At 59.4% G+C, this 57027-nt stretch carries 53 protein-coding genes, 6 tRNA genes, 1 pseudogene and 1 riboswitch (1 of these 61 only partly in view); of the genes and pseudogenes, 49 read left to right on the top strand and 11 right to left on the bottom strand.

Translation table 11 applies throughout. The features are described from left to right. Together glnS and nagE are read right to left on the bottom strand one after the other, a co-directional pair. Positions 1-597: the beginning of a glutamine--tRNA ligase gene (glnS, locus tag BHU62_RS19170; protein WP_073533621.1), read on the bottom strand. It extends 1068 nt beyond the left edge of the window; 597 of the gene's 1665 nt are visible here — the first part of the coding sequence; it begins with the start codon at positions 595-597; its stop codon lies off the left edge, out of view. A gap of 241 nt (positions 598-838) precedes the next feature. Then, positions 839-2875, bottom strand: a complete 2037-nt coding sequence (nagE, locus tag BHU62_RS19165) for an N-acetylglucosamine-specific PTS transporter subunit IIBC (protein ID WP_073533618.1) — start codon at positions 2873-2875, stop codon at positions 839-841. A gap of 345 nt (positions 2876-3220) precedes the next feature. Between nagE and nagB the strand changes: the two genes are divergently transcribed. The 12 genes from nagB (at position 3221) to BHU62_RS19105 (ending at position 11639) form a co-directional block, all read left to right on the top strand. Beyond that, entirely contained in the window at positions 3221-4021 is an 801-nt protein-coding gene (gene nagB, locus BHU62_RS19160; protein ID WP_033655301.1) for a glucosamine-6-phosphate deaminase, read from the top strand. 18 nt (positions 4022-4039) lie between these two features. Next, positions 4040-5179, top strand: a complete 1140-nt coding sequence (gene nagA, locus BHU62_RS19155) for an N-acetylglucosamine-6-phosphate deacetylase (protein WP_073533615.1) — start codon at positions 4040-4042, stop codon at positions 5177-5179. Positions 5180-5206: 27 nt separating this feature from the next. Then, a complete protein-coding gene (nagC, locus tag BHU62_RS19150) occupies positions 5207-6427 on the top strand; it encodes a DNA-binding transcriptional regulator NagC (RefSeq protein WP_073533611.1) in 1221 nt (406 codons plus the stop codon). A gap of 67 nt (positions 6428-6494) precedes the next feature. Further along, the gene (locus BHU62_RS19145; protein WP_073533609.1) at positions 6495-7247 is read left to right on the top strand and encodes an HAD-IIA family hydrolase; all 753 of its coding nucleotides are present in this window, start codon (positions 6495-6497) and stop codon (positions 7245-7247) included. Between the two features lie 188 nt (positions 7248-7435). Next, on the top strand, positions 7436-8875 hold the full coding sequence (locus BHU62_RS19140; RefSeq protein ID WP_073533606.1) for a carbohydrate-binding protein: 1440 nt from the start codon (positions 7436-7438) through the stop codon (positions 8873-8875). A 283-nt stretch (positions 8876-9158) separates the two neighbouring features. After that, positions 9159-10823 carry an asparagine synthase B gene (gene asnB / locus BHU62_RS19135; RefSeq protein ID WP_073533603.1) on the top strand — a complete coding sequence of 555 codons (1665 nt, stop codon included), beginning with the start codon at positions 9159-9161 and terminating at the stop codon, positions 10821-10823. A gap of 218 nt (positions 10824-11041) precedes the next feature. Further along, a tRNA-Met gene (locus tag BHU62_RS19130) sits at positions 11042-11118 on the top strand. Positions 11119-11133: 15 nt separating this feature from the next. After that, positions 11134-11218: transfer RNA gene (locus BHU62_RS19125), tRNA-Leu, on the top strand. Between the two features lie 30 nt (positions 11219-11248). Further along, positions 11249-11323 (top strand) — tRNA-Gln (locus tag BHU62_RS19120). 44 nt (positions 11324-11367) lie between these two features. Continuing rightward, a tRNA-Gln gene (locus BHU62_RS19115) sits at positions 11368-11442 on the top strand. A gap of 41 nt (positions 11443-11483) precedes the next feature. After that, positions 11484-11560, top strand: a tRNA-Met gene (locus tag BHU62_RS19110). Between the two features lie 4 nt (positions 11561-11564). Then, positions 11565-11639, top strand: a tRNA-Gln gene (locus tag BHU62_RS19105). A gap of 86 nt (positions 11640-11725) precedes the next feature. Here the strand turns inward: BHU62_RS19105 and ubiF are convergent. Next, positions 11726-12907 (bottom strand): 3-demethoxyubiquinol 3-hydroxylase, encoded by a 1182-nt coding sequence (ubiF, locus tag BHU62_RS19100; RefSeq protein WP_073533600.1) that lies wholly within the window; start codon positions 12905-12907, stop codon positions 11726-11728. A gap of 197 nt (positions 12908-13104) precedes the next feature. Between ubiF and miaB the strand changes: the two genes are divergently transcribed. From miaB to BHU62_RS19040, 12 genes are all read left to right on the top strand, one after another. Continuing rightward, positions 13105-14529 carry a tRNA (N6-isopentenyl adenosine(37)-C2)-methylthiotransferase MiaB gene (miaB, locus tag BHU62_RS19095; RefSeq protein ID WP_073533597.1) on the top strand — a complete coding sequence of 475 codons (1425 nt, stop codon included), beginning with the start codon at positions 13105-13107 and terminating at the stop codon, positions 14527-14529. Between the two features lie 119 nt (positions 14530-14648). Next, positions 14649-14984 (top strand): zinc ribbon domain-containing protein YjdM, encoded by a 336-nt coding sequence (locus tag BHU62_RS19090; protein WP_073533594.1) that lies wholly within the window; start codon positions 14649-14651, stop codon positions 14982-14984. A 237-nt stretch (positions 14985-15221) separates the two neighbouring features. Further along, positions 15222-16277, top strand: coding sequence for a PhoH family protein (locus BHU62_RS19085; RefSeq protein ID WP_073533591.1), 1056 nt, complete (start codon positions 15222-15224; stop codon positions 16275-16277). Beyond that, positions 16274-16747 (top strand): rRNA maturation RNase YbeY, encoded by a 474-nt coding sequence (ybeY, locus tag BHU62_RS19080; RefSeq protein WP_073533588.1) that lies wholly within the window; start codon positions 16274-16276, stop codon positions 16745-16747. The genes BHU62_RS19085 and ybeY overlap by 4 nt, the downstream gene beginning before the upstream one ends. A gap of 85 nt (positions 16748-16832) precedes the next feature. After that, positions 16833-17711 carry a CNNM family magnesium/cobalt transport protein CorC gene (corC, locus tag BHU62_RS19075; RefSeq protein WP_073533585.1) on the top strand — a complete coding sequence of 293 codons (879 nt, stop codon included), beginning with the start codon at positions 16833-16835 and terminating at the stop codon, positions 17709-17711. 7 nt (positions 17712-17718) lie between these two features. Next, complete coding sequence (lnt, locus tag BHU62_RS19070; protein WP_073533583.1) at positions 17719-19248, top strand: apolipoprotein N-acyltransferase; 1530 nt, start codon at positions 17719-17721, stop codon at positions 19246-19248. 389 nt (positions 19249-19637) lie between these two features. Further along, a complete protein-coding gene (locus tag BHU62_RS19065) occupies positions 19638-20534 on the top strand; it encodes an amino acid ABC transporter substrate-binding protein (RefSeq protein WP_073533581.1) in 897 nt (298 codons plus the stop codon). 335 nt (positions 20535-20869) lie between these two features. Beyond that, complete coding sequence (locus BHU62_RS19060; protein WP_073533579.1) at positions 20870-21610, top strand: amino acid ABC transporter permease; 741 nt, start codon at positions 20870-20872, stop codon at positions 21608-21610. Then, a complete protein-coding gene (gene gltK, locus BHU62_RS19055) occupies positions 21610-22284 on the top strand; it encodes a glutamate/aspartate ABC transporter permease GltK (RefSeq protein ID WP_015376945.1) in 675 nt (224 codons plus the stop codon). Before BHU62_RS19060 ends, gltK begins: the two co-directional genes overlap by 1 nt. Then, positions 22284-23009 carry an amino acid ABC transporter ATP-binding protein gene (locus BHU62_RS19050; protein ID WP_073533577.1) on the top strand — a complete coding sequence of 242 codons (726 nt, stop codon included), beginning with the start codon at positions 22284-22286 and terminating at the stop codon, positions 23007-23009. The genes gltK and BHU62_RS19050 overlap by 1 nt, the downstream gene beginning before the upstream one ends. A 113-nt stretch (positions 23010-23122) precedes the next feature. Then, the gene (gene rihA / locus BHU62_RS19045; RefSeq protein WP_073533574.1) at positions 23123-24055 is read left to right on the top strand and encodes a pyrimidine-specific ribonucleoside hydrolase RihA; all 933 of its coding nucleotides are present in this window, start codon (positions 23123-23125) and stop codon (positions 24053-24055) included. Between the two features lie 148 nt (positions 24056-24203). Continuing rightward, complete coding sequence (locus BHU62_RS19040) at positions 24204-24908, top strand: FMN-dependent NADH-azoreductase (RefSeq protein ID WP_073533571.1); 705 nt, start codon at positions 24204-24206, stop codon at positions 24906-24908. Positions 24909-24947: 39 nt separating this feature from the next. On the opposite strand, the gene BHU62_RS19035 is transcribed toward BHU62_RS19040, so the two are convergent. Then, complete coding sequence (locus BHU62_RS19035) at positions 24948-25430, bottom strand: zinc ribbon-containing protein (protein ID WP_025301844.1); 483 nt, start codon at positions 25428-25430, stop codon at positions 24948-24950. A gap of 285 nt (positions 25431-25715) precedes the next feature. Between BHU62_RS19035 and leuS the strand changes: the two genes are divergently transcribed. From leuS to lipA, 13 genes are all read left to right on the top strand, one after another. Beyond that, a complete protein-coding gene (leuS, locus tag BHU62_RS19030; RefSeq protein ID WP_073533566.1) occupies positions 25716-28298 on the top strand; it encodes a leucine--tRNA ligase in 2583 nt (860 codons plus the stop codon). Positions 28299-28312: 14 nt separating this feature from the next. Next, positions 28313-28873 carry an LPS assembly lipoprotein LptE gene (gene lptE / locus BHU62_RS19025; protein WP_073533563.1) on the top strand — a complete coding sequence of 187 codons (561 nt, stop codon included), beginning with the start codon at positions 28313-28315 and terminating at the stop codon, positions 28871-28873. Then, positions 28870-29904 carry a DNA polymerase III subunit delta gene (gene holA / locus BHU62_RS19020; RefSeq protein WP_073533560.1) on the top strand — a complete coding sequence of 345 codons (1035 nt, stop codon included), beginning with the start codon at positions 28870-28872 and terminating at the stop codon, positions 29902-29904. The genes lptE and holA overlap by 4 nt, the downstream gene beginning before the upstream one ends. After that, on the top strand, positions 29894-30556 hold the full coding sequence (nadD, locus tag BHU62_RS19015; RefSeq protein WP_073533559.1) for a nicotinate-nucleotide adenylyltransferase: 663 nt from the start codon (positions 29894-29896) through the stop codon (positions 30554-30556). Before holA ends, nadD begins: the two co-directional genes overlap by 11 nt. Before the next feature lie 194 nt (positions 30557-30750). Then, the gene (gene rsfS, locus BHU62_RS19010) at positions 30751-31068 is read left to right on the top strand and encodes a ribosome silencing factor (protein ID WP_016928774.1); all 318 of its coding nucleotides are present in this window, start codon (positions 30751-30753) and stop codon (positions 31066-31068) included. Positions 31069-31071: 3 nt separating this feature from the next. After that, positions 31072-31542 (top strand): 23S rRNA (pseudouridine(1915)-N(3))-methyltransferase RlmH, encoded by a 471-nt coding sequence (gene rlmH / locus BHU62_RS19005; RefSeq protein ID WP_004940002.1) that lies wholly within the window; start codon positions 31072-31074, stop codon positions 31540-31542. Positions 31543-31580: 38 nt separating this feature from the next. After that, positions 31581-33476, top strand: coding sequence for a peptidoglycan DD-transpeptidase MrdA (mrdA, locus tag BHU62_RS19000; RefSeq protein WP_073533558.1), 1896 nt, complete (start codon positions 31581-31583; stop codon positions 33474-33476). A gap of 8 nt (positions 33477-33484) precedes the next feature. Then, positions 33485-34597, top strand: coding sequence for a peptidoglycan glycosyltransferase MrdB (mrdB, locus tag BHU62_RS18995; protein WP_073533557.1), 1113 nt, complete (start codon positions 33485-33487; stop codon positions 34595-34597). Positions 34598-34607: 10 nt separating this feature from the next. Continuing rightward, on the top strand, positions 34608-35690 hold the full coding sequence (gene rlpA, locus BHU62_RS18990) for an endolytic peptidoglycan transglycosylase RlpA (protein ID WP_073533556.1): 1083 nt from the start codon (positions 34608-34610) through the stop codon (positions 35688-35690). Positions 35691-35872: 182 nt separating this feature from the next. Continuing rightward, positions 35873-37084: a D-alanyl-D-alanine carboxypeptidase DacA gene (dacA, locus tag BHU62_RS18985; RefSeq protein ID WP_073533553.1), complete on the top strand. Its 1212-nt coding sequence runs from the start codon at positions 35873-35875 to the stop codon at positions 37082-37084. A 104-nt stretch (positions 37085-37188) separates the two neighbouring features. Continuing rightward, positions 37189-37455, top strand: a complete 267-nt coding sequence (gene ybeD, locus BHU62_RS18980) for a DUF493 family protein YbeD (protein WP_004940012.1) — start codon at positions 37189-37191, stop codon at positions 37453-37455. A 134-nt stretch (positions 37456-37589) separates the two neighbouring features. Next, the gene (gene lipB, locus BHU62_RS18975) at positions 37590-38258 is read left to right on the top strand and encodes a lipoyl(octanoyl) transferase LipB (protein WP_073533551.1); all 669 of its coding nucleotides are present in this window, start codon (positions 37590-37592) and stop codon (positions 38256-38258) included. Then, positions 38251-39216, top strand: coding sequence for a lipoyl synthase (gene lipA, locus BHU62_RS18970; RefSeq protein ID WP_073533549.1), 966 nt, complete (start codon positions 38251-38253; stop codon positions 39214-39216). Before lipB ends, lipA begins: the two co-directional genes overlap by 8 nt. A gap of 93 nt (positions 39217-39309) precedes the next feature. On the opposite strand, the gene tatA is transcribed toward lipA, so the two are convergent. Beyond that, positions 39310-39525: a Sec-independent protein translocase subunit TatA gene (tatA, locus tag BHU62_RS18965; RefSeq protein ID WP_073533547.1), complete on the bottom strand. Its 216-nt coding sequence runs from the start codon at positions 39523-39525 to the stop codon at positions 39310-39312. A gap of 218 nt (positions 39526-39743) precedes the next feature. Here tatA and BHU62_RS18960 point away from each other — a divergent pair, with 218 nt between their 5' ends. The 4 genes from BHU62_RS18960 to BHU62_RS18945 all read left to right on the top strand — a co-directional run bounded on the left by BHU62_RS18960 (position 39744) and on the right by BHU62_RS18945 (position 43605). Continuing rightward, the gene (locus tag BHU62_RS18960) at positions 39744-40811 is read left to right on the top strand and encodes a diguanylate cyclase (protein ID WP_073533545.1); all 1068 of its coding nucleotides are present in this window, start codon (positions 39744-39746) and stop codon (positions 40809-40811) included. A gap of 187 nt (positions 40812-40998) precedes the next feature. Next, positions 40999-41061: riboswitch (Fluoride riboswitch) on the top strand. Positions 41062-41140: 79 nt separating this feature from the next. Further along, a complete protein-coding gene (gene crcB, locus BHU62_RS18955) occupies positions 41141-41524 on the top strand; it encodes a fluoride efflux transporter CrcB (protein ID WP_073533543.1) in 384 nt (127 codons plus the stop codon). A gap of 287 nt (positions 41525-41811) precedes the next feature. Continuing rightward, entirely contained in the window at positions 41812-42408 is a 597-nt protein-coding gene (locus BHU62_RS18950; protein WP_073533541.1) for a TetR/AcrR family transcriptional regulator, read from the top strand. 6 nt (positions 42409-42414) lie between these two features. Then, positions 42415-43605 (top strand): multidrug effflux MFS transporter, encoded by a 1191-nt coding sequence (locus BHU62_RS18945; RefSeq protein ID WP_073533538.1) that lies wholly within the window; start codon positions 42415-42417, stop codon positions 43603-43605. 57 nt (positions 43606-43662) lie between these two features. Here BHU62_RS18945 and cspE read toward each other — a convergent pair whose 3' ends face one another. After that, a complete protein-coding gene (gene cspE, locus BHU62_RS18940) occupies positions 43663-43872 on the bottom strand; it encodes a transcription antiterminator/RNA stability regulator CspE (RefSeq protein WP_034788341.1) in 210 nt (69 codons plus the stop codon). A gap of 345 nt (positions 43873-44217) precedes the next feature. On the opposite strand from cspE, the gene BHU62_RS18935 reads away from it, so the two are divergent. From BHU62_RS18935 to BHU62_RS18910, 6 genes are all read left to right on the top strand, one after another. Next, positions 44218-45381, top strand: a complete 1164-nt coding sequence (locus BHU62_RS18935; protein ID WP_073533536.1) for a M20 peptidase aminoacylase family protein — start codon at positions 44218-44220, stop codon at positions 45379-45381. A gap of 188 nt (positions 45382-45569) precedes the next feature. Next, positions 45570-46895 (top strand): LLM class flavin-dependent oxidoreductase, encoded by a 1326-nt coding sequence (locus tag BHU62_RS18930; RefSeq protein WP_073533534.1) that lies wholly within the window; start codon positions 45570-45572, stop codon positions 46893-46895. Between the two features lie 26 nt (positions 46896-46921). Further along, the gene (locus BHU62_RS18925) at positions 46922-47854 is read left to right on the top strand and encodes an ABC transporter substrate-binding protein (protein ID WP_073533533.1); all 933 of its coding nucleotides are present in this window, start codon (positions 46922-46924) and stop codon (positions 47852-47854) included. Next, entirely contained in the window at positions 47851-48378 is a 528-nt protein-coding gene (locus BHU62_RS18920; RefSeq protein WP_073533532.1) for a GNAT family N-acetyltransferase, read from the top strand. The genes BHU62_RS18925 and BHU62_RS18920 overlap by 4 nt, the downstream gene beginning before the upstream one ends. 31 nt (positions 48379-48409) lie before the next feature. Then, complete coding sequence (locus BHU62_RS18915; protein ID WP_073533531.1) at positions 48410-49297, top strand: amino acid ABC transporter permease; 888 nt, start codon at positions 48410-48412, stop codon at positions 49295-49297. Between the two features lie 9 nt (positions 49298-49306). Continuing rightward, positions 49307-50134 (top strand): amino acid ABC transporter ATP-binding protein, encoded by an 828-nt coding sequence (locus BHU62_RS18910; RefSeq protein WP_073533529.1) that lies wholly within the window; start codon positions 49307-49309, stop codon positions 50132-50134. 36 nt (positions 50135-50170) lie between these two features. On the opposite strand, the gene BHU62_RS18905 is transcribed toward BHU62_RS18910, so the two are convergent. Continuing rightward, positions 50171-50680, bottom strand: a complete 510-nt coding sequence (locus BHU62_RS18905) for a VOC family protein (protein ID WP_073533527.1) — start codon at positions 50678-50680, stop codon at positions 50171-50173. 166 nt (positions 50681-50846) lie between these two features. Between BHU62_RS18905 and BHU62_RS18900 the strand changes: the two genes are divergently transcribed. Then, the gene (locus tag BHU62_RS18900; RefSeq protein WP_073533525.1) at positions 50847-51326 is read left to right on the top strand and encodes a cold-shock protein; all 480 of its coding nucleotides are present in this window, start codon (positions 50847-50849) and stop codon (positions 51324-51326) included. A gap of 26 nt (positions 51327-51352) precedes the next feature. Here BHU62_RS18900 and BHU62_RS18895 read toward each other — a convergent pair whose 3' ends face one another. The 3 genes from BHU62_RS18895 to BHU62_RS18885 all read right to left on the bottom strand — a co-directional run bounded on the left by BHU62_RS18895 (position 51353) and on the right by BHU62_RS18885 (position 54968). After that, the gene (locus BHU62_RS18895; protein ID WP_073533522.1) at positions 51353-52801 is read right to left on the bottom strand and encodes a GGDEF domain-containing protein; all 1449 of its coding nucleotides are present in this window, start codon (positions 52799-52801) and stop codon (positions 51353-51355) included. Between the two features lie 591 nt (positions 52802-53392). After that, on the bottom strand, positions 53393-53944 hold the full coding sequence (locus tag BHU62_RS18890) for a flavodoxin family protein (RefSeq protein WP_073533519.1): 552 nt from the start codon (positions 53942-53944) through the stop codon (positions 53393-53395). Positions 53945-54062: 118 nt separating this feature from the next. Continuing rightward, complete coding sequence (locus tag BHU62_RS18885; RefSeq protein ID WP_073533515.1) at positions 54063-54968, bottom strand: LysR family transcriptional regulator; 906 nt, start codon at positions 54966-54968, stop codon at positions 54063-54065. Between the two features lie 97 nt (positions 54969-55065). On the opposite strand from BHU62_RS18885, the gene BHU62_RS18880 reads away from it, so the two are divergent. After that, positions 55066-56130 carry an aldo/keto reductase gene (locus BHU62_RS18880; protein ID WP_073533511.1) on the top strand — a complete coding sequence of 355 codons (1065 nt, stop codon included), beginning with the start codon at positions 55066-55068 and terminating at the stop codon, positions 56128-56130. A gap of 180 nt (positions 56131-56310) precedes the next feature. On the opposite strand, the pseudogene BHU62_RS18875 reads toward BHU62_RS18880, so the two are convergent. After that, positions 56311-57027: pseudogene (locus BHU62_RS18875) on the bottom strand (hypothetical protein); the annotation flags it as partial.

The raw sequence follows: 57027 nt of genomic DNA, 5'->3' as shown, positions 1-57027 counted from the left end.
GTGTTCAGCGAACTTGATGCGGTACAGCACCGGATCGCGCATCACGATAAACGGCGAAGCCATATCGATCTTGGCGCGCAGGCAAGCGGCGCCCTCGGCGAATTCACCGTTGCGCATCTTCTCGAACAGCGCCAGGTTCTCTTCCACGCTGCGGTCGCGGTACGGGCTGTCTTTGCCCGGCGCGGTCAGGGTGCCGCGGTATTCGCGGATCTGCTCCGGCGACAGCTCGTCGACGTAGGCCAGCCCCTTGGTGATCAGCTCAACCGCATACTGGTGCAGCTGGTCGAAATAGTCAGAGGAGTAGCGAACGTTGCCGCTCCACTCAAAGCCCAGCCACTCCACGTCGTGCTTGATCGACTCGACGAACTCGATGTCTTCTTTCACCGGGTTGGTGTCGTCGAAGCGCAGGTTGCACTGGCCCTGGTAGTCTTTGGCGATGCCGAAGTTCAGGCAGATGGACTTGGCATGACCGATATGCAGATAGCCGTTAGGCTCCGGCGGGAAACGGGTATGTACCGATGTATGTTTCCCCGACGCCAGATCTTCATCGACGATCTGACGGATAAAATTGGTTGGGCGGGCTTCAGCCTCACTCATTTCACTGTTCCTCAATGCAAAGCGCTACACATAACCGCCTATGATCCAACAAGCCACGTCTGGAAACAACCGTTTGTTTCACGAAAAATGCGGCATGTTGCACCCTCGGCGCGCGGCGCACCGCCGTGGGGCGAAACGGGATAAAAAAAAGCGGGAAGAGATCGCTCTCTTCCCGCCAAGTCGGGGCAAACTCCGCCATGATGCGTGACCGGCCCCAGGTACTACTCAGGTAAAAACGGCCTTACTTTTGGATCTCGTACAGCTTGGTCTGGCCGGCGACCACAGAACCGCTGGCCAGCGCCGCCAGGCCGGCGTAGTCGTCAGAGTTGCTGACCACTACCGGGCTTATCATCGAACGCGCGTTAGCGTTCAAGTAATCCAGATCCAGTTCCAGAATCGGTTGACCGGCTTTCACTTCCGCGCCCTCTTCCACCAGGCGTTTGAAGCCCTGGCCTTCCAGCGCGACGGTGTCGATCCCCATGTGCACCACGATCTCGGCACCCTTGTCGGTTTCCAGACAAAATGCGTGGTTGGTATTGAAGATTTTCACCACGGTGCCGTCAGCCGGCGCCACGACGATCTTGTCGGTCGGGCGAATCGCCAGGCCGTCGCCCACCGCCTTGCTGGCGAAAGCTTCGTCCGGCACCTGATCGAGCGCCACCACTTCACCGGTCACCGGCGCCACCAGCGTTTCAAACGCGGCTTTCGGTGCGTTCGGTACCGCTTGCGGTTTGGCTTCCGCTGCAGGTGCCGCCGCCGGGGCCGCCGCTGCCGCCACCGGACCGGCCGCAATCACGTTGCGCATTGCGCTGGCGATCAGTTCGGCACGGGTGCCGACGATCACTTGCACGCTCTGCTTGTTCAGGCGGATAACGCCCGACGCGCCCAGGCGCTTCGCCAATGCGTCGTTCACCAGCGCGGAGTCTTTCACGTTCAGACGCAGACGGGTGATGCAGGCGTCGATACCGGTCAGGTTGTCGGAACCGCCGATCGCGCCGACATAACGGCGGGCCAGCGTGGTGGTTTCGTTCTCGTCTTTACCGGCGTTGCTGTCGACATTGACGTCGTAACCGTCGGTCTCGTCACCGGCAACCGCCAGTTCGCGGCCCGGGGTCATCAGGTTGAACTTGTTGATGGTGAAACGGAATACCACGTAGTAGATAACGAAGAACACCAGACCTTGCGGGATCAGCATGTACCAGTGGGTCGCCAGCGGGTTGCGAGACGACAGCACCATATCCACCAGGCCGGCGCTGAAGCCGAAACCAGCGATCCAATGCATGCTGGCGGCGATGAACACCGAGATGCCGGTCAGCACGGCGTGGATCACGTACAGCACGGGCGCCACGAACATGAAGGAGAATTCCAGCGGTTCGGTGATGCCGGTGAAGAAGGCGGCGAAGGCAGCCGCCAGCATGATGCCCGCAACTTTGGCTTTGTTCTCAGGGCGTGCGCAGTGATAGACGGCCAGTGCCGCACCCGGCAGACCGAACATCATGATCGGGAAGAAGCCCGCCTGATAACGACCGGTGATGCCGACGACCGCTTTACCGGCTTCGATCGACTGCTGGCCGCCAAGGAAGTTAGGGATATCGTTGATGCCGGCCACGTCGAACCAGAACACCGAGTTCAGCGCGTGGTGCAGGCCGACCGGGATCAGCAGGCGGTTGAAGAAGGCGTAGATACCCGCGCCGACCGAGCCCATTTTCTGGATGTGTTCACCGAAGTTTACCAGACCGTTGAAGATCACCGGCCAGATGTACATCAGGATAAAGGCGACCAGGATCATCAGGAAGGAGATCAGGATTGGCACCAGACGGCGGCCGCTGAAGAACGACAGCGCCTTAGGCAGCTCGACGCCGCTGAAGCGGTTGTACACTTCGGCGGAGATGATGCCCACCAGAATACCGACGAACTGGTTCTGGATCTTGCCGAACGCGGCAGGCACCTGATCGAGCGGGATCTTCTGAATCATCGACACGGCGGCCGGTGAACAGAGGGTGGTCAACACCAGGAAACCGACGAAGCCGGTTAACGCAGCCGCGCCGTCCTTGTCTTTGGACATGCCGTAGGCCACGCCGATAGCGAACAGCACCGACATGTTGTCGATGATAGCGGAGCCGGATTTAATGAAGAAAGCGGCGAGCGCGTTGTCGCCGCCCCAACCAACAGGGTCAATCCAGTACCCGACGCCCATTAAGATGGCTGCGGCGGGCAGCGTGGCGACCGGCACCATCAGCGCCCGTCCCACCTTTTGCAAATAACTAAGAATGTTCACCTTTTCCCCCTATGTTGTCCGCGGACGGACCCTATTTAGTAGTTTATTTGGAGCTCTCACTACCTTTTTAGAAAAAACGCATGGCACGTATCACTCATGCCGAGTGTAAAAAATTTATTTTGTATCGCAAATTAAAACCTCCCTTTTTGTGATAAATATCACCAAAAAGTAGTGTTTACCTCCCACATTGCTAGCCATCACACAAAACTTATTTTATCATTCAAAAAATCAACCGAACGGACGATTCACGCGAGAATCACAAAGCTGGATTACGCTTAGGACTCCCGCAGGCCCGTACAGTATAGCTTTAGTTTACTTAAGTTTACTTATTCCAAGAGGTGTTAGATGAGACTTATCCCACTGAAAGATACCGCACAAGTCGGCAAATGGGCCGCGCGTCATATCGTTCAACGCATCAACGCATTCAAGCCAACCGCAGAGCGCCCGTTTGTGCTCGGCCTGCCCACCGGCGGCACGCCGCTGGAAGCCTACAAACATCTGATTGCGATGCACAAAGCAGGTGAAGTAAGCTTTAAGCATGTTGTGACTTTCAACATGGACGAGTACGTTGGCCTGCCGCAAGAACACCCGGAAAGCTACCACACCTTCATGTACCGCAACTTCTTTGATCACGTTGATATTCCTAGTGAAAATATCAACCTGCTGAATGGCAACGCCGCAGATGTCGACGCCGAGTGCCGCCAGTACGAAGAGAAGATCAAGTCTTACGGCAAAATTAACCTGTTCATGGGCGGCGTGGGCATCGACGGCCACATCGCGTTCAACGAACCGGCTTCGTCCCTGGCTTCGCGCACCCGCATCAAAACGCTGACCGAAGACACCCGCATCGCCAACTCGCGCTTCTTCGGCGGCGACGTCAGCCTGGTGCCGAAGTATGCGCTGACCGTTGGCGTGGGCACGCTGCTGGACGCAGAAGAAGTGATGATCCTGGTGACCGGCCACGCCAAGGCACAGGCGTTGGAAGCCGCAGTGGAAGGCAACATCAACCACATGTGGACCATCAGCTGTTTGCAGCTGCACGCCAAAGCGGTGGTGGTCTGCGACGAACCGGCCACCATGGAGCTGAAAGTCAAAACCGTTAAATATTTCCGCGAGTTAGAAGCGGAAAGCGTTAAAAGTCTTTAATCTTTGCAGGGGGCTACGATGTTCGCTTTAACCCACGGCCGGATCTATACCGGCCACGACGTACTTGATGACCATGCAGTCATTATCGCTGATGGGCTGATCGAGAGAGTCTGCCCGGCGGCCGAATTGCCCGCCGGCATCGAAACGCGCGATCTGGGTGGCGCTATCCTGGCCCCCGGGCTGATCGACGTACAGCTGAACGGCTGCGGCGGCGTACAGTTCAACGATTCGCTGGAGGCGATTTCGGAAGAAACGCTGGAAATCATGCAGCGCGCCAACCAGAAATCCGGCTGCACCAGCTATCTGCCGACGCTGATCACCAGCAGCGACGAATTCATGAAGCACAGCGTCGACGTGATGCGCGCTTATCTGAAAAAGCACCAGAACCAGGCGTTGGGCCTGCACCTGGAAGGGCCGTATCTCAGCCCGGTGAAAAAAGGCACCCACAACCCGGCGTTCATTCGCAAACCGACCCGCGAAATGATCGACTACCTGTGCGCCAACGCCGACGTGATCACCAAGGTCACGCTGGCACCGGAAATGGTTGAGCCGCACTTTATCAAGCAGTTGACCGAAGCCGGCATCGTGGTTTCCGCCGGCCACTCGAACGCCACCTACGACCAGGCGCGCACCGGCTTCGCGGCCGGCATCAGCTTCGCCACCCACCTGTACAACGCCATGCCGTACATTACCGGCCGCGAACCGGGGTTGATGGGAGCGATCTTCGATACGCCGGAGGTCTATACCGGCATCATCGCCGACGGCCATCACGTGGCCTGGGCGAGTATCCGTAACGCCAAACGCCTGAAAGGTGATAAATTGGTATTGGTCACCGATGCCACCGCGCCAGCGGGTGCAGATATTGACCAATTTATTTTCGCCGGTAAAACAATATACTATCGGGACGGGCTGTGCGTGGATGAGAACGGCACCCTGAGCGGTTCCGCGCTGACCATGATCGAAGCGGTGCAAAACAGCGTCGAGCATATCGGCATCGCGCTGGACGAAGCGCTGCGCATGGCGACGCTGTATCCGGCGCGCGCCATCGGCGTCGATCACCGTCTGGGCACCATCGAAGCCGGCAAGGTGGCTAACCTGACCATCTTCACCCGTGATTTTAAAATCACCAAAACGCTCGTTAACGGTAACGAGGTTTAATTCAATGAACAGCGAGTAATATTATTGATGAGCACTGGCGGACAGGCACAAATAGGGAACGTTGACTTAGTCAAACAACTTAACGGCGCGGCAGTTTATCGCTTGATCGACCAACAAGGCCCGATCTCGCGCATCCAGATTGCCGAACTCAGCCAACTCGCCCCCGCTAGCGTCACTAAAATTACTCGCCAGCTGCTGGAGCGCGGGCTGATCAAAGAAGTCGATCAGCAAGCCTCCACCGGTGGTCGCCGCGCGATCTCCATCGTGTCGGAAACCCGTCACTTCCATACCGTCGCGGTGCGCCTTGGCCGCCACGACGCCACCATCACCCTGTACGACATGAGCGGCAAATCGCTCGGCGAAGAACACTACCCGCTACCGGAACGCACCCAGGAAACGCTGGAAAACGCGCTGTTCACCGCCATCGCCCAGTTCATCGACGCAAACCAACGCCGCCTGCGCGAGCTGATCGCCATCGCGGTGATCCTGCCCGGCCTGGTGGATCCGGCGCTGGGCGTGGTGCGCTACATGCCGCACATCAGCGTCAGCAATTGGGCGTTGGTGGATAACCTGCAGCAGCGCTTCAACGTCACCAGCTTCGTCGGCCACGACATCCGCAGCCTGGCGCTGGCGGAGCACTACTTCGGTGCCACCCGCGACTGCGAAGACTCGATTCTGGTGCGCCTGCACCGCGGCACCGGCGCCGGTATCATCGTTAACGGGCAGATTTTTCTCGGCAACAACGGCAACGTCGGCGAGATCGGCCATATCCAGATCGATCCGCTCGGCGAACGCTGCCACTGTGGCAATTTCGGCTGCCTGGAAACGGTGGCCGCCAACGCGGCGATCGAACAGCGCGTGCGCCAGCTGCTGAGCCAAGGCTATCCGAGCAAGCTGACGCTGGACGACTGCGGCATCAACGCCATCTGCAAGGCCGCTAACCGCGGCGATCTGCTGGCCGGTGAAGTGATCGAACACGTCGGCCGCTATTTGGGCAAGGCGGTGGCCATCGCCATCAACCTGTTCAACCCGCAAAAGGTGGTGATCGCCGGTGAGATCACCGAAGCGGACAAAGTGCTGCTGCCGGCGATCCAGAGCTGCATCAATACCCAGGTGCTGAAGGACTTCCGCAAAAATCTGCCGGTGGTGACATCCGAACTCAATCATCGCTCGGCGATCGGCGCTTTCGCCCTGGCCAAACGCGCGATGCTCAACGGCGTGCTCTTGCAGCGATTGCTGGAAAGCTGATCCGCCGCTTCTGGCAAGTGTGTTATCGTCACCCCTTGCCTGCCGTAATCATGAGAAACAGCGACAAATGAAAATCAAAAACGTTATATGCGATATCGACGGCGTGCTGCTGCATGACAATACGCCGGTTCCCGGCGCCGATCTGTTCCTGGCGCGCATCCAGGAGCAAGGCATGCCGCTGGTGGTGCTGACCAATTACCCCTCACAAACCGCGCAGGATTTGGCTAACCGCTTCTCTGCCGCCGGGCTGGAGGTGCCGGAGAGCGCGTTTTACACCTCGGCGATGGCGACCGCTGATTTCCTGCGGCGTCAGGAAGGTAAAAAGGCCTACGTGGTGGGCGAAGGCGCGCTGATCCATGAACTGTACAAGGCCGGTTTCACCATCACCGACATCAACCCGGACTTCGTGATCGTCGGCGAAACCCGCTCTTATAACTGGGATATGATGCACAAGGCCGCCTACTTCGTGAACAACGGCGCGCGTTTTATCGCCACCAACCCGGATAGCCACGGCCACGGCTTCTCGCCGGCCTGCGGCGCACTGTGCGCCCCCATCGAGAAGATCACCGGCCGCAAGCCGTTTTACGTCGGCAAGCCCAGCCCGTGGATCATTCGCGCCGCACTGAACAAAATGCAGGCGCACTCGGAAGAAACGGTGATCGTCGGCGATAACCTGCGCACCGATATTCTGGCGGGCTTCCAGGCCGGCCTCGAAACCGTGCTGGTACTGTCCGGCGTCTCCACGCTGAACGACATCGAAACCATGCCGTTCCGCCCGAGCTACGTCTACCCTTCCGTAGCCGATATCACCATCTTCTGATCTTCAATGGCGGCTGCCCGGCCGCCCTTATTTCCCACGTCATTCCCGCTAATTTGAATTTAATTCGCTCATAGTCGCAAAAGGTTTCAGCCTACCTGCGTCAAAAATCCTCATTATAGTTTTACGCCCCGCCAATAGCTGATATTGCCGGCGAGCGGAAAACCCTTACCTTAATTAACGAGGCTACCATGAGCACCCAAAACATTAATAATGCCCTCACCGCCGACGATGCGGCCACCATGCCAAGTATTGCTAACAAAAAAATCCTGATGGGCTTCTGGCACAACTGGGCCGCCGGCGCCAGCGACGGCTATCAGCAAGGCCAATTCGTCAATATGAATCTGACTGACATTCCTGCCGAGTACAACGTGGTGGCCGTCGCCTTTATGAAAGGCCAGGGCATTCCGACCTTCAAGCCTTATAATCTGTCCGACGCCGAGTTTCGCCGCCAGGTGGGCGTGCTGAACAGCCAGGGCCGCGCAGTGCTGATCTCCCTCGGCGGCGCAGACGCCCATATCGAACTGAAAACCGGCGACGAAGACAAGCTGAAAGACGAAATTATTCGTCTGGTGGAAGTGTATGGCTTCGACGGTCTGGATATCGATCTGGAGCAGGCGGCGATCGGCGCAGCCAATAATAAAACCGTGTTGCCCGCGGCGCTGAAAAAAGTGAAAGATTATTACGCCGCACAGGGGAAAAACTTTATTATCAGCATGGCGCCGGAATTCCCTTATTTACGCACCAACGGTACCTACCTGGATTATATCAATGCCCTCGAAGGTTATTACGACTTTATCGCACCGCAATATTATAACCAGGGTGGCGACGGTATTTGGGTGGACGAACTTAACGCCTGGATCACGCAGAATAACGACGCCATGAAAGAGGACTTCCTCTACTACCTGACGGAAAGCCTGGTGACCGGCACCCGCGGTTACGCAAAGATCCCGGCGTCAAAATTCGTCATCGGCCTGCCGACCAACAACGATGCCGCCGCCACCGGTTACGTGGTCAACAAACAGGCGGTGTATAACGCATTCTCCCGTCTCGACGCCAAGAACCTGTCGATCAAAGGCCTGATGACCTGGTCAATCAACTGGGATAACGGCAAGAGCAAAGCCGGTGTGGCCTACAACTGGGAATTCAAAACCCGCTACGCGCCGTTGATTCAAGGGGGCGTCACCCCACCGGGAAAGCCTAATGCACCGACGGCGTTGACGGTTTCCGAGCTGGGCGCCACCTCGCTGAAACTGAGCTGGGCCGCCGCCACCGGTGCCTCGCCGATCGCCGGTTACACCGTTTACCGCAACGGCAACCCGATCGGCCAGACCGCCGGCCTGTCGCTGGCCGACAGCGGCCTGACGCCGGCAACCCAGTACAGCTACTTCGTTACCGCCACCGACAACCTGGGTAATACTTCGCTGCCGAGCAGCGCGCTGGCGGTAAAAACCGCCAACGACGGCACGCCGCCCGATCCGGGTACGCCCGAGTGGCAGAACAGCCACAGCTATAAAACCGGCGACGTAGTGAGCTATAAAGGCAAGAAATACACCTGTATCCAGGCGCACACCTCAAACGCCGCCTGGACGCCGGACGCCGCCTTCACCCTGTGGCAACTCATCGCCTAATCACTAATCGATTGCCGGTCAAACTGGCCGGCAATCCCCCCATCGCGTTAAAAATTGCATAATCGCTAATTTTTCCCGTCTATAACTGAATATTCTTCAAAAATCGCGACCACACAAACAACTATTTCTCAGCGAATGGCTAAAATGCTTGCATCTCCTGCAGCTTTAGGCGCATTTTCATAACCACAGCGCAGCAAAACCGCGTTATCGCTGATAAATCGGCAATGCTGCCCATAACAGCAAAAACAACATCACAGTCACAAAAGCCCGTTAGGAGAGTTGTATGTGTTCTATTTTCGGTGTGCTCGATCTGAAGTCCGACCCCGTTGAACTGCGCAAGAAAGCGCTGGAGCTGTCGCGCCTGATGCGCCATCGTGGCCCGGATTGGTCCGGCGTTTATGCCAGCGACAACGCCATTTTGGCCCATGAACGCCTGTCGATCGTCGATGTCAACAACGGTGCTCAACCGCTGTACAACGCTGCGCACACCCACGTTCTGGCGGTCAACGGCGAAATTTACAACCACCAGGCGCTGCGCCAACGGCTGAGCGACCGCTACGCGTTCCAGACCGGCTCCGACTGTGAAGTGATCCTGGCGCTGTATCAGGAGAAAGGCCCGGATTTCCTCGACGATCTGCAAGGCATGTTCGCCTTCGCCCTGTATGACACCGAAAAAGACGCCTACCTGATCGGCCGCGATCACCTGGGCATCATCCCGCTGTACATGGGCCACGACGAGCACGGCAACCTGTACGTCGCCTCGGAAATGAAAGCGCTGGTGCCGGTATGCCGCACCATCAAGGAATTCCCGGCCGGCAGCTATCTGTGGAGCCAGGACGGCGAGATCCGCGAATACTATCGCCGCGACTGGTTCGATTACGACAGCGTCAAAGACAACGTGACCGATGCCACCGCCCTGCGCACCGCGCTGGAAGAGTCGGTGAAAAGCCACCTGATGTCCGACGTGCCTTACGGCGTGCTGCTGTCGGGCGGGCTGGATTCCTCGGTCATCTCGGCGATCACCAAGAAGTACGCCGCGCGCCGCGTGGAAGATCAGGAACGCAGCGAAGCCTGGTGGCCGCAGCTGCACTCCTTCGCCGTCGGTCTGGAAGGCTCGCCGGATCTGCGCGCCGCGCAGGAGGTGGCCAACCATCTGGGCACCGTGCACCATGAAATCCACTTCACCGTGCAGGAAGGCCTGGACGCCATCCGCGACGTGATTTATCACATCGAAACCTACGACGTCACCACCATTCGCGCCTCGACGCCGATGTATTTGATGTCACGTAAAATCAAGGCGATGGGCATCAAGATGGTGCTCTCCGGCGAAGGCGCGGACGAAGTGTTCGGCGGCTACCTCTACTTCCATAAGGCGCCGGACGCCCGCGAATTCCACGAAGAAACCGTGCGCAAGCTGCTGGCGCTGCATATGTTCGACTGCGCGCGCGCCAACAAGGCGATGTCCGCCTGGGGCGTTGAAGCCCGCGTGCCGTTCCTGGACAAGAAATTCCTCGACGTGGCGATGCGCATCAACCCGAAAGATAAAATGTGCGGCAACGGCAAAATGGAAAAACACATCGTTCGCGAATGTTTCGAATCCTATTTGCCGGCCAGCGTGGCCTGGCGCCAGAAAGAGCAGTTCTCCGACGGCGTCGGCTACAGCTGGATCGACACGCTAAAAGAGGTCGCTGCGCAACAAATTAGCGATCAACAGCTCGAAACTGCGCGTTTCCGCTTCCCGTACAACACGCCGACTTCCAAAGAAGGCTACCTGTACCGCGAAATCTTCGAGGAGCTGTTCCCGCTGCCGAGCGCCGCCGAATGCGTGCCGGGCGGCCCGTCCGTCGCCTGCTCGTCCGCCAAGGCCATCGAATGGGACGAATCCTTCAAGAAGATGGACGATCCTTCCGGCCGCGCCGTCGGCGTGCACCAGGCCGCCTATAAATAATCGCGCGGCGTTTTCCCCAAGGCGGGCCTTTTGGCCCGCCTTTTTGTTGCCTTTCCCCCCCGCCAACTGCCTGAATTGCCGATTTTATCGCCATAATGTTCACAACCCAGACAAACGGCGCTTCCGGGCGCTTTTTCGGGAAAAAACTTGTTGACGCAAATCGGTCATATACGCATAATGCGCCCCGCAACGCCGATGAAGGCAAAGCAAAAAAAGATGGCTACGTAGCTCAGCTGGTTAGAGCACATCACTCATAATGATGGGGTCACAGGTTCGAATCCCGTCGTAGCCACCATATCTTTTTTGCATTGCGGGAGTGGCGAAATTGGTAGACGCACCAGATTTAGGTTCTGGCGCCGCAAGGTGTGCGAGTTCAAGTCTCGCCTCCCGCACCATTTCTCTTCATCGTCGGCGCAGTATGTTGATGGGGTATCGCCAAGCGGTAAGGCACCGGTTTTTGATACCGGCATTCCCTGGTTCGAATCCAGGTACCCCAGCCATATTCTTTCGGGAACGGGTATTCAACATAAGATTTGTTTGCAGGTGGGGTATCGCCAAGCGGTAAGGCACCGGTTTTTGATACCGGCATTCCCTGGTTCGAATCCAGGTACCCCAGCCATAACAAACTGCTTGCAAATCAAAGAAGTGAAAAGTAACATCGGCTACGTAGCTCAGCTGGTTAGAGCACATCACTCATAATGATGGGGTCACAGGTTCAAATCCCGTCGTAGCCACCATAATTGGGGTGTCGCCAAGCGGTAAGGCTCTGGTTTCTGATACCAGCATACCCAGGTTCGAATCCTGGCACCCCAGCCAAATTTAGAAAAGCCCGCTTCAGCGGGCTTTTTGCTGTCTGGCATTCAGCCAATCATAACGGCTCAGCCGAAGCTGAGCCCTGCCGGTTACAATCCCAACGCGTATTTCAACGCATGCTCTTTCAGCTTGCCCGCCCGCTGCGCAGCCATCAACGCCAAATTGCGCGCAACGTTCAGCGGCGCCAAATTGTTGCTGAAGGCGGTATAGAACAGATCCATGCCGCTTTGCATCAGCAGATTGTCGGTACGGCGGCGACGCTGGTAGCGCAACAATACCGCCTCGCAGCACCAATCCTCTCCCTGCTCCCGCGCATCGCTCAATACGTTCAGCAGGGCATCCACATCGCGATAGCCCAGATTGACGCCCTGCCCGGCCAGCGGGTTGATGGTATGCGCCGCATCCCCCACCAGCGCCAACCCCGGCAGCACGTAACGCTGCGCATGACGACGCGTCAGCGGGAACGAGCCGGCGGCGTGCACCTTGACCGGGCCCAAACGCGCCGGGAAGGCGGCAGCGATCTCGCGCTCCAACTGCGCCGGCGGCATCGCCTGCAGTTGGCGAATGCGTTGCGGGCTGTCATACCACACCAGCGATGCCCAGCTGCCGTACAGCGGCAGGAAGGCGCGCGGCCCGGACGGGAAGAAGCGCTGCCAGGTCACATCCTGCTGCGGTGCGCCGGTATCGACGGTAATCAACATGCATGCCTGACGATACTGCCAACCGTTAGTGCCGATCGCCGCCAGCTTGCGCACCTGCGAGTTGGCGCCGTCGGCGCCGACAACCAGGCGCGTCTGTAGCGTTTCGCCGCTGTCCAGCGTCAGCTGCCACGCATTGTCTGCCCGCTGTAGCGATTGCAGCCTGGCGGGGCACAGCAGCGTCAGATTGGCGCACTGCGCGAACTGCTGCCACAGCGCCAGCTGCAGGATACGGTTTTCCACCATGAAACCCAGCTCCGGCAACCCCAGGGACACCGCGTCGAACGCCACGCGTGACGACGCCCACTCCCAGGTTTCCAGCCGGCGATATGGCGCCGTACGCATCGCCGTCACGGCCTGCCAGGCACCGAGCTGTTTCAGCAGCCCCACCGAGGTGCAGCCGATAGCGGAAATGCGCAGGTCCGGCGGGCTCTGCGCCTCGAACGCCTGCGGTGCCTGATGTTCCAGCAACGCCACCGACCAGCCCGCCTGCGCCAGCCCCAGGGCCGCCGCCGCGCCGACCATGCCGCCGCCCACCACCACCGCGTCATACCGATTTTGAGATGTCTTCATATTGGCTATGTTTTCTGTGTGAATACTCGCCATCCCACCCGGCATGGCGTTTTGCGCAGTGTACCGGATTTTCGCTTCGGCTTCAGGTCGCATGCCATTTTCCCCCGCGCTGGTCACAACGGCGGCAAATGATTACAATACACGCCCTGCATGTCGCGTAACGCAACTTTCGCTCCGCACTGAGTAATGGCAAGTCAATGACGAAAAAACTACATATCAAAACCTGGGGCTGCCAGATGAATGAGTACGATTCATCGAAAATGGCCGACCTGTTGAACAGCACACATGGCTTCGAGTGGACCGAAAACGCCGAAGAAGCGGACGTGCTGTTGCTGAACACCTGCTCGATCCGTGAAAAAGCGCAGGAGAAAGTTTTCGCCATGCTGGGGCGCTGGCGCTTGCTGAAAGAAAAAAATCCATCGGTGATCATCGGCGTCGGTGGTTGCGTGGCCTCGCAAGAAGGCGAACTGATCCGCAGCCGCGCGCCTTGCGTCGACGTGGTATTCGGCCCGCAGACCCTGCACCGCCTGCCGGAAATGATCAACCATGTCCAGGGCACCCGCAGCCCGGTGGTCGACATCAGCTTCCCGGAGATCGAGAAATTCGACCGCCTGCCGGAACCGCGCGCCGAAGGCCCGACCGCGTTCGTGTCGATCATGGAAGGCTGCAACAAATACTGCACCTTCTGCGTGGTGCCTTACACCCGCGGCGAAGAAGTGAGCCGCCCGAGCGACGACGTTCTGTTCGAAATCGCCCAGCTGGCGGCGCAAGGCGTGCGCGAGGTCAACTTGCTCGGCCAAAACGTCAACGCTTATCGCGGTGCCACGCATGACGGCGAGATCTGTTCGTTCGCCGAACTGCTGCGCCTGGTGGCGGCCATCGACGGCATCGATCGCATTCGCTTCACCACCAGCCACCCGATCGAGTTCACCGACGATATCATCGCGGTGTACGAAGACACGCCGGAGCTGGTCAGCTTCCTGCATCTGCCGGTGCAGAGCGGTTCGGATCGCATCCTGACCATGATGAAACGCGCCCACACCGCGCTGGAGTACAAGGCGATTATCCGCAAGCTGCGCAAAGCGCGGCCGGCCATTCAGCTCAGCTCCGATTTCATCGTCGGTTTCCCGGGCGAAAGCCAGGCCGACTTCGAACAGACCATGAACCTGATCGCCGACGTCAATTTCGACGTCAGCTTCAGCTTCATCTATTCGTCGCGCCCAGGCACCCCGGCGGCGGACATGGTCGACGACGTCAGCGAAGAAGAGAAAAAACAGCGGCTGTATATTCTGCAGGATCGCATCAACCAGCAGGCGCTGCAGTTCAGCCGCCGCATGCTCGGCACCGTCCAGCGCATTCTGGTCGAAGGCACCTCGCGCAGAAGCGTGATGGAGCTGGCCGGGCGCACAGAGTGCAACCGTGTGGTAAACTTCGAGGGCACGCCCGACATGATCGGCCAGTTTGTCGACGTGGAAATTACCGAGGTGCTGACCAATACCCTGCGTGGCGCAGTGGTGCGCACCGAACAGCAGATGGATCTGCGCGTACATGAATCCCCGCAGTCGGTGATCGCCCGTACCCGCAAAGAAAACGCGCTGGGCGTCGGCATTTACCAGCCCTGACGCCGCGGCGGCCCGCGTTATCGCCGCCCACTCGCGCCAATCCTTACCGTTTCTCCGCCGGGCGCCCGCGCCCGGTGATTTTCTTTTGTATTTTTTTATTGTTGAAGAGGCGACATAACATGCAACTCCCACACTGCCCGAAGTGCAACTCCGAATACACCTACCAGGACAACGCCCTGTTCATCTGCCCTGAATGCGCCCACGAGTGGAGCGACAACGCACCGACGGAAGACCAGGACGCGCTGATCGTCAAAGACGCCAACGGCAACCTGCTGGTGGACGGCGACGCGGTCACCGTGATCAAGGATCTGAAAGTCAAAGGCAGTTCCTCGATGCTGAAAATCGGCACCAAGGTGAAAAACATCCGCCTGGTGGAAGGCGATCACAACATCGACTGCAAAATCGACGGTTTCGGCCCGATGAAGCTGAAATCCGAGTTCGTGAAAAAGAACTGATCCTCGTCGGCCTTGTTCTGTGATGACGCGGCGGGTGCCAGGCGCCCCGCCGCGTTTTTTCCTTCTTTTCCCTTGAATTCCGTCGATGGCGCACAGATAGATCAGCGGTAAACTTGCGCCGCAGCGACGCACCATGAATAATTCAACATAGAGGGTATTCAGGCTTTTTCTGAGTACGTGCGTCCCGAACGCCCAGTGTGACATCAACCAGGCCCGATAAGAGCCTTGAGGAATAGTTTGAACGTCGCAACACAAGAAATTTTGTTAGAGCCCGCAGACAATCAGCGCTTGCTCAGCCTGTGTGGCCCGTTTGATGACAACATCAAGCAGCTCGAGCGCCGGTTGGGGATCGAAATCAACCGCCGCGACAACCGATTCAAGCTGGTCGGCAAGAACCTGTGCGTCACTGCCGCCGCCGATATCCTGCGCCACCTGTACGTGGACACCGCGCCGATTCGCGGCGTGATCCCGGATATCGATCCGGAGCAAATCCATCTGGCGATCAAAGAGAGCCGAGTGTTGGAACAGGTGGCCGACAGCGTGCCGGATTACGGCAAAGCGGTCACCATCAAAACCAAACGCGGCATGGTGAAACCACGCACGCCTAACCAGGCGCAGTACATCGCCAACATCCTCGATCACGACATCACCTTCGGCATCGGCCCGGCCGGCACCGGCAAAACCTACCTGGCGGTCGCCGCCGCGGTGGATGCGCTGGAGCGCCAGGAAATTCGCCGCATTCTGCTGACCCGTCCCGCGGTCGAAGCCGGCGAAAAGCTGGGCTTCCTGCCGGGCGATCTGAGCCAGAAGGTCGATCCTTATCTGCGCCCGCTGTACGACGCCCTGTTCGAAATGCTGGGCTTCGAGCGCGTAGAGAAGCTGATCGAACGCAACGTGATCGAAGTCGCGCCGCTGGCCTATATGCGCGGCCGCACGCTGAACGACGCCTTTATCATTCTGGATGAGAGCCAGAACACCACCATCGAACAGATGAAGATGTTCCTGACGCGCATCGGCTTCAACTCGAAGGCGGTCATCACCGGCGACGTCACCCAGATCGACCTGCCGCGCAACCAGAAATCCGGCCTGCGCCACGCGGTGGAAGTGCTGTCGGACGTGGAGGAGCTAAGCTTCAACTTCTTCCACAGTGAAGACGTGGTGCGCCACCCAGTGGTGGCCCGCGTGGTCATCGCCTATGAGGCCTGGGAAGCGGCCGAACAGAAACGCAAAGACGCAATTGCCGAACAACGTAAGCGCGAGGCGCTCGCCGCCTCCGAGCAGGAGACACCATGAGTCAGGTGATTTTGGACCTGCAGATTGCCTGTGAAAACAGCGACGGTCTGCCGGATGAGGCCACCTTCCAGCGTTGGCTGGAGGGCGTGCTGCCGCAATTTCAGGAAGAGGCCGAGGTCACCGTGCGCCTGGTGGACGAAGCGGAGAGCCACGAGCTGAACCTGACCTACCGCGGCAAAGACAAGCCGACCAACGTGCTCTCTTTCCCGTTCGAAGCCCCGCCGGGCATCGAGCTGCCGCTGCTCGGCGATCTGATCATCTGCCGCCAGGTAGTTGAACAGGAAGCGATTGAGCAAGGTAAAGCGCTGGAGGCCCACTGGGCGCATATGGTTGTCCACGGCAGTCTTCATCTGCTAGGGTATGACCACATCGAAGACGATGAAGCCGAAGAAATGGAGTCTTTGGAAACCGAAATCATGCACGGACTGGGTTATCCCGATCCGTACCTGGCGGAAAAAGACCCCGTCTGACGTCAGCCGTTTACCCCACAGCCCCCACAAGGGGCTGTCGCTGACGCCCCTTAACTCTGACATGAGTGACAGTAACGAAAACGCCATGAGCGACGACCATTCACAAAGCAATGACAGCCCCAGTCCCAAGAAGGGGTTCTTTACTCTTATCCTTAACCAGCTGTTCCACGGCGAGCCAAAAAACCGTGGCGATCTGGTCGAGCTGATCCGTGATTCCGAACAAAATGACCTGATCGATCCCGATACCCGCGACATGCTGGAAGGCGTGATGGATATCGCCGAACAGCGCGTGCGCGACATCATGATCCCCCGCTCCCAGATGGTGACGCTCAAGCGCAACCAGACGCTGGAAGAGTGCCTGGACGTGATTATCGACTCCGCCCACTCGCGCTTCCCGGTGATCAGCGAAGACAAAGATCACATCGAAGGCATCCTGATGGCCAAGGATCTGCTGCCGTTCATGCGCGCAGACTCCGAGCCTTTCAGCATCGACAAGGTGCTGCGCACCGCGGTAGTGGTGCCGGAAAGCAAGCGCGTCGACCGGATGCTGAAAGAGTTCCGTTCGCAGCGCTATCACATGGCGATTGTCATTGACGAATTCGGCGGCGTATCCGGGTTGGTCACCATCGAAGACATTCTGGAACTGATCGTCGGCGAGATCGAAGACGAATACGACGACGAAGACGATATGGATATCCGCCAGCTCAGCCGCCACATGTACACCGTGCGCGCACTGGCGCCGATCGAAGACTTTAACGAAGCCTTCGGCACCCATTTCAGCGACGACGAGGTCGACACCATCGGCGGCTTGGTGATGCAGGCCTTCGGTCATCTGCCGGCGCGCGGGGAAACCATTGAAATCGAAGGTTACCTATTTAAAGTTGCCATGGCCGACAGTCGACGTATTATCCAGGTTCATGTAAAAATTCCGGACGATTCTCCACCACCGAAACTGGAAGACTAAATCCAACATGGCTAAAGCCTCATTCCTTGAACGCCAGCGGGTTCGCGCCCTGCTGGCGCTGTTGTCAGGTGCCGGCGGGACGCTGGCGTTCTCTCCCTACGACTTCTGGCCCGCGGCCATCGTCTCCCTGTTCGGCCTGCTGGCCGTTACCCTCAACCGCACCGTCAAACAGTCCGCCCTGCTCGGCTTTGTCTGGGGCTTGGGGCTGTTCGGCAGCGGCATCAACTGGGTGTATGTCAGCATCGCCGACTTCGGCGGCATGCCGTTCGCCGTCAACGTCTTCCTGGTGGTGCTGCTCGCCGCTTACCTGTCGCTCTATACCGGGCTGTTCGCCGGGCTGCTGACGCGCCTGTGGCCCTCCACCCGTTGGTGGCGGCTGGCGATCGCCGCGCCGGCGCTGTGGCAGGTAACCGAGTTCCTGCGCGGCTGGGTGCTGACCGGCTTCCCGTGGCTGCAGTTCGGCTACAGCCAGATCAACGGCCCGCTGAAGGGCATCGCGCCGCTGCTGGGCGTCGACGCCATCACCTTCGTGTTGATGGCCATCGCCGGCCTGCTGGTGTACGCCGTCAATCAGCGCCGCCTCTCGGCTGCGGTGATCGCCGCCGCGCTGCTGCTGTTACCTTGGCCGCTGCGCCAGCTGCATTGGTTTACCCCGCAGCCGGAGAAAGCGGTAAACGTCGCCATGGTGCAAGGCAACATCGCCCAGTCGATGAAATGGGATCCGAAAGCGCTGGTCAGCACGCTGCAAACCTATCTGGACGAAACCCGCCCGTACGTGGGCAAGGCGCCGATCGTCATCTGGCCGGAGTCCGCCATCCCGGATTATGAGGCCAACCAGAACGGCTTCCTGACCATGATGGACGATTTGATGCGGGCGAAGAACAGCAGCCTGATCACCGGCATCGTCGACGTACGCGCCACGCCGCAGGGCCAGCAGATCTACAACAGTGCCATCGTGCTCGGCGAACCGACGCCGTACAGCTACCCGGCCAAAGATCGCTACAACAAGCACCACCTGGTGCCGTTCGGCGAGTTCGTGCCGCTGGAGACGCTGCTGCGGCCGCTGGCGCCGTTCTTCGATCTGCCGATGTCCTCCTTCAGCCGCGGCGACTACGTGCAGCCGCAGCTCAGTGTGCGCGGCTACAACCTGACGGCGGCCATCTGTTACGAAATCGTGCTGGGCCAGCAGGTGCGCGATAACTTCCGCCCGGACACCAACTTCCTGCTGACCATCTCCAACGACGCCTGGTTCGGCCACTCCATCGGCCCGTGGCAGCACTTCCAGATGGCGCGCATGCGGGCGCTGGAGCTTGGCCGGCCGCTGCTGCGCAGCACCAATAACGGCGTGACCGCCGCGGTGGACGCAAACGGCGACGTAATCGCCGAAATCCCGCAGTTCACCCGCCGGGTACTCGAAGTGAAAGTCACGCCGACCACCGGCGTCACGCCTTACGCGCGCTTCGGCGCCACGCCGCTGTGGGTGATCACCCTGCTGTTAGGCGGCTGGGCGCTAATGCTGGGTCTGCGCCGCAAATAGTCCTCTCCGCCGGGGCGCGCCCGCCGCGCCCCGCTTTCCCCTTCAACGCCCTCCGGTCAGAAAGCACCGTTAAATCAACGCGGCTGGCACACTCTTTGCTTTATCTCTCATGACATCGCACACCGGTTTACTTTTGCTGACGTTTTGTCGCACTCGCGCACATTTTGGGTGCATTAAGCGCACCACGTGAGTGCGTCGCAGTTTTGTTGCATTGATTTGGTGCGCGCGGCGTCTCAAAAAATGAAACATTTTAGTTTCAAGGTATTCACAATCGGTTATTTTTTAACGGCGATCCGTTCTAAGACTATCTTTATAATTTGAGCAATAAATCGTCGATTTAACCTGACGCTCTTTAGTCAGAGCCACAACAACAGCAAAGGAGTTGGACCATGCAAATGCGTAAATTGGCGTTATCGTTACTGCTGCTCGGTATGGCGGGTAACGTGGCGCACGCGGAAGACCTGACCGGTACGCTGAAGAAAATCAAAGACAACGGCGTGATCGTTGTTGGCCACCGCGAATCGTCAGTGCCCTTTTCCTACTACGACAACCAACAAAAAGTTGTGGGCTACTCTCAGGACTACTCCAATCAAATCGTTGAAGCTATTAAGAAAAAACTTAATGCACCGAATCTGCAGGTGAAAATGCTGCCGATTACCTCGCAGAACCGCATTCCGCTGCTGCAAAACGGCACCTATGACTTCGAGTGCGGCTCCACCACCAATAACCTCGAGCGCCAGAAACAGGCCGCCTTCTCCGACACCATTTTCGTGGTCGGCACCCGCCTGCTGGTGAAGAAAGGCTCCGACATCAAAGACTTTAAAGACCTGGCAGGCAAACCGGTGGTGGTCACCTCCGGCACCACCTCCGAAGTGTTGCTGAACAAGCTGAACGACAGCGACAAGATGAACATGCGCATCATCAGCGCCAAAGACCACGGCGACTCCTTCCGCACCCTGGAAAGCGGCCGCGCGGTGGCCTTCATGATGGACGACGCCCTGCTGGCGGGCGAGCGCGCCAAGGCCAAGAAGCCGGATCAGTGGGAAATCATCGGCACACCGCAGTCGAAAGAAGCCTACGGCTGCATGCTGCGTAAAGACGATCCTGAGTTCAAAAAACTGGTCGATGACACTATCGTCCAGGCGCAAACCTCCGGTGAAGCGGCCAAATGGTTTGATAAATGGTTCAAGCAGCCAATTCCACCGAAAAACCTCAACATGAACTTCGAGCTGTCGGACGACATGAAACAGCTGTTCAAAGAGCCTAACGACAAAGCGTTGAACTAAATTTACCCTATAGCTTTCGAGTTGCAGCCAGGCGGCAAACGCAGGAGTCCCCAGGAGCTTACTCAAGTAAGTGACTGGGGTAAGCGTGCAACCAACAACGCCGCAGCTTGAAAGATGGTGGGTATAGAACAAAGGCCGAGGTGGCCACAGGCTAAACCGGCCCAGTTGATGACTGGGACAGACAGGTATGAGGGGGGCCGTTCCCCTCCCTCATTTTCCCCAAGGCGCATCGCCGACATCCGCACACAACAAGCCAGCCAGACTGGCCGCGCGGCGATCGGCGCTCATCAGGTCATCAATCTTCGGCGCCCTGCGCCCGTTTACCGGAGTTTGTTATGTCAATAGATTGGAACTGGGGTATCTTCCTGCAGCAGGCCCCGTTTGGGAACACCACTTACCTCGGCTGGATCTGGTCCGGCTTTCAGGTCACGGTGGCCCTCTCCGTCTGTGCATGGATTATCGCTTTCTTCGTCGGTTCGCTGTTCGGTATCTTGCGTACCGTGCCCAACCGCTTTCTTTCCGCCCTCGGCACCTGTTACGTCGAACTGTTTCGCAACGTGCCGCTGATCGTGCAATTCTTTACCTGGTATCTGGTGATCCCCGAACTGCTACCGACCAATATCGGCACCTGGTTCAAAAGCGAGCTGGATCCCAACGTGCAGTTCTTCGTCTCCTCCATGCTCTGTCTGGGGCTGTTTACCGCCGCCCGCGTTTGCGAGCAGGTACGCGCCGCCATTCAGTCCCTGCCACGCGGCCAGAAAGCCGCCGGGCTGGCGATGGGCCTGACGCTGCCGCAAACCTACCGCTACGTGCTGCTGCCGAACGCCTACCGGGTGATCGTGCCGCCGATGACCTCGGAAATGCTCAACCTGGTCAAAAACTCCGCCATCGCCTCGACCATTGGGCTGGTGGACATGGCCGCACAGGCCGGCAAGCTGTTGGATTACTCCGCACACGCCTACGAATCCTTTACCGCCATTACGCTGGCTTATATCGGCATCAACGCCGTTATCATGCTGTTTATGCGTCTGGTCGAAAAGAAAGTGCAGTTGCCCGGCAACCTGGGGAGTAAATAATGTACGAATTTGACTGGGCGTCGATCGTCCCAAGCTTCCCTTATCTGCTGCAGGGCATGGCGATCACGCTGAAGATCACCGTGACCGCCATCGTGGTCGGCATCCTGTGGGGCACCGTGCTGGCGGTGATGCGCCTGTCGCCGTTCAAGCCAATCAGTTGGTTCGCCACCCTGTATGTCAACCTGTTCCGCTCGGTGCCGCTGGTGATGGTGCTGCTGTGGTTCTATCTGGTGGTTCCAAGCTTATTACAACAGGTTCTAGGGCTGTCGCCGAAAACCGATATTCGCCTGATCTCGGCTATGGTAGCCTTTTCCCTGTTTGAAGCGGCTTATTACTCGGAAATTATCCGCGCCGGCATCATCAGCATCTCGCGCGGCCAGTCCTCCGCCGCGCTGGCGCTGGGCATGACCCATTGGCAATCCATGCGGCTGGTGATCCTGCCGCAGGCGTTCCGCGCCATGGTGCCGCTGCTGCTGACCCAAGGCATCGTGCTGTTCCAGGATACGTCGCTGGTTTACGTACTGAGCCTGGCCGACTTCTTCCGCACCGCGTCGACCATCGGCGAACGCGACGGCACCCAGGTTGAAATGATCCTGTTCGCCGGCTTTGTCTATTTTGTTATCAGCCTCGCCGCCTCGGCGCTGGTAAGCTATTTGAAGAAAAGGACTGTTTGATGATATCCCTGAAAAATGTTTCTAAGTGGTACGGTCACTTTCAGGTGTTGACCGATTGCACCACCGAAGTGAAAAAAGGCGAGGTGGTCGTCGTCTGCGGTCCTTCAGGTTCCGGCAAGTCCACCCTGATCAAAACCGTCAACGGCCTGGAGCCGATCCAGCAGGGCGAGATCCTGGTGAACGGCACGCAGGTCAACGACAAAAAAACCAACCTGGCGCAGCTGCGCGCCAAGGTCGGCATGGTGTTCCAACACTTTGAGCTGTTTCCGCACCTGTCGATCATCGACAACCTGACGCTGGCGCAGGTAAAAGTGCTCAAACGCGATAAGACCGCCTCACGCGAGAAGGGCCTGAAACTGCTGGAGCGCGTCGGCCTGAGCGCCCACGCCAACAAGTTCCCCGGTCAGTTGTCCGGCGGCCAGCAGCAGCGCGTGGCCATCGCACGCGCGCTGTGCATGGATCCGATCGCCATGCTGTTCGACGAACCGACCTCGGCGCTCGATCCGGAAATGATCAACGAAGTGCTGGACGTGATGGTCGAGCTGGCGAACGAAGGCATGACCATGATGGTCGTCACCCACGAAATGGGCTTCGCCCGCAAGGTGGCAAACCGGGTGATCTTTATGGACGAAGGCAAAATCGTCGAAGACCGCAACAAAGACGATTTCTTCAACAACCCCGAATCCGATCGCGCCAAGGACTTCCTGGCCAAGATCCTGCACTAAACGCTCTCTATGCGCCCCGCCAGGGGCGCATCTTCTCTCCCGGCACTAAAAGCGCTTGTTTCTCCCCGGTTTTGATCCGATGCTCGCGGGATAACAAACAGAGGAGAAAGAACATGCCCCGCCCTATTATCATCGATTGCGATCCCGGCCTCGACGACGCCATCGCGCTGGCTATGGCGCTGCGTTCGCCGGAGCTGGACGTCAAAGCCATCACCACCTCCGCCGGCAACCAGACGCCGGAGAAAACCCTGCATAACGCGCTGGGCCTGTTAACCCTGATGCAGCGCGAGGACATTCCGGTCGCCGCCGGCGCCGGCGGCCCGCTGATGCGCGAACTGGTGATCGCCGACTATGTCCACGGCAAAACCGGCATGGGCAACACCCACCTGCCGACGCCGACCATCACACCCGATCCCCGCGGCGCGGTTGAGCTGATCGCCGATCTGCTGCGCGCCAGCCCGCAGCCGATGACCCTGGTGGTGACCGGCCCGATGACCAACATCGCCCTGCTGTTGGCGCAGCACGCCGAGCTGAAAAGCCGTATTGAACGCATCGTGTTTATGGGCGGTGGCATGAACGCCGGCAATACCACACCGGTGGCGGAGTTCAACATCTTCGTCGATCCCGAAGCCGCCGAGATGGTGCTGAAATCCGGCGTGCCGCTGACCATGGCCGGGTTGAACGTCACCCATCAGGCGCTGGTACTGCCGCAGGATATCGAGCGCATTCGTCAGATCGGCAACCCGGTCGCGCAGGCGGTGGCGGAGATGCTCGACTTTTACCTGCCGCTGTATCTCAGCCATCCGCGCGGCCTGCCCGGTGCGGCGATGCACGATCCCTGCACCATCGCCTGGCTGCTGGCGCCGCAGCTGTTTACCGGCGTAGAACGCTGGGTGGGTGTGGAAACCAAAGGGGAATACACCGTCGGCATGACGGTGGTGGACTATTTCCAGCAAACCGGTAAAGCGGCCAACGTGGAAGTGCTGACCGGCATCAACCGCGAGGGCTTTATCGATCTGCTGGCCGAGCGCGTGGCGCGTTATTGATCCCATCGGGGCGCATTCGCGCCCCTCATTCAACTTTTTTGATTTAACTCAGCGAATTTTTGCGCTATCACTGTTCATTGCTTGCCTCTACCATGCGTTTACACCGACTGACATCGTAACCGATTAGAATTCGCCTGGAGATAAGCCAATGAGCCGCGTACTGGTCCTGAAATCAAGCATTCTGGGTGAATACTCCCAGTCTGGAAAATTAGTCGATTTTTTTGTTGAACAATGGCGTGAAACTCACCCTGAAGACACGTTCACCGTGCGCGATTTGGCCAACCCGACCCTGCCGGAGCTGGATGGCGAAGTGATGGCCGGTTTTACCGCCGGTGACAAACCGCTGACGCCGCACCAGCAAAGCACCCTGGCGCTGTCCGATGAGCTGATTGCCGAACTGAAGTCGCACGATACGCTGATCATCAGCGCCCCAATGTACAACTTCAACATCCCGACGCAGCTGAAGATCTATTTCGATCTGATCGCCCGCGCCGGCCAAACGTTCCGCTATACCTCCGCCGGTGCCGAAGGGCTGGTGACGGGCAAGAAAGCGATCGTCATCTCCAGCCGCGGCGGCATCCACGCCGACACGCCAACAGATCTGATCACGCCGTACGTGAAGCTGTTCCTGGGCTTTATCGGCATCACCGACGTTGAATTCGTGCTGGCGGAAGGCTTCGCCTACGGCCCCGAAGCAGCGGAAAAAGCCGCTCAGGACAGCCGCATCGCGGTGGCGCAGAAAATCCCGGCCGGCGTCGCCGTACCGGCCAGCGCACCGGCGCAAGCGGAAATCGCCCCTGAAACCGTCAGCGGCGGTTTCCTGAGCAACCTGCTGAAGAAACTGTTCCGTTAATCGGAAGCCTTAGCGCCCCCGCCGCGGCGGGGGACGTCATCAAGGTTCAAACGGCCGACGCTGGAACTGGTCGTGACCGCATTTCGGGCAGAGCGGCAACACTTCCGGCGTGTAGAACGCCAGGTGATAGTGACACTGCTCGCATACCAGATTGCCCAACCCCACCACTTCGCCACTGTGGTAAACACCGTGGTGGCTGACATCCTTGAACACCTCGCGCCACTCCAACTGGGTTTTGTCGGTGATATCCGCCAGCTCCTGCCACAGGCTCTCTTTGATCACCCGCATAAATACGCTGTCGGTAAACTCGTCCCGGCTCTCCTGATAGCTGCGAGCGAACTCTTCCAGATCGCGCCGCACTGCCTGCGTCACCTGCCGCACCTCGTCACGGGTCAGATCCTCGGCCTCGTTCAACCGCCGCTCCGCGCTGGCCACCAGTTCGTCGATATCGCGTTCACCGTTTTTCAGGCGTTCGGTCAGCGATGCCACCAATTCGCGGTAATACTGAGCAACCTTGTTCATAGACTCTCCTCGATAAACGCTGCGCCGGACTTGGCTGTAGGGATACCCCTAAGCTACTTGTTCTTATTTTAGCCGTAAATGACTGATGTCACTTGGCAAGACGCGGGATCCGCAGGTTGTGAGCCGCGTCATGGCGGCGTTTTTTTTAAATGCGCCGAGTCAGGCGCTTGGAGTTGTTGCCGGGAGGTCTTATCAGCTATGCTATGCGGATCTACGAATACTAAATGTTCATTGCGTTGCCTCTGACCGGGGCAACGGTTTACACCTACAGGACCACCGGCCGCCATGCAAGAGCAATACCGTCCAGAAGACATAGAATCGAACGTACAGCTTCACTGGCAAGAGAAGCAAACTTTCAAAGTTACCGAAGACGCCAGCAAGGAAAAGTACTACTGCCTATCCATGCTGCCTTACCCGTCCGGCCGACTGCACATGGGCCACGTTCGTAACTACACTATCGGCGACGTGATCTCGCGCTATCAGCGCATGCTGGGCAAAAACGTACTGCAGCCGATCGGCTGGGATGCGTTCGGCCTGCCGGCGGAAGGCGCGGCGGTGAAAAACAACACCGCACCGGCCCCGTGGACCTACGACAACATCGAATACATGAAGAACCAGCTGAAACTGCTGGGCTTCGGCTACGACTGGGATCGCGAAATCGCCACCTGCCAGCCGGAATACTACCGTTGGGAGCAGTGGTTCTTCACCAAGCTGTATGAAAAAGGCCTGGTCTACAAGAAGACCTCGGCGGTGAACTGGTGCCCGCACGATCTGACCGTGCTGGCCAACGAACAGGTGATCGACGGCTGCTGCTGGCGCTGCGACTCCAAGGTCGAGCGTAAAGAGATCCCGCAGTGGTTCATCAAAATCACCGCCTACGCCGATCAGCTGCTGAACGATCTGGACACGCTTGAAAGCTGGCCAGAGCAGGTGAAGACCATGCAGCGCAACTGGATTGGCCGTTCCGAAGGCGTGGAAATCACCTTCGACGTGGCGGAAAGCGAAGAGCAGCTGACGGTTTACACCACCCGTCCCGACACCTTCATGGGCGCCACCTACGTGGCGGTCGCCGCGGGCCACCCGCTGGCACAACAGGGCGCGCGTAACAACCCGGCGCTGACCGACTTCATCGACGAATGCCGCAACACCAAAGTTGCCGAAGCCGAAATGGCGACGATGGAGAAGAAAGGCATGCCGACCGGCCTGTTCGTTGTCCATCCACTGAGCGGCGAGAAGCTGCCGGTGTGGGTCGCCAACTTCGTGCTGATGGAATACGGCACCGGCGCCGTGATGGCGGTACCGGCGCACGACCAGCGCGACTGGGAATTCGCCACCAAATACGATTTGCCGATCAAGCCGGTGATCCTGAATCTCGACGGCAGCCAGCCTGACGTGAGCGCCGAAGCGATGACCGACAAGGGCGCGCTGTTCAACTCCGGCGAGTTCGACGGTCTGGACAATGAAGCGGGCTTCAACGCCATCGCCGACAAACTGGTCGCCAAGGGCGTGGGCCAACGTAAGGTCAACTACCGTCTGCGCGACTGGGGCGTTTCCCGCCAGCGTTATTGGGGCGCGCCAATCCCGATGGTGACGCTGGAAGACGGCACCGTCATGCCGACGCCGGAAGACCAGCTGCCGGTGATCCTGCCGGAAGACGTGGTCATGGACGGCATCACCAGCCCGATCAAGGCCGATCCTGAGTGGGCGAAGACCACCGTCAACGGCCAGCCGGCGCTGCGCGAAACCGACACCTTCGACACCTTTATGGAGTCTTCCTGGTACTACGCGCGCTACACCTGCCCGCAGTATGACCAAGGCATGCTGGATCCGGCCGCCGCCAACTACTGGCTGCCGGTCGATCAATATATCGGCGGCATCGAACACGCCATCATGCACCTGATGTACTTCCGCTTCTTCCACAAGCTGATGCGCGATGCAGGCCTGGTGGATTCCGACGAGCCGGCCAAACGCCTGCTGTGTCAGGGTATGGTGCTGGCCGACGCCTTCTACTATACCGGCAACAGCGGCGAGCGCGTCTGGGTGTCACCGGTTGACGCCACCGTCGAGCGTGACGACAAGGGCCGCATCATCAAAGCCACCGATCCGCAAGGCCGCGAACTGGTCTATGCTGGCATGAGCAAAATGTCGAAGTCGAAAAACAACGGCATCGATCCTCAGGAGATGGTGGAAAAATACGGCGCGGACACCGTGCGTCTGTTCATGATGTTCGCTTCACCGGCGGAAATGACGCTGGAGTGGCAGGAATCCGGCGTGGAAGGGGCTAACCGCTTCCTGAAACGCGTGTGGAAACTGGCCTACGATCACGTGGAAAAAGGCGCGGTACAGCCGCTGGATGTGGCGGCGCTGAACGAAGAGCAGAAAGCGCTGCGCCGCGATCTGCACAAAACCATCGCCAAGGTGACCGACGATGTCGGCCGCCGTCAGACCTTCAACACCGCGATTGCCGCCGTGATGGAGCTGATGAACAAGCTGGCCCGCGCGCCGCAGGAGAGCGAGCAGGATCGCGCGCTGCTGCAGGAAGCGCTGCTGGCCGTGGTTCGCATGCTGTATCCGTTCACCCCGCACGTGTGCTTCACGCTGTGGCAGGCACTGAGCGGCGAAGGCGACGTGGACACCGCGCCATGGCCGGTTGCCGACGAGCAGGCGATGGTCGAAGACTCCAAGCTGGTGGTGGTGCAGGTGAACGGCAAGGTTCGCGCTAAAATCACCGTATCTGCCGATGCGACCGAAGAGCAGGTGCGCGCACGCGCTGCCGAAGAGCATCTGGTGGCTAAATATCTGGACGGCGTCACGATTCGCAAAGTGATCTACGTTCCGGGCAAACTGCTTAACCTGGTTGTGGGTTAACACAAGGAGGAGTTGTGCGACAACGTATTCTGACGCTGTTGCTGGGGTTGGCGGTGCTGGTCACCGCCGGCTGCGGTTTTCACCTGCGTGGCACCACGCAGGTGCCTAATGAAATGAAAACACTGATCCTGGACAGCGCCGATCCATACGGCCCGCTGACGCGCGCGGTGCGTGAGCAGCTGCGTCTGAACGACGTGACCATCGTCAGCGATCCGAAGCGTAAAGACGTGCCTTCCCTGCGCATTCTCGGCTCGATGGAAAGCCAGGATACCGCGTCGATCTTCCAGGACGGTAAAACCGCCGAGTACCAGCTGGTGCTGACCGTGCAGGCGCAGGTACTGCTCCCGGGCCACGATCTGTACCCGCTGTCGGTGAAAGTGTTCCGTTCCTTCTTCGACAACCCGTTGACCGCACTGGCCAAGGACTCCGAACAGGAGATCATCCGCCAGGAAATGCGTGAGCAGGCGGCGCAACAGCTGGTGCGCAAACTGCTGAGCGTGCATGCGGCGGAAGAAGAAAACCGGCAGAAAGCCGCTGCCGCCGGCGAACGAGCGGCAAGCCAAACCGCACAATGATCCGCATTTACCCGGAACAACTTGCCGCGCAGCTCCGTGAGGGGCTGCGCGCTTGTTATTTATTGAGCGGCAACGAGCCGCTGCTGCTGCAGGAGAGCCAGGATCTGCTGCGGCAGGCCGCGCAACAGCAGCAGTTCAGCGAGCACTACAGCATCAGCCTCGACGCCCATACCGACTGGGACGCCATCTTCGGCATCTGCCAAGCGATGAGCCTGTTCGCCAGCCGCCAGACGCTGCTGCTGATCTTCCCGGAAAACGGCCCGACGGCGCCGATCGGCGAACAGCTGGCCAAGCTCGCCACGCTGTTGCATGACGATATCCTGCTGATCCTGCGTGGCCCGCGCCTCACCAAAGCGCAGGAAAACAGCGCCTGGTTCAAGGCCCTCAGCCCGCACGGCGCCCTCGTCAGTTGCCAAACGCCGGAACAGGCGCAGCTGCCGCGCTGGGTCGCCGCGCGCGCCAAGGCGATGAAGCTGGAGCTGGACGACGCCGCCAACCAGCTGCTGTGCTACTGCTACGAAGGCAACCTGCTGGCGCTGTCCCAGGCATTGGAGCGGCTGTCGCTGCTGCACCCGGACGGCAAGCTCACCCTGCCGCGCGTCGAACAGGCGGTGAACGACGCCGCCCACTTCACGCCGTTCCACTGGCTGGACGCCCTGCTGGCCGGCAAGAGCAAGCGCGCCTGGCATATCCTGCAACAGCTGCAGCAGGAAGACGTGGAGCCCGTGATCTTGTTGCGCACCCTGCAGCGCGAACTGCTGCTGTTGCTGACACTGCAACGCCACATGGCTTCCGCGCCACTGCGCACGCTGTTCGACCAGCACAAGGTCTGGCAAAACCGCCGCCCGTTAGTGACCCAGGCGCTGCAACGCCTGTCCGGCGCCCAGCTGCGGCAGACGGTGCAATTGCTGACGCACATTGAGCTGACTCTCAAGCAGGACTATGGCCAGTCGGTCTGGCCGGAACTGGAAACCCTGTCGATGCTGCTGTGCGGCAAACCTCTGGCCACGAGTTTTACCGATGCCCACTAATCCGGAACACCCCGCCGTCTTGCATGCGCTATTCGGCGGCACCTTTGACCCGATCCACTACGGCCACCTGCGGCCTGTCGAGGCGCTGGCCGCCGAAGTGGGCCTGAATCGCGTCACCCTGCTGCCCAACCACGTACCGCCGCACCGTCCGCAACCGGAAGCCAATGCGCAGCAACGGTTGAAGATGGTCGAATTGGCGATCGCCGACAATCCGCTGTTTGCGGTCGACGATCGCGAACTGCATCGCACCACCCCTTCCTATACGATCGAGACGTTGGAAACGATTCGTAAAGAGCGTGGCGCCGCACAGCCGCTGGCGTTTATTATTGGCCAGGACTCGCTGCTGACGCTGCATAAATGGCATCGTTGGCAGGCGCTGCTGGATGTCTGCCATCTGCTGGTGCTGGCGCGCCCCGGCTACAACGATCGCATGGACACGCCGGAGCTGCAGCAGTGGCTGGAACGCCATCGCACCACCGATCCGGCGCTGCTCAGCCGCCGCCCGCACGGCCATCTCTATCTGGCCGATACGCCGGAGCTGGAGATTTCCGCCACCGAGATCCGTCAGCGCCGCCATCAGGGCCTCAACTGCGACGATCTGCTGCCGCGGCCGGTGCAGCGCTATATCGAGTTGCAGGGTTTATATCGCTAGCGAAAGGTGCGTGATATACTGCGCCGCTATTTTTCAGGTATCCGCTGAAAACCCCGGAAACCTTAGCTGGCCGGGCAGTCACCAGTTAGCTGGCTTTCAGCGGCAGCCTGCCGAAACCATTATCCGGTTATGCCGCGGCGCGCGCATTTTGCCCGCCGCAGCCGACTGAACAGAACACACCCGAGGGGGAACCTTTGCAAGGTAAAGCGCTCCAAGATTTCGTCATCGATAAAATCGATGACCTGAAAGGCCAAGACATTATCGCTCTGGATGTACAGGGCAAATCCAGCATCACCGATTGCATGATCATCTGCACCGGCACCTCGACTCGCCACGTGATGTCGATCGCCAGCCACGTAGTGCAAGAATCCCGCGCCGCGGGTATGGAACTGTACGGCATGAAAGGCCAGGAAGCCTCCGACTGGATCGTGGTCGATCTGGGCGAAGTGATCGTGCACGTGATGCAGGAAGAAAGCCGTCGTCTGTACGAGCTGGAAAAACTCTGGAGCTAAGCGGTGAAACTGCAATTGGTGGCGGTCGGCACCAAAATGCCAGACTGGGTGCAAACCGGTTTTATGGATTACCTGCACCGCTTTCCCAAAGACATGCCGTTTGAGCTGACCGAGATCCCGGCGGGCAAACGCGGCAAAAACGCCGACATCAAGCGCATTCTGGACAAGGAAGGCGAGCAAATGCTGGCGGCGGTAGGCAAAGGCAACCGCATCGTTACGCTGGATATCCCCGGCACGCCGTGGGAAACGCCGCAGCTGGCGCAACAGCTTGAGCGCTGGAAGCAGGATGGCCGCAACGTCAGTTTGCTGATCGGCGGCCCGGAAGGGTTGGCGCCTGCCTGTAAAGCCGCTGCCGAGCAGAGCTGGTCACTTTCTCCGTTGACGCTGCCGCATCCTTTGGTGCGCGTCCTGGTGGCCGAAAGCCTCTACCGCGCCTGGAGCATTACAACAAATCATCCTTACCACCGGGAATAGCCGGTGGTGACCGTGACAGAGTGAAATAAAGCAGCGGGATGAAAATAGAACGTAACCCTTTTCGCGACTATACGGCTGAATCCGCCCTGTTTGTACGCCGCGCCCTGGTGGCGTTCTTGGTCATCCTGGTGCTGTCCGGCATCCTGATCGCCAACCTGTATAATCTGCAAGTGGTCCGCGTCGAGGATTACCGCACCCGCTCCAACGAAAACCGCATCAAGCTGGTGCCCATCGCGCCCAGCCGCGGCATCATCTACGATCGCAACGGCACCCCGCTGGCGCTCAACCGCACCATTTATCAGCTGGAGCTGATGCCGGAGAAGATCGACGATCTCAAAGCCACGCTGCAGGCGCTGCGCCCGGTGGTCGATCTGACCGACGACGACATCGTCAATTTCGAAAAAGAGCGCAAGCGTTCGCGCCGTTTCGTCTCCATTCCGGTGAAAACCGCGCTGACCGAGGTACAGGTCGCCCGCTTTGCGGTCAATCAGTTCCGCTTCCCCGGTGTGGAAGTGAAAGGCTACCAGCGCCGCTACTACCCTTATGGCTCCGCCCTCACCCACGTCACCGGCTACGTGTCGAAGATCAACGACCGCGACGTCGAGCGCCTGGATAAAGACGGCAAGCTGGCCAACTACGCCGCCACTCACGATATCGGCAAGCTGGGCATCGAACGTTACTACGAGGACACGCTGCACGGTAAAACCGGTTATGAAGAGGTTGAGGTCAACAACCGCGGCCGGGTGATCCGCCAGTTGCACGAGCAGCCGCCTTCCGCCGGTCAGGACGTTTACCTGACCCTCGATCTCAACCTGCAGCGCTATATCGAACAGCTGCTGGTCGGCAGCCGCGCCGCGGTGGTGGTGAGCGATCCGCGTACCGGCGCCATTCTGGCGATGGTGTCCAACCCGAGCTACGATCCGAACCTGTTCGTGGACGGCATTTCCAGCAAGGACTATCAGGGGCTGCTGAACGATCCGAATCGCCCACTGATCAACCGCGCCACGCAGGGGGTTTACCCGCCCGCGTCGACGGTGAAGCCTTATATCGCGGTGTCTGCGCTCAGCGCCGGGGTGATCACCAAGAACACCGTGGTGTTCGATCCTGGCTGGTGGCAACTGCCCGGCTCGGAAAAACGCTTCCGCGACTGGAAAAAATGGGGCCACGGCCGGCTGAACGTCACCAAGGCGCTGGAAGAGTCCGCAGATACCTATTTCTATCAGGTCGCCTATGATATGGGGATCGATCGGCTGTCGACCTGGCTGACCAAATTCGGTTACGGCCAGTACACCGGCATCGATCTGGCCGAAGAGCGCTCCGGCCTGATGCCGACGCGCGAATGGAAGCTGAAGCGCTATAAAAAGCCGTGGTATCAGGGCGACACCATTCCGGTGGGCATCGGCCAGGGTTACTGGACCGCCACGCCGATCCAGATGGCCAAGGCGCTGAACACCCTGATCAACGACGGCACCGTCAAAACGCCGCACCTGCTGCAGAGCACCCGCGTCAACGGCGCACTGGTGCCGTTCAAGCAGGAAGAAGACACGCAGATCGGCGATATTCACTCCGGCTTCTGGGAAATCGCCAAAGACGGCATGTACGGTGTGGCCAACCGTCCGAACGGGACGGCACGCAAATACTTTGCGGACGCCCCTTACAAAGCCGCGGCGAAATCGGGTACCGCACAGGTATTCGGCTACGAAACCTACAACGCCCACAAACTGGCGGAGCACCTGCGCGATCACAAGCTGATGACCGCCTTCGCGCCGTTCAACAACCCGACGGTGTCGGTCGCCATCATTCTGGAAAACGGCGGCTCCGGTCCGGCGGTGGGGACCATCACCCGCCAGATCCTCGACCATATTCTGCTGGGCGACAACAATACGCAATTGCCAAGCGAGGCCCCGCTGCCGCCTGGCGTAGAAGGTGACTAAGGTAGAACATGACTGAAAGCCAACAAAAAGGCTCGATCTGGACCAAAATCCATATCGATCCGACGTTCCTGCTGCTGATTCTGGCTTTGCTGGTCTACAGCGCCTTCGTGATGTGGAGCGCCAGCGGCCAGGACATCGGCATGATGGAGCGCAAGATAGGCCAGATCGTCATGGGGCTGATCGTGATGGCCGTGATGGCGCAAATCCCGCCGCGCGTGTACGAAAGCTGGGCGCCCTACCTGTATATTTTCTGCGTGATTTTGCTGATCCTGGTGGACGCCTTCGGGCAGATCAGTAAAGGCGCACAGCGCTGGCTGGATCTCGGCGTGGTGCGTTTCCAGCCGTCGGAAATCGCCAAGATCGCCGTGCCGCTGATGGTGGCGCGCTTCATGAACCGCGACGTCTGTCCGCCTTCGCTGAAAAACACCGCCATCGCGCTGGTGCTGATTTTCCTGCCGACGCTGCTGGTGGCCGCGCAGCCGGATCTGGGCACCTCGATCCTGATCGCCGCCTCCGGCCTGTTCGTGCTGTTCCTGTCTGGCATGAGCTGGAAGCTGATCGCCGTCGCCGCCCTGATGCTGGCGGCCTTTATCCCGGTGCTGTGGTTCTTCCTGATGCACGGCTACCAGCGCGACCGCGTCATGATGCTGTTGGATCCGGAGAGCGATCCGCTCGGCGCCGGCTACCATATTATCCAATCGAAGATCGCCATCGGCTCCGGCGGCCTGTCCGGCAAGGGCTGGCTGCACGGCACCCAGTCGCAGTTGGAGTTCCTGCCGGAACGCCATACCGACTTCATCTTCGCCGTATTGGCCGAAGAGCTGGGGCTGATCGGGGTATTGGTGCTGCTGGCACTCTATCTGCTGGTGATCATTCGCGGGCTGATGATCGCCGCCAAGGCGCAAACCACCTTCGGCCGCGTGATGGTCGGCGGCCTGATGCTGATTTTGTTCGTTTATGTATTTGTTAACATTGGTATGGTCAGTGGCATTTTGCCGGTAGTTGGCGTACCTTTGCCTCTGGTCAGTTACGGGGGTTCGGCGCTGATAGTGTTGATGGCCGGTTTCGGTATCATCATGTCGATCCACACGCATCGGAAAATGCTGTCTAAAAGTTTATAAGAGGTGAGTAATGCGTAAGGAATGGCTTTGGATCGGTCTCGCGGCGGTGTTGCTTTCCGCCTGTACCGCCCCGACCACGGAACAGCAAGCGCCGCAGCAGCCGTACAACGGCCCGGTGGTGGAGATCGGCGGCGTCGAGCCTCAATATGAACCCTATAACCCTAACAACATGCAGGATTATAAGGTTAATGGCGATACTTACCGCATCGTAAAAGATCCGCAGAACTTCTCGCAGACCGGCCTGGCAGCCTGGTATGGCGAAGAAGCCAACGGCAACACCACCGCGCTGGGCGAGCAGTTCGATCCCAACGGCCTGACCGCGGCACACCCGACCTTACCGATCCCGAGCTACGTGCGCGTCACCAACCTGGCCAATGGCCGTCAGCTGGTGGTGCGGGTCAACGATCGCGGGCCTTACACCAAAGGCCGCATCATCGATCTGTCGAAAGCCGCCGCCGATCGCCTCAACCTGTCCAACAACACCAAAGTCAAAGTTGATTTCATCAGCGTGGCGCCAGACGGCACGCTGAGCGGCCCTGGCTCTATCGGCACCATCGTGGCGAAACAGAGCTACGCGCTGCCGTCGCGCCCGGATCTCGGCTCCAGCGGCATGGGTACGCCAATGCAGCAAGAAGTTCCTGTCGCCAGCGGCGCGGCCGTGCGCCCGATCGATAACAGCACTCTGCGTACCGACGACAACGTTCCAGCGGCCAGCGGCAACGCCGGCAATGGCCGCGGCGGTTTCCTCGGCGCGCCAAGCGCAGTGCCGGCCGGCGTGCTGGAAGGTTCCGAGCCTGAAGCCGCCGCCGCGGTGGCCGCACCGGTCGCAGCCGGCGCTGCGGCGGCCGGCATGGCTGCCGCCTCCTCCGGTGGTTATGTGGTGCAGGTCGGCGCGCTGAGCAGCGCCGAGCGCGCTCAAAGCTGGCAACAAAGCCTGAGCCAACAGTTTGGCGTACCGGGCAAAGTGGCGGCCAGCGGCAACGTTTATCGCGTCCAGCTCGGCCCGTTCAGCAGCCGTCAGCAGGCGACCCAGCTGCAACAGCGTCTGGCCAGCGAAGCGCAACAACAGTCTTTCGTTACTGCTGCACCCTGAGCGTGACGCCCCGGTGGGCATTCGCGGCTGATAAACGGTTATTTAGCTGAAACATTTTCTTGCAGCTAAAAGGTCACTAACCGCAATTAGTCAGATGAATGGATAATGCCTGCCGGGATCGCATCTGCTATAGTGTGGCTCGTTTTTTAACTTTACCCATCACGGATGTTGTAGTCCCGATCATGAAACAAGTAACTTCTTTTCGCTTAATCAAGAGCATCGCGCTCGGCACCGTTATCGCAATGAGCGCAGCCTCCGTTGCGCATGCCGATGACGTTAACATCAAAACCATGATCCCAGGTGTCCCGCAGATCGATGCGGAAGCGTACATCCTGATTGATTACAACTCCGGCAAGGTGCTGGCTGAGATGAACGCCGACGCGCGTCGCGATCCGGCCAGCCTGACCAAAATGATGACCAGCTACGTCATCGGCCAGGCACTGAAAGCGGGCAAAATCGGCCAGGACGATCTGGTGACCGTCGGCCAGGACGCTTGGGCGACCGGCAACCCGGTGTTTAAAGGCTCCTCGCTGATGTTCCTGAAGCCGGGCGATCGCGTGCCGGTCTCCAAACTGACCCGCGGCATCAACCTGCAATCCGGTAACGACGCCTGCGTGGCGATGGCCGACTACGTCGCCGGCAGCCAGGACGCGTTCGTCAACCTGATGAACACCTACGTCAACAAACTGGGCCTGCAGAACACCCACTTCCAGACGGTGCACGGCCTGGATGCCCAGGGCCAATACAGCTCAGCGCGCGACATGGCGCTGATCGGCCAGGCGCTGATCCGCGACGTACCGGACGAATACGCGATTTATAAAGAAAAAGAGTTCACCTTCAACAACATTCGCCAGGTGAACCGCAATGGTCTGCTGTGGGATACCAGCCTGAACGTCGACGGCATCAAAACCGGCCACACCGACGCAGCGGGTTATAACCTGGTGGCTTCGGCGACCGAAGGCCAGATGCGTCTGATCTCCGCCGTACTGGGCGGCCGCACCTACAAGGGCCGTGAAACCGAAAGCAAGAAACTGCTGACCTGGGGCTTCCGCTTCTTCGAAACCGTGGCGCCGCTGAAAGTCGGTAAAGAGTTTGCCTCCGAGCCGGTGTGGTTCGGCGATGCCGACCGCGTTGAGCTGGGCGTGGACAAAGACGTCTACCTGACCATCCCGCGCGGCCGCATGAAAGATCTGAAGGCCAGCTATGTGCTGAACACCCCTGAAATTCACGCGCCGCTGGCGAAAAACCAGGTGGTCGGCAGCATCAACTTCCAACTGGACGGCAAGACCATCGACCAGCGTCCGTTGGTGGTGATGAACGAAGTGAAAGAAGGCGGTTTCTTCAGCCGCATCGTGGACTACATCAAACTGATGTTCCACCACTGGTTCGGTTAACGGTTGAAACGGGCGAAATCGTCCCCATATACTGAATAACACTAACTCCCGCCCCGGCGGGAGTTATAATTTATAGATTAGCTAGCACTCTGGAGCGCACGCACATGCAAAAAACTAAACTGAACGAACTGCTCGAATTCCCTTGCTCGTTTACCTACAAGGTGATGGGCCTGGCGCAGCCTGAGCTGGTTGACCAGGTAGTTGAAGTGGTGCAGCGCCATGCGCCGGGCGATTACAACCCGCAGGTTAAGCCGAGCAGCAAAGGCAACTACCACTCCGTCTCCATCACCATCAACGCCACTCACATCGAGCAGGTCGAAACCCTATACGAAGAGTTGGGCAACATTGAAATTGTTCGCATGGTGCTGTAATTCCAGCATAACCCCCTGCTTATCAACCCGGGACGGCGCTGCCTCTTCCCGGGTTGCGCATTTTTGGTCAGCGAAAGGCTGGTCGCAGGCCGGAGCGCCCGGTATAATGGCTTTACCACTTCTGTAACCTGACGATGACTCTTTTGCAACCAGACAAGATCATTTTGCGTCAGCTGGGGTTGCAGCCCTACGCGCCTGTATCCCAAGCCATGCATAACTTCACCGACAGTCGTACCGAGACCACGCCGGACGAGCTGTGGCTGGTGCAGCATCACCCGGTGTTCACCCAGGGCCAGGCCGGCAAAGCCGAGCACGTGCTGATGCCCGGTGATATCCCGGTTGTCCAGAGCGATCGCGGCGGCCAGGTGACCTACCACGGGCCGGGTCAGCAGGTGATGTACGTGATGGTCGATCTTAAACGCAACAAGGTCGGCGTACGCCAATTGGTCACGGCGATAGAAGATACCGTTATCAACACCCTCGCCCACTTCCACCTCGAATCGCGTGCCCGTCCGGATGCGCCCGGCGTGTATGTGGGAGAGCAGAAAATCTGTTCGTTGGGTTTGCGAATCCGCAAAGGCAGCTCATTCCACGGCCTGGCCCTGAATGTGGCGATGGATCTCAGCCCCTTCCAACGCATCAACCCTTGCGGTTACGCCGGCATGCAGATGACGCAGGTCAGCGCGCTGGCGCCCGGCGTTGGCATTGAAGACATACACCCAATCCTGGTACAGGAATTTGTTCATTTACTCGGCTACCAGACGGTCGAGCTTCGTAACTGGAACCTGCACGATTATGAGTAAACCAATTCAGATGGAACGCGGCGTCAAATACCGCGATGCTGACAAAATGGCGCTGATCCCGGTCAAAACGGTGGTCACCGAACGGCAGGAGCTGTTGCGTAAACCCGAGTGGATGAAGATTAAACTGCCTGCCGATTCAACGCGCATTCAGGGCATCAAAGCCGCGATGCGTAAAAACGGCCTGCACTCCGTCTGTGAGGAAGCCTCGTGCCCTAACCTGTCCGAGTGCTTCAACCACGGTACCGCCACCTTCATGATCCTCGGCGCCATTTGCACCCGTCGCTGCCCGTTCTGCGACGTGGCCCACGGCCGCCCGATCGCCCCGGACGCCAACGAACCGGAAAAGCTGGCGCAAACCATCGCCGACATGGCGCTGCGTTACGTGGTGATCACCTCGGTTGACCGCGACGATCTGCGCGACGGTGGTGCTCAGCACTTTGCCGACTGCATCTCGGCCATCCGCGCCAAAAGCCCGAACATCAAAATTGAAACGCTGGTGCCGGATTTCCGCGGCCGTATGGATCGCGCGCTGGAGATCCTCACCGCCACGCCGCCGGACGTGTTCAACCACAACCTGGAAAACGTGCCGCGCGTTTATCGCCAGGTGCGCCCAGGCGCCAACTACGAGTGGTCGCTGAAGCTGCTGGAACGCTTTAAAGAAGCGCACCCGGATATCCCGACCAAATCCGGCCTGATGGTCGGCCTGGGTGAAACCAACGCGGAAATCATCGAAGTGATGCGCGATCTGCGCCGCCACGGCGTGACCATGCTGACGCTGGGGCAATATCTGCAGCCGAGCCGTCACCACCTGCCGGTGCAGCGTTACGTCAGCCCGGCCGAGTTCGATGAGATGAAAGAAGAAGCGATGGCGATGGGCTTCACCCACGCCGCCTGCGGCCCGTTCGTGCGTTCGTCTTACCACGCCGATCTGCAGGCCAAAGGGCTGGAAGTGAAATAACGCGTAATAGTTTGTTACGCTAAAGACGGCGGAAACGCCAAAAAACGGATGTCAGCAAGGCATCCGTTTTTTATTGCGCGCCACCAAACGGGATTAAACGTCTTTCTTTTCGACGCTCTGCTGAGCAGACTGGCTCTCGGCGGCGTTGTTGCCGGCGGCCGGCGGCGTATTGTCGTCGCCCACGGCTTTTTTAAAGCCCTTCAGCGCCGCGCCAAGATCGGCGCCGAGCGTGCGCAGTTTGCTGGTGCCGAACAGTAAAATCACCAACACCGCAATCACCAGAAGTTTGGTAATGCTGATACCTTCCATACTCACCTTCTTATCATAGAGCGCTGCGTGAACAGCGAGAAAAACTGACCTTGCCTGCGAATATTTAGCGACTTTCCTTCGGCTCACACAACCACAACATGTAACAGAGTGAGATCCGTCGCAGGAATGCCACGCGGTCTCACGGCGTGAATCCCAGACTATTCTTAGTTTATCACCCGCGTGATACGCTGCCGTGATACTCATCAGGGAGATGCCGGATGTATATTGCCCCACCCGTTTTCGATGCCCGAAAATCCGGCCTCAGCTTCGCCAAACGCACCTACCTGCCCCGTACCGCCGGCCTGGGGATCGGTTTTATCTGCGTCTTCGCAGGGGTCTACCCGCTGGATCCGCCCGCTGCGGTCTGGCTATTGCTGGCCTTTCACGGCTTTCTCTGGCCGCATCTCGCCTACCGCTTGGCCTGCCGCGCCAAAGATCCGTTCAAAGCCGAAATTCGCAACCTGCTGATCGACTCCGCCTTCGGCGGCTTCTGGACGGCGATGATGGCGTTCAACGCGCTGCCTGCGATCGTCATCCTGTCGATGATGAGCATGAACAACATCGCTTCGGCCGGCAAGACGCTGTTTGCGAAAGGATTGGCGATTCAATTGGCCGCGGCGGCGATCACCAGCGCCCTGCTCGGCTTCCCGTTTCACCCGCACAGCACGCCCCTGCAAATCTATCTGTGTCTGCCGATGATCTACCTTTATCCGACGCTGCTTGGGCTGGTGACCTACCGCACCGCCAAACGGCTGGCGGAGAAGAAACGGGAGCTGCAACGCATCAGCACCCGCGATGGGCTGACCGGCTTGTACAACCGCCGCCACTGGGAGCACCTGCTGCATCGCCAGTTCGACAGCTGCCGCCGTTATCAGGACAGCGCCACGCTGATCCTGATGGATATCGACCGCTTCAAAACCATCAACGATACCTTCGGCCATGCGCTAGGGGATGAAGCCCTGGCGGCGCTGGCGGAAGAACTGCTGATCGGTTTGCGTAACGTGGATATCGTCGGGCGCTACGGCGGCGACGAGTTTGGTGCAGTGTTGCCGAACACCGGCGCCGAACAGGCGGAAACCGTCTTGCGGCGCATCCAGCAGCGGCTGGACGCGGTCCGCTTCAAAGAGGCGCCGCAGCTGCGCCTGCAGATCAGTGCCGGCATTGCCAACTACCACCCCGCGCTGGGCGGTTACCTGGACTGGCTGAAAGCGGCCGACAGCGCGCTCTACCTGGCGAAGCAGAACGGCCGCAACCGGCTGGAAACGGCAGCGCCGGCGGGCGACTAACTTACTGACTTAATAACTTGGCAAAATAGGTGCCGGAATAATCCAGCGCCGTCATCAACTCGGCGATAGCATGCCGGTTGTCCAGGCGCGCCGCTCTGATTTCCATGGGTTTACCTCGCAGGATGTCGATACTACAAAATAGGCGGCATTGGGTGTAACATCCATCAGGTACGGCAAAAAGGCCGTGCGGCACGCTGGAGATGACATTCCTCCCTAACCGCCTTCACAGGCTGATGATGTCTACGTAACCTCTCGGAGAGAGGCGCGTAGCGTTACGCCTGTCCCTTTCCGAGTCCCGTGAATTTCTCTGATTGAAAGGTAGTTGCCCCATGTTGAGCTCTTTACTGGCCGTATTTATCGGCGGCGGCGTCGGCAGCGTTTTACGCTGGGCGGTAAGCATGAAAATGAATCCGCTGAACGCCCACATTCCGCTCGGTACGCTGATGGTCAATCTGATCGGCGGTTTTATCATCGGCCTGGCGATGGCGATTTTCACCCGCATGACGCACCTGGATCCCACCTGGAAATTACTGATCACCACCGGGTTCTGCGGCGGCCTGACCACCTTCTCCACCTTTTCGCTGGAGGTGGTGTACCTGATGCAGGATGGCCGCTTCGGCTGGGCGCTGGCCAACATGCTGCTCAACCTGGCCGGTTCGCTGGCGATGACGCTGCTGGCTTTCATGCTGGTGATGTGGATCAACGGGCGCTAAACCCTTAATGTTTCCTTAATCTTGCATGCGCATAATCTCATCCAGTATTCCTGACTGGATGAGAAACCGCTATGTTTAGCCTGCCGAAAACCGCCACCGAAGCGCTCACCGTTACGCTGTGCGTGCTGATCGTCGCCGCCTTTATCAAATCCTATCTGTTCGCTTAAACGCCTTTTCCCCGCATCGCCTGTTCACCTTGCCCCCTTGCCCGCAGTTGCACTACAATTGAGAATGAACGTTCACACCCAAAATGTGAACCCGACTCACGCGTAGCAAAGGATCGGCAGATGCTCTCCCCCAACGACAGCAAACAGGCCAAAGTGCAGGCGCGCCGCGACCAGATCGTCGAAGCGGCGAAAACCAGTTTCCGCCGCCACGGTTTCCACGCCGCCAGCATGGCGGAAATCGCCCAGGGTTCGCAGCTCAGCGTCGGACAGATCTATCGCTATTTCGCCAACAAAGACGCGATTATCGAGGAGATCGTCAATCGCATCATCGCCAGCAAGATGCAGCGCCTGGAAAACCTCGGCGATCACATCAACCTGATCGCCGGCACGCTGGCGGCGCGCACGCTGTTTCAACAGCCGGGCGAGAGCGAAACTGACCACATGCTGATGCTGGAAGTGACCGCCGAGGCCACGCGCAATCCGGTGGTAGCCAAAATGCTCAGCGATGCGGAAGCGCGGCTGTTTCGCCACGTGTGCCACAACCTGCAGCGGCTGTATCCCCATTTCAGCGCGGAAGAGATCGCCGCACGGGTAGAGTTTATCGCCGTCATGAGCGAAGGCACCGGTTACCGTATCCTTACCACGCAAAAAGCCGATGCGATCCTGCTGCGCGATCTGTATCAGCAGGCCATTTCTCACCTGTTCAGGAAACCCTAACCTCCCATGACCAGACACTTAGCCAGACAACGTCTGGTGTACGCCGTCGTGCTTGGCCTGTTGGCCGCGCTGGGGCCGCTGTGCACCGATCTCTACCTGCCTGCCCTGCCGGAGATGGCGGGCGAGCTGAATACCTCCACCGCCGCCGCGCAGCTCAGCCTGACCGCCGGGTTGCTCGGCCTGGGCGTCGGCCAGCTGATTTTCGGCCCCTACAGTGACAAGCTGGGCCGCATGCGCCCGCTGCTGCTGTCGCTGATTCTGCTGCTGGGTGCCTCACTGTGGTGCGCGCTGGCCCCCACCATCGACCAGTTGTTGGTCGCCCGCCTGCTGCAGGGCATCGCCGGCGCCGGCGGTGCGGTCATCTCCCGCGCCATCGCCCGCGATCTGTACGCCGGCCATGAACTGACCCGTTTCTTCGCCCTGCTGATGCTGGTCAACGGCCTGGCGCCGATCGTCGCCCCGGTGCTGGGCGGCGTTATGCTGCAGGTGATGAACTGGCGCGGCATCTTCGGCGTGCTGGCCGCCATTGCGGTGCTGCTGTTCAGCCTGTCGGCGCTGAAACTGCGCGAATCCCTGCCGGTAGAGCGCCGCAGCCAGGGTGGCATCCTGGCGATGCTGATGTCATTGGGCGGTTTGCTGACCCAGCGTTATTTCATGGGCCTGTGCCTGACGCAGGGTTTCGTGATGGCCGGCATGTTCGCCTATATTGGTGCCTCGCCTTTCGTCTTGCAGCAGATTTACGGCCTCAGCCCGCAAATGTTCAGCCTGTGCTTCGCCATTAACGGCGTCGGGCTGATCATCGCAGCGCAGCTGGCCAGCCGCCTCAGTTCGCGTTGGGGGGAACGCCGGGTGTTGAAAAGCGGTCTGACGCTGGCGGCCGTCGCGTCGCTGCTGCTGCTGTTGGCTGCTGCGCTACATGCGCCACTGCCGTTGTTGTTAGTGCCGCTGTTCTTCTCGGTGGCGGTGATCGGCATCGTCGGCCCGACCGCCTCTTCATTGGCGATGCAAAGCCAGGGGGACAAAGCAGGCAGCGCTTCGGCGCTGATCGGCGTCTGTATGTTCGCACTCGGCGCCTGCGCCGTGCCGCTCACCGGGCTGGGCGGCACCTCCAGCCTGTCGATGGCGTTGACCATCGTCGGCTGCTACGCCATCGCCATCCTGCTGTTCAGCCTGTTGGCCCGCCACCACGAGGCATAACGCGCCCAATAAAAAACCCGCTCAATGAGCGGGTTTTAAGAAATTCAGCTACGTAGCTTAGATAGCAGTAACGTTAGCGGCAGATGGCCCTTTGGCACCGTTCGTGATTTCAAATTCTACACGCTGGCCTTCAGCAAGAGTTTTGAAACCGTTGCTAGCGATGGCAGAGAAGTGAACGAAAACGTCCTTGCTACCATCTTCCGGGGTAATGAAGCCGAAACCTTTGGATTCATTAAACCACTTAACGCTACCTTTAATCTTAGACATCAAACTTACCTTTAACGTGAATGAAAGACACAAAACCTGTGTCGATTACAGTACAGCAAGCAGGCGGGATTTTGTCCACCACCGCGATCACAGAAATCCGATAAAGAGTGAAAAAATCCGTGTTGCACGGTGTAAATTGATTGCACCGGTTGTGATTTGTCACCGTTCCAGCCTGATCCTCTCTCCGGGTCGGCGAACGGCGAGCGAACGCCCAAATCGTCCCGTTCCCCCCGCCGTTGACGCCTCCATGCAAACACAATCGCTATGAAATATAACCAGATGGTCTTTTTGCTTCTGCCGCCTCTGCACTAGGGTTAGGGCTGATTCCCACTATGAGCCAAGCCTATGACCAGCCAATTGGCAGACCAGATCATCGCCTATCGGCGTGAACTGCACCAGAACCCGGAACTTTCCAATCACGAATTCGCCACCACCGCCCGGCTGACCCGCTGGCTGGAAGCCGCAGGCGTTCGCCTTCTGCCGCTGGCGTTGAAAACCGGCGTAGTGGCCGAGATCGGCAGCGGCAAGGGGCCGATCATCGCACTGCGCGGCGATATCGACGCCCTGCCGATCGACGAGATCGCCGACGTGCCCTTCAGTTCGCAAAACAGTGGCGTGATGCACGCCTGCGGCCACGACTTTCATACCTCGGTGATGCTCGGCGCCGCACACCTGCTGAAAGCGCGCGAGGCCGAACTGCCCGGTACGGTTCGCCTCTTCTTCCAGCCGGCAGAAGAGACCTTTAACGGCGCCCGGCATCTGATCGACGCCGGCGCGCTGGACAACGTCGCCGCAGTATTTGGCCTGCACAATGCGCCGGAACTGCCCATCGGCACCTTCGCCACCCGTGCCGGGCCGTTCTACGCCAACGTCGATCGCTTCCGGATCCTGATCACCGGCAAAGGTGCCCACGCCGCCAAACCGGAACAGGGCGTCGACACCATCGTCACCGCCAGCCAGATCGTCGGCGCGCTGCAAACGTTGCCCAGCCGCAGCTTCAGCTCGCTGGAATCCCTGGTGGTGAGCGTCACACGCATCGAAGGCGGCAATACCTGGAACGTGCTGCCGCAAACCGTTGAACTGGAAGGCACGGTTCGCACCCACAGCGATGCGGTGCGCCGTCAGGTGCCGGAAAAAATGCGCCAGGTGATCGACGGCGTCGCCGCCGCGCTGGGGGCGCAGGCCGAGCTCCGCTGGCAACCGGGGCCGCCGGCGGTGATCAATGACGCCCGCTGGGCGGCGTTCAGCAAAACCGTCGCCGCCGAGGCCGGCTACCGGGTCGAAGAGGCGGAGTTGCAGATGGGCGGTGAGGATTTCGCGCTTTATCTGCACCATGTGCCAGGTGTATTTGTCAGCATCGGCTCCGCCAGCGAATTCGGCCTGCATCATCCGCGTTTCAATCCCGATGAGCGGGCGATATTCCCGGCGGCGCAATATTTCACGCTGCTGGCGGAACGCGCATTGCAGCAATTAAGCACCGCATCGGATAAAGCCCTCAGCAACGCCTGAATAACCGAAAATAGTATTTCCCCGACGCCGCTGATGCCGCGTCGGGCATTATTATTTTCTTCACCATGATATTTGCAACTTTCAACATTTGAATATGCTGTTTTGTTGTTTTACATCCCGCCTGTGCTCATCAATAGTGGACACCTCAGACACCACGCGCCTCTGCGACGCATGACAGGATAATCACCATGAGCAACAGTGCGAATCATCAACGGCAATTGCGGCTGGGCGCCATTCTGCATGGCGCATCGGGAAATATGTCCGCCTGGCGTCACCCGGACGCCACCGCCGACGCCAGCATCAACCTCGAATTTAATATCGCCACGGCGAAAAAAGCCGAACAGGGGAAATTCGATTTCGTGTTTGTCGCCGACGGGTTATATATCAACGAAAAATCCATTCCGCATTTTCTTAACCGTTTCGAGCCGCTCACCCTGCTGGCCGCGCTGTCCGCCGCCACCGATAAAATCGGCCTGGTGGGCACCCTCTCCACCTCCTACAGCGATCCGTTCACCGTCGCCCGTCAGTTCGCCAGCCTCGATCACCTGAGCAACGGGCGCGCCGGTTGGAACGTGGTAACCTCGCCGCTGGAAGGTTCGGCCAAAAACTTCTCGCGCGCCGAACACCCGGAACACAGCCTGCGGTACCGTATCGCCGGCGAGTTTCTCGACGTCGCCAAAGGCCTGTGGGACTCCTGGGAAGACGACGCCTTCGTGCGTAATAAGGCCAGCGGCGAATTTTTCCGCGCCGGAACGCTGCACACCCTCAATCACCAGGGGGAGTTCTTCTCGGTACAGGGGCCGCTGAACATCGGCCGCACGCCGCAGGGCCGCCCGATCCTGTTCCAGGCCGGCGCCTCTGAAGACGGCAAACGGCTGGCGGCCCAACACGCCGATGCGATCTTCACCCATCACGACACGCTGGAGCAGGCGCAGGACTTTTATCAGGACGTGAAGCGGCAGCTGGGGGAACAGGGGCGCGAACCTGACGATCTGCGCATCTTCCAGGGCGTCAGCGTGATCGTCGGTAACGACGACGCGGACGTCGAACGCCAGTATCAGGAGACCGCCCGCCTGGTCAGCATCGAGAACGCCCTCAACTACCTCGGCCGTTACTTCGAGCATTACGACTTCGCCCGCCATCCACTGGATGCCCCCTTCCCGGACATCGGCGATCTGGGGCAAAACAGCTTCCGCAGCACCACCGACGCCATCAAGCGCAATGCCCGCGAGCGTAACCTCACGCTGCGCCAGGTGGCGCTCGAAGCCGCTTCGCCGCGCCCGGTGTTCAGCGGCACGCCGGAAGCGGTGGCGGACGGCCTGCAACACTGGTTCGACCGCGAAGCCGCCGACGGTTTCATCATCAGCGGCGGTACGCCCAACGCCTTCGGCCACTTCGTCGATCGGGTGGTGCCGATTCTGCAACAGCGCGGCCTGTTCCGCCAGGCGTACCACGGCGACACGCTGCGCGAGCACCTGGGCCTGAAGCGCCCGTTGAACAGATTCTCCCAATAATAAGATCGCTTTCAGGGATACCCGCTATGCAGAAAACCGTTACTGCCGCCCTCGTGGCGGCCTTGCTGAGCCTGACCGGCGCCGCACAGGCGGGCACCGGCATCGATTTGCAGGCCAATGAAACCCCGATCCACGCGCCGAAGAACCCGCAGGCGATCGCCAAACTGCCGGCCGATTTCCACTTCGTGAAGCCGGGCCAATTCACCGTCGCGATCGCCGCGCTCAACACGCCGCCGCTGGCGCTGTTCGCCGCCGACAACCGGCGGCTGATCGGCAGCGAAGTGGATATCGCGCAGCTGGTAGCCGACAGCCTAGGCCTGGCGCTGAACGTGGTGCAAACCTCGTGGGAAGACTGGCCGCTGGGGGTTGCGTCCGGCAAGTATGACGCGGCCATCACCAACGTCACCGTGACCAAAGAGCGCAAAACCCGCTTCGACTTCGCCACCTACCGTATCGATTCGCTCGGTTTTTACGTCAAAACCGGCGGCAAGATCGCGACGATCAAACAGCCTGCCGATATCGCCGGATTAAAAATTATCGTCGGCTCCGGCACCAATCAGGAAGCAATCTTGCTGGCATGGGACAAGCAGAACCGGCAGCAGGGGCTCAAACCCTTCCAGCCGATCTACGTGACCGACGATGCGGCCGCCACGCTGGCGATCCAGTCCGGCCGGGCCGACGCTTACTTCGGGCCGAACGTGCTGGGCGCCTATAAAGCGACGCTGAACGGCCGCACCCGGCTGGCGGGCACGGTGGAAGGCGGTTGGCCGAAGGCGGCGCACATCGCCGTTACCACCCGTAAAGGCAACGGCTTGGTGCAGGCGGTGAACGAAGCGCTGAACGGTGTGATCCGCAGCGGGCAGTACGATCAGGTGCTCAACCGCTGGGGCGAAAGCGTCGAACGCCTTGCGCAGTCGGAAATCAACCCGCCCGGCCTGGGCGACCAGGAGGCGCAATGACGCAAGACACATACATTCAGATGCTGCCGACCGACCCGCTGATCGCGCCGGTGATCGAAGGGCTGTTCGGCGAGTATCGCCAACGTTACGGCGACTATTTTGGTGACCAGGAACCGGAACCGTTGGATTTGTACGCGCCGCCACAGGGCGCCTTCATCGTGCTGCTGCGCGCCGGTGCGCCGATCGCCATGGGCGCCTTCAAGCGCTTTGACGCGCAGACCGCCGAGCTGAAGCGCATCTGGACGCGCAGCGATCTGCGCCGCCAGGGCCTGGCGCAGCGGGTATTGCAGCAGCTGGAAACGCGGGCGCTGGCGCAGGGGTATCGCCGGCTCTATCTGACCACCGGCTTTCGCCAGCCCGAAGCGGTGGGCCTGTATCTGAGCAACGGCTATCAGCCGCAGTTCGATCCCACCGTCGACAGCGAGGTATACGGCCGCCCGCCCTACGATGGCCGCCTGCCGTTCCGCAAAAGCCTGATTGCAGAGGACGCGTGTTGTTGCGCGTCGGAAAGGAAAATCGCCTAAGGCCCTTTTTATCTGTATCAGGAGATCCGAGATGTCCAAACAAGAAGTCTTGAAAGTGGTTCCCGCCCGCTATCCGCTGCGGCTGATCGGCGCGCTGTTTTCGCTGTTGATTCTGGCCGCTATCGTGCAGTCGGTGGCGGGCAACGCGCGCTGGGAATGGGGCGTGTTCGCCGAGTGGTTCTTCGCGCCGGCGGTGCTGGCGGGGCTGGGGCAAACCCTGCTGCTGACGCTGCTCGGCACGCTGTTCAGTATCCTGTTCGGCACCCTGCTGGCGCTGGCGCGGCTGTCGCGCTCTTATCTGCTGGCGTCGCTGGCCTGGGGGTATATCTGGCTGTTTCGCTCGCTGCCGCTGATCCTGGTGCTGATCATCCTGTACAACTTTTCCTACCTGTACGACGCCATCTCGCTGGGCATTCCCTTCACCTCAGTGGTATTCGCCAGCTACCCGACCATCGACATCCTCGGCCAATTCGCCGTGGCGGTGCTGGGCCTGACGCTGGTGCAGTCCGCCTACACCGCCGAGATCATCCGCGGTGGCATTTTAGGCGTGGATGACGGCCAGCACGAAGCGGCGGCGGCACTGGGTCTGCCGGGCTATCGCCGCACCTTCCGCATCATTCTGCCGCAGGCGCTGCGTTCCATTATTCCGACTGGCTTCAACGAGATCATCAGCCTGGCGAAAGGCACCTCGATCGTTTATGTGCTGGCGCTGCCGGAGCTGTTTTACACCATCCAGGTGATCTATAACCGCACCCAGCAGGTGATACCGCTGCTGATGGTGGCCACCGTCTGGTATCTGTTTATCACCACCGCGCTGTCGGTGATCCAATACTACATCGAGCGCTATTTCGCCCGGGGCGCGGTGCGCGAACTGCCGCCGACGCCCTGGCAGAAACTGGCCGGCTGGTTAAAACGTTAGGAGACCCGCATGTCTGAAGCCATTGATTATTACGCCTTGCCCGAGCAGCCGGCGCGCAACCTCACCCCGGTGCCGGCACGCGGCCTGATCGAAATCAGCAACGTGAGCAAGTTCTTCGGCAAACACAAGGCGCTGGACGACGTCAGCCTGACGCTGCAGCCTGGCACCGTCACCGTGATCCTCGGCCCTTCCGGCTCCGGCAAATCGACGCTGCTGCGGGCGATTAACCATCTGGAGCGCGTCGATGAGGGGTTTATCCGCATCGACGGCGACTACGTCGGCTACCGCCGCAAGGGCAATCGGCTGTATGAGCTGAAGGAAAAGGCCATCCTTCGGCAACGCGTCAACGTCGGCTACGTGTTCCAAAATTTCAACCTGTTCCCGCACCTGACGGTGCTGGAAAACATCATCGAAGCGCCGGTGGTGCACAAAATTCACTCCCGCGAACGGGCGAAAGCGGTGGCCCATGAGCTGTTGGACACCGTCGGGCTGCGCCATAAAGCGGACGCCTACCCCCGCCACCTCTCCGGCGGCCAACAGCAGCGCATCGCCATCGCGCGCGCGCTGGCGCTGAACCCGAAGGTGATCCTGTTCGATGAACCGACCTCCGCGCTCGATCCCGAGCTGGTCGGCGAAGTGCTGGACGTGATTAAGGGGTTGGCGGATCTGGGCGTCACGCTAGTGGTAGTCACCCATGAAATCGGCTTTGCGCGCGAAGCGGCGGATCGGGTGGTGTTTATGGTCGATGGGCGGATCGTCGAACAGGGTGACGCCAGACAGGTGCTGGCTCAGCCACAGCATCCGCGCACCGTTAACTTCCTCAACAAAGTGCTGTGATCGTCGGGGCGCCGCGGCGCCCCGCACCTGAGCCGCTTACCGGCCGGCGAAACGCCGCTTCTCGGCGGCGAAATCCAGCGGGCGGATCCCCTGCTGGTTTTTATCCTCTTCGGTCAGCAGCGCCGGCGGAATAAACCAGGTCACTTCGAACAGCAACCCGTCCGGATCGTGACCATAAATGCTTTTGTGTACGCCGTGATCCTCTTCCAGCCCGAGAATACCGCGTTCGGCCAGCTGGTGGCGAATGCGCTCCAGCTCTTCCAGGCTGTCCACTTCCCAGGCCAGATGATACAGCCCGGCCGGTGGCTCATGTTCCGCCGGTGGTTCGCCGTTGGCGCGAAACACCCCGGCGCGCTGCTGGCCCAGGTTCTTGCTGAACAGCGCCAAATCGTGGTCGTTGTCCGAATCGGCGGCCTGCGTAAACACCGCCCGCTCGGGGCTGTCGGACGGCTTCAGCTTGAATCCCAGCACCTGATGATAAAAGTCGGCGCTCTGCCGCACGTCGCTGACATACAGCACGGCGTGATTGAGACGTTTGATGCCCATCGCTATTCCTTTTTCGCATTGAATGAAGTCAGCATGAACATAGCATGTGGGGAGAAAGCCGCTAAATGCCGTTATCGCATGACTAAATGCCGCCCGCGCAATCTGTCGCTGCAGGGCATTCCGCGCTATCATAAGCGCTGTATTGAACCCTTTTGTGAGAATAGCGATGAACGGCAAGATAACGACTTTTTTTGAAGACAAAGGCTTCGGCTTTATTACCGACGAGAACGGAGAAAATCGTTATTTTCACGTGATTAAAGTGCAGAACCCGGAGCTGATTAAGAAAAACGCGGCGGTGACCTTCGAACCGACCAACAACACCAAAGGCCCGTCGGCTTATGCAGTCAAAGTGTTGGCGCCCAGCAAATACATCATCATCGCCAATGAAAGAATCAAGATCACCAGCATCAAGTCTTTCAACACCTTCACCAAGGAAGTACCGGTCAAGGCCGACGTGGATAAAGAGAACACCGTGCTGTCGGTCGGCCTGCTGATGAACCGCATTCGCCCGCAGTCCGAAGACAAAACGCAGGCCGTGCAAACGCTGCGCATGCTGACCATCACTACCTTCCAGAACACCACCCATACCTTCTCCGAGCACGAGATCGACATGGATGAGACCATCAAAGCGCTGAAGAGCCTGTAAGCGCCGGCACAGCCTAGCGTCGAGCCCTAGCGGAACAGGATATGCTCGACGCTGTTGCCGTTCACCACGTTGAACGACTCCACCCGATTACGCCCCTGCGACTTGGCGCGATAAAGCGCGATATCCGCCATATTCATTAACTGCTCCAGCGATTTCACTTCGTTCATCGCCAGGCTGGCGACACCGACGCTGATGGTGATTTTCAACGTCTGTTTGCCCTCTGCCTGCAGCTCCGCCTTTTCCACCAGCCGGCGCAGATGTTCCCCCAACGCCACCCCCTGCGCCGCCAGCGCGCGCGGCAACATGATGGCGAACTCTTCGCCGCCCAAACGGCCGAACAGCTGGTCATGCCGCAGCTCGCGCCGCACGATGTGCGCGAACGACGCCAGCACCTGATCGCCGGCGCTGTGGCCGTGCGTATCGTTGATCTGCTTGAAATGGTCGATGTCGATCAACAGCAGCGACACCGCCTCTTTGGAGCGGTGCTTGTGCTCCAACAGCTCGCCCGCTTTACGCGTCATCGCGCTGCGCGCCAGCACCCCGGTCAGGAAATCGTGGTTGGCGCTGTGCTCCAGACGCCGCATCAGTTTACGGTTGGCGGCGATGGAGCTGGCAAGGATCAGCGGCCCCATCACCAGCATAGCAATGCCCAATCGGGCGGACATCAGCGTGTCGAGGAAGGCGTTATGGTTGTTCGGCGTTTCATACAGCACCAGATTGGCGGAAATGCTGCTGATCTCGGTCATGCCGGTCAGTAGCGTCAGCAACGTCACGGGGAACAGCGGGTAGCGCACCGCGCACCACAGCAGCGCCGGGATCGGGAAGGCGATGGCACCCGGCCCACCGATATAAACGCTGAACACCAGCGACAGCAACAGCGCCAGCAGCGGCAGGCAGCCTTTCAAGCGCCAACGCACCTGCATGCGCAACAGTTGCTTCAGCCGCGGTGCCGCCATCAGCACCGGCAACAGCAGCAACGTCGTCGAGAACTGCTCACTGAACCAGGCCAGCCAGGCGACCACCACCGTGTTGTTGTACAGGCTGTCGTTGCGCAGTACCGACAGCGTCGACGCCACCGCCGCGCCGGCCAGGCTGGCGCTGAACATATAGAGTATTGCCTGGGGTTTGCCCATGCGCCGTTGAGATTGGGGCAACATCAGCATGATGCCGTAGCCGACGGCGATCAGCGACATGTTGCAGGCATTCAGCCATAACGCCAGGGGCCAGCCCTCGCCGGTGCTGAGATCGGCGGCGACCATGCCCATATAGGTGGTGAGCCAACCGAGCGGCGAGGCATAAGCGGGTTTGCGCAGCAGCAGGCCGAGCAGAATCGCATTCACCGGCCAGAATAAAGAAAGCGAACCTATCGGCCGGCTAAGAATACCCACCAGGGAAAGTAAAAAGGCCAGCATGAAAAGATTGATCAGCTGAGCCGTAAGCGGCAGGCCATGCCTGGCGTTTATTCTGGCATTCATCGCCTTACCCATACAGTGCTAATAACCAGAATAAAAATGCGCATACTCTCTCGCCCGGCCAGTGAGGGATAAACAACTCGAATTTCAACCAAAAAAGCCAGACAAATCAACAATAAAAAGCATTAACATTTAATTAACAGACTTTTCTTAGCCTAATGCAGCACCGGCTGGAACCACGGCAAATCACCGGGAAATAATGCCCAGCCCTGCTGTCAGCATAGCGCAAAACGGTAATATGCCGGCAAGGGAGTTAATTACATTAATAAGTTTGTGGTTATTGGTCGTTGAATGATGTTTGAATAACAACGCGATTATTTTCCTGCAACTGGGCCGTCCGTGCAATAACAACCCAAAAAAAGCCCGCTGAATGCGGGCTTGCTTGAACAACAGCAAATCGACAGTTACGACACAGTCATATTGCATGTCTGTGCTGCGGCGCAGTATAGCGGTGAAAGCTTAAGCAGACCTTAGCAACAAAAAACCCGGCCTAGGAACCGGGAATATTTGTACGAAATGCAGTGTTAGCCCAAGCAGGCTAATAACATTTCGCAGTTTACGCGCCAATTGTGCAGAGAAAATGAACGCGCGGCCTTACGCCAGTTTGGCGGCAAAGCCCGCCACGCGCTGGCCATAGAGCTTGGCAGTCGCCAGATCGCCCGACAGCATCTCATCCACGCCGGCATCCGCCGGGGTCTGCACCAGCAGCCCCACCGAGCCGCCCAGGTTGTTGACGTCGGTGCGCTGCGCCGATTTGGTGTTGGACGGCAGCAGCCCCAGGCTGACCCACAGGCCGCCGTGCTGCGAAGCCAGCGTCTGCAGCGCGATCAACGTCACCTGCTTGTCGCCGTTCAGGCTGGCGCTGTTGGTAAAGCCGCCGAACACTTTGTCCTGCCACTTGCGGCCGAACCAGGCTTTGGAGCTGGCGTCGGCGAATTTCTTGAATTGCCAGGACGGGCCGCCCATATAGGTCGGCGAGCCGAAGATGATGGCGGCCGCCTCATCCAGTTTCTGCCACGCTTCATCACTGATATCGCCGTCCTGATCGATGGCGATCAGTTCCGCCCCGGCGCCTTCCGCCACCACTTTCGCCAAACGCTCGGTATGGCCGTAGCCGGAATGAAACACCACCACTGTCTTCGCCATAAAAACTCCCCACTCATTGCACGGAGGCGCCGACGGCGCCCATCTCGCGTTCAATCTAATCAAGCGCGCAACGGCTGAATACCGAATAAAACTGACGGTGTTATTCAAAAAAATCGCGCTACGCACCCTGCTCTGCCTGTTGACGGACGAAGTCGATAAAAGCACGCAGCGGGCGCGGCATCTGGCGGTTTGCCGGATAGTACAGATAGAAACCGGGGAACGGCGGCGTCCAGGCATCGAGCAGCGGCAACAACCGGCCATCGGCCAAACCGGCGGCAACCTGTTGCTCAAACAGGTAGGCAATGCCAGCCCCATCCATCGCAGCCCGCACCAAGACTTCCGGCTCATCGACTGTCACCGGCCCTTCCACGGCGATCTCCTGCTTTTCACCGTCGCACTCAAACTCCCAGCGATACACACTGCCGTTGGTCGGCCAGCGGTAATTCAAGCAGCGATGTCGATGCAGATCGCCCGGTGTTGACGGCCGGCCGTGACGCGCCAAATACGCCGGTGAAGCAACGACACGCATCCGCACCTCCCCGCCCAGCTTGACCGCCACCATATCTTTCGCCAGTTTCTCGTGCAGCCGCACGCCGGCGTCAAAACCGCCGGCAACGATATCCACCAACCGCTCCTCAACATTGAGATCGAGCGTAATATCAGGATATTGATGATGAAACGGCGCGATCAAAGGCGCCAGAAAATGTAACGCCGCCACGCGGGTTACATTAAGCCGCAAAAGGCCTGAGGGATTCTGGCGTTGCTCGACCGCCTGCGCCACCGCCGCGTCAATCTCGGCCATCGCGGGCGTCAGGCGCGCCAACATCTGTCTTCCGGCTTCAGTCAGCGCCACGCTGCGGGTGGTGCGATTCAGTAAACGCACACCCAGACGCTCCTCCAGGTTGCGCAGCGTTTGGCTGAGCGCCGAAGCGGACATCCCCAAATGTGCAGCGGCGCGGGCGAAACCACCGTGCTCAACAATCGCGGCAAAGGCGCGCAACTCGGCGAAATCACTGCCCCTCATTATGCTCTCCCTACTTAATAATTCATGAAGATTATAGCGCATTCCTTAAACAACCTGTGGGCGCTACCGTAGACGCTACCTACACGGGAGAATGCCTATGAACACCTCACTATCGCTGGATCACTATCGTTTATTGGGCCGTTCCGGCCTGCGCGTTTCACCGCTGGCGCTGGGCACCATGACCTTCGGCGCCGACTGGGGCTGGGGCGCCGAACTGGCCGAGGCTCGCCGTCTGTTTGACGTTTATGTCGAACGCGGCGGCAACTTTATCGATACCGCCAACCGCTATACCGAGGGCAGCGCCGAACGTTTCGTGGGGGAATTCGCCGCCGGGCGCCGCGATCGGTTGGTGATCGCCACCAAATACACCCTGCCGATGCAGCCGGACGATCCCAATTCCGGCGGCAATCATCGCAAAAGCATGCTGCGATCGGTGGAGGGAAGCCTGCAGCGGCTCAATACCGATTACATCGATCTGCTCTATCTGCACGCCTGGGATTTCACCACGTCGGTGGAAGAGATCATGCGCGCCCTGGACGATTTAGTACGCGCCGGGAAAGTGCTGTATGTGGCAGTATCGGACCTTCCCGCCTGGCAGGCGTCTAGGATGCAAATGCTGGCGGAGCTGCGTGGCTGGTCGCCGCTGATCGCTCTGCAAATCGAGTACAATCTGCTGGAGCGCACCGTCGAACGCGAGCTGATGCCGATGGCGCAAGAATTGGGGATGGGCGTGATCCCGTGGTCGCCGCTGGCCGGCGGCGTATTAAGCGGCAAATACCGGCGGCAGGATCTGCAACCATCGCACGATGAAGCGGGCTCTCGGCGTGAAGCCGTGCGCGCCAAGGGGACATTGAACGCACACAATCTTGATATCGCCGACGCCGTCAACCAGATAGCTTATGAGACTGGATATTCTCCATCACAAATCGCGCTGGCCTGGACGCTGCGCCACTCAGCGGTCACCGCGCCGATCGTCGGCGCCCGAACTCTGGCGCAATTGGAAGATAACCTCGGCGCCTTGAACGTGACGCTGGCGGAAGAACAGTGGCAACGCTTGGACGATCTCAGCGCCATCGAGCTGGGATTCCCGCACGATTTTCTCGCCCTGCCGACCACCCGCAACATCATGTCAGGCGGGGTATGCCTCACCGGACACCGATAAAAAAAATCCCGCTCAAGGCGGGATAAACTTAACAGGGATGGGGTAATACACTACAGGGAATGGATAACACACAACATCATCGGGTAGAGCTACAGTACCAATCCCAATGTATAGAACTGTCATCCCCGCGTAAGTTTGCTCGGCCAGATGTAACGCCGAATGGGAAATATGACATTTCGCTCAACGCGTCGCGCCGGCGCCGCGCACCACGAACAGGCGCGACTCGAAACCGCCGCTCTTGAAGGTGCCGGTATTGACCCACCCCGGCGGCGAACGGCCGAAGTCCTGATTGAAATCCCCGCCGCTGACCAACCAGACCCGGCGATGGCCTTTCGATAAAACGCTGAGCTTGTCGACATAGGTCTGCGCCGCCCGATCGTGGAAGAAGGTGCCGAAACCATAGGCATTGGGCTTGCCCGAAATGCCGTTGGGCCGGGCCGGCGTATACAGCAAGGCGCGATAGCCCTTCTTGTTGTAATACACGTAACTCAGGTAGTTGAACATATTACTGACCACCACCGCATCGTCGGGCTGATAGTTGCTGTTGATGTAGCGCACCATCACCTTGAACTCATCTTTCTCGACCGGGTAGTCGTTGCGCACGCCGCAGCCGAACAGCAGGCTGAAGAACAGCAGCAGGGAGATCCCGCGCACCCGGCTTTTCGTTCCGGCGATCAAGACGCCCAACGCCAGCGGAATGCCGAGCGCAGCGGAATAGAGATAGCGATCGACAAACAGCGGCGAGCGCCAGGAGATGACAAACACCAGCGTCACCGGGATCAGAATGCCGCCGAGCAGCAGCAGATTGAATTTCCTCGGCGTCTCGCGCCGCTTCAGCAGCAATGCGCACAACCCTAAGAAGAACGCGGGCAGCAGCCAGAAAATGACCGCCGGGTA

The sequence above is a fragment of the Serratia marcescens genome (assembly GCF_001902635.1).
Lineage (GTDB): Bacteria > Pseudomonadota > Gammaproteobacteria > Enterobacterales > Enterobacteriaceae > Serratia > Serratia marcescens_F.
The sequence above is the reverse complement of the archived record's forward strand: the minus strand, read 5'-3'. Positions and strand labels throughout refer to the sequence as shown.

What these genes read in the sequence shown, in the direction of transcription:
- gltK (WP_015376945.1), top strand. Translation starts at nt 21,610, where the DNA reads ATGTACGAATTTGACTGGGCGTCGATCGTCCCAAGCTTCCCTTATCTG.
- BHU62_RS18935 (WP_073533536.1), top strand. Translation starts at nt 44,218, where the DNA reads ATGACCAGCCAATTGGCAGACCAGATCATCGCCTATCGGCGTGAACTG.
- BHU62_RS19145 (WP_073533609.1), top strand. Translation starts at nt 6,495, where the DNA reads ATGAAAATCAAAAACGTTATATGCGATATCGACGGCGTGCTGCTGCAT.
- holA (WP_073533560.1), top strand. Translation starts at nt 28,870, where the DNA reads ATGATCCGCATTTACCCGGAACAACTTGCCGCGCAGCTCCGTGAGGGG.
- mrdB (WP_073533557.1), top strand. Translation starts at nt 33,485, where the DNA reads ATGACTGAAAGCCAACAAAAAGGCTCGATCTGGACCAAAATCCATATC.
- mrdA (WP_073533558.1), top strand. Translation starts at nt 31,581, where the DNA reads ATGAAAATAGAACGTAACCCTTTTCGCGACTATACGGCTGAATCCGCC.
- BHU62_RS18945 (WP_073533538.1), top strand. Translation starts at nt 42,415, where the DNA reads ATGACCAGACACTTAGCCAGACAACGTCTGGTGTACGCCGTCGTGCTT.
- BHU62_RS19050 (WP_073533577.1), top strand. Translation starts at nt 22,284, where the DNA reads ATGATATCCCTGAAAAATGTTTCTAAGTGGTACGGTCACTTTCAGGTG.
- BHU62_RS18960 (WP_073533545.1), top strand. Translation starts at nt 39,744, where the DNA reads ATGTATATTGCCCCACCCGTTTTCGATGCCCGAAAATCCGGCCTCAGC.
- ubiF (WP_073533600.1), bottom strand. Translation starts at nt 12,907, where the DNA reads ATGAAGACATCTCAAAATCGGTATGACGCGGTGGTGGTGGGCGGCGGC.
- crcB (WP_073533543.1), top strand. Translation starts at nt 41,141, where the DNA reads ATGTTGAGCTCTTTACTGGCCGTATTTATCGGCGGCGGCGTCGGCAGC.
- BHU62_RS18885 (WP_073533515.1), bottom strand. Translation starts at nt 54,968, where the DNA reads ATGAGGGGCAGTGATTTCGCCGAGTTGCGCGCCTTTGCCGCGATTGTT.
- BHU62_RS19065 (WP_073533581.1), top strand. Translation starts at nt 19,638, where the DNA reads ATGCAAATGCGTAAATTGGCGTTATCGTTACTGCTGCTCGGTATGGCG.
- BHU62_RS18930 (WP_073533534.1), top strand. Translation starts at nt 45,570, where the DNA reads ATGAGCAACAGTGCGAATCATCAACGGCAATTGCGGCTGGGCGCCATT.
- BHU62_RS18915 (WP_073533531.1), top strand. Translation starts at nt 48,410, where the DNA reads ATGTCCAAACAAGAAGTCTTGAAAGTGGTTCCCGCCCGCTATCCGCTG.
- BHU62_RS18900 (WP_073533525.1), top strand. Translation starts at nt 50,847, where the DNA reads ATGAACGGCAAGATAACGACTTTTTTTGAAGACAAAGGCTTCGGCTTT.
- lnt (WP_073533583.1), top strand. Translation starts at nt 17,719, where the DNA reads ATGGCTAAAGCCTCATTCCTTGAACGCCAGCGGGTTCGCGCCCTGCTG.
- rihA (WP_073533574.1), top strand. Translation starts at nt 23,123, where the DNA reads ATGCCCCGCCCTATTATCATCGATTGCGATCCCGGCCTCGACGACGCC.
- cspE (WP_034788341.1), bottom strand. Translation starts at nt 43,872, where the DNA reads ATGTCTAAGATTAAAGGTAGCGTTAAGTGGTTTAATGAATCCAAAGGT.
- BHU62_RS18895 (WP_073533522.1), bottom strand. Translation starts at nt 52,801, where the DNA reads ATGAATGCCAGAATAAACGCCAGGCATGGCCTGCCGCTTACGGCTCAG.
- BHU62_RS18880 (WP_073533511.1), top strand. Translation starts at nt 55,066, where the DNA reads ATGAACACCTCACTATCGCTGGATCACTATCGTTTATTGGGCCGTTCC.
- lipB (WP_073533551.1), top strand. Translation starts at nt 37,590, where the DNA reads ATGACTCTTTTGCAACCAGACAAGATCATTTTGCGTCAGCTGGGGTTG.
- nagA (WP_073533615.1), top strand. Translation starts at nt 4,040, where the DNA reads ATGTTCGCTTTAACCCACGGCCGGATCTATACCGGCCACGACGTACTT.
- BHU62_RS19090 (WP_073533594.1), top strand. Translation starts at nt 14,649, where the DNA reads ATGCAACTCCCACACTGCCCGAAGTGCAACTCCGAATACACCTACCAG.
- nagC (WP_073533611.1), top strand. Translation starts at nt 5,207, where the DNA reads ATGAGCACTGGCGGACAGGCACAAATAGGGAACGTTGACTTAGTCAAA.
- BHU62_RS19035 (WP_025301844.1), bottom strand. Translation starts at nt 25,430, where the DNA reads ATGAACAAGGTTGCTCAGTATTACCGCGAATTGGTGGCATCGCTGACC.
- corC (WP_073533585.1), top strand. Translation starts at nt 16,833, where the DNA reads ATGAGCGACGACCATTCACAAAGCAATGACAGCCCCAGTCCCAAGAAG.
- BHU62_RS18910 (WP_073533529.1), top strand. Translation starts at nt 49,307, where the DNA reads ATGTCTGAAGCCATTGATTATTACGCCTTGCCCGAGCAGCCGGCGCGC.
- miaB (WP_073533597.1), top strand. Translation starts at nt 13,105, where the DNA reads ATGACGAAAAAACTACATATCAAAACCTGGGGCTGCCAGATGAATGAG.
- BHU62_RS19140 (WP_073533606.1), top strand. Translation starts at nt 7,436, where the DNA reads ATGAGCACCCAAAACATTAATAATGCCCTCACCGCCGACGATGCGGCC.
- BHU62_RS18950 (WP_073533541.1), top strand. Translation starts at nt 41,812, where the DNA reads ATGCTCTCCCCCAACGACAGCAAACAGGCCAAAGTGCAGGCGCGCCGC.
- BHU62_RS18905 (WP_073533527.1), bottom strand. Translation starts at nt 50,680, where the DNA reads ATGGGCATCAAACGTCTCAATCACGCCGTGCTGTATGTCAGCGACGTG.
- BHU62_RS19060 (WP_073533579.1), top strand. Translation starts at nt 20,870, where the DNA reads ATGTCAATAGATTGGAACTGGGGTATCTTCCTGCAGCAGGCCCCGTTT.
- BHU62_RS18890 (WP_073533519.1), bottom strand. Translation starts at nt 53,944, where the DNA reads ATGGCGAAGACAGTGGTGGTGTTTCATTCCGGCTACGGCCATACCGAG.
- dacA (WP_073533553.1), top strand. Translation starts at nt 35,873, where the DNA reads ATGAAACAAGTAACTTCTTTTCGCTTAATCAAGAGCATCGCGCTCGGC.
- ybeD (WP_004940012.1), top strand. Translation starts at nt 37,189, where the DNA reads ATGCAAAAAACTAAACTGAACGAACTGCTCGAATTCCCTTGCTCGTTT.
- nadD (WP_073533559.1), top strand. Translation starts at nt 29,894, where the DNA reads ATGCCCACTAATCCGGAACACCCCGCCGTCTTGCATGCGCTATTCGGC.
- BHU62_RS19040 (WP_073533571.1), top strand. Translation starts at nt 24,204, where the DNA reads ATGAGCCGCGTACTGGTCCTGAAATCAAGCATTCTGGGTGAATACTCC.
- leuS (WP_073533566.1), top strand. Translation starts at nt 25,716, where the DNA reads ATGCAAGAGCAATACCGTCCAGAAGACATAGAATCGAACGTACAGCTT.
- asnB (WP_073533603.1), top strand. Translation starts at nt 9,159, where the DNA reads ATGTGTTCTATTTTCGGTGTGCTCGATCTGAAGTCCGACCCCGTTGAA.
- rlpA (WP_073533556.1), top strand. Translation starts at nt 34,608, where the DNA reads ATGCGTAAGGAATGGCTTTGGATCGGTCTCGCGGCGGTGTTGCTTTCC.
- tatA (WP_073533547.1), bottom strand. Translation starts at nt 39,525, where the DNA reads ATGGAAGGTATCAGCATTACCAAACTTCTGGTGATTGCGGTGTTGGTG.
- BHU62_RS18920 (WP_073533532.1), top strand. Translation starts at nt 47,851, where the DNA reads ATGACGCAAGACACATACATTCAGATGCTGCCGACCGACCCGCTGATC.
- BHU62_RS18925 (WP_073533533.1), top strand. Translation starts at nt 46,922, where the DNA reads ATGCAGAAAACCGTTACTGCCGCCCTCGTGGCGGCCTTGCTGAGCCTG.
- lipA (WP_073533549.1), top strand. Translation starts at nt 38,251, where the DNA reads ATGAGTAAACCAATTCAGATGGAACGCGGCGTCAAATACCGCGATGCT.
- ybeY (WP_073533588.1), top strand. Translation starts at nt 16,274, where the DNA reads ATGAGTCAGGTGATTTTGGACCTGCAGATTGCCTGTGAAAACAGCGAC.
- nagB (WP_033655301.1), top strand. Translation starts at nt 3,221, where the DNA reads ATGAGACTTATCCCACTGAAAGATACCGCACAAGTCGGCAAATGGGCC.